We start from the raw sequence: 57,671 nt of genomic DNA, 5'->3' as shown, positions 1-57,671 counted from the left end.
CGTTCTGGCAATGTGGATCTGCCCAGCCAAGCCGTTAGCGTGGGCCGTTACGCCTACATCAATGGTTCGGTAGAGCTGCCAGCGGGCTTTACGCCCCGCCAAGTTACGATCCGCATCAAGCCGGATGGTGCCAACCGCGTCGTTGCCACGCGCACTATTTACGTATCACCGTCTAAGTAATATCCGCCTACCGTCTGTCTCAGACAGCCGGCACGCTACAAAAAAAGCCCTTCAGGTTCTTGGCTAAGCAGCCAAATCCCTGAAGGGCTTTTTGTTTCTGCCTGCTTACGCCACGTGCTGCAGAAAGTCTTTCAAGCGTTGACTTGGTGGATTGCTCAGCATTTCAGCAGGCGGGCCATCATGCGCTACCCGTCCCTGATCAATAAAAATCAGGCGGCTACCCACGCGCCGCGCAAAGTCCATTTCATGAGTCACAACAACCATAGTCATGCCTTCTTCGGCCAAGAGCTGCATGACTTTCAGCACCTCCTGACGCAGCTCCGGGTCCAAGGCCGAGGTTGGCTCGTCAAACAGCATCAGCTTGGGCTTGATTGCCAGGGCACGGGCAATCGCCACCCGCTGCTGCTGACCGCCCGAGAGCTCGTTGGGATAGTGATCTACCCGCTCGGCCAGCCCTACCTTAGCCAGCAGGTCCAACGCTTCCTGACGAGCCTGGGCACGTTCTGTGCCACGCGTATGCACAGGTCCGAACATGACGTTTTCCAAGGCGCTCATTTGCGGGAACAGATTGAACTGCTGAAACACCATGCCCGCTTCCCGGCGCAGCTCGCGCACCTGGGCGGGCGTGCCATTGACGCTCAAGCCATTGACCACAATATCACCGGCCTGAATGTCTTCCAGCTTATTGATACAGCGTAAAAAGGTGGACTTGCCCGACCCCGAAGGCCCGACCACTACGACAACTTCGCCCTTATCGATATTCAAACTAATATCGTCGAGCACGACATTGTCCCCAAAGCGCTTGCTTACCTTCTTGAACTCGACAATGCTCATACAATCCTCATACGGTGTTCAACAAACTTCAGAGCCAGGGCAATCAGGCCGGTCAGAATCAGATAGATCACGGCTACGGCGCCCCAAATCTCCACCGAACGAAAGTTATTGGCAATAATTTCCTGACCTTGGCGGGTCAGCTCTGCCACACCAATCACAATAAACAGCGAGGAATCCTTCAAGCTGATAATGCATTGGTTACCCATGGCCGGGATCATGCGTCGAAACGCCACTGGACCAATAATGTGCAGCAAAATCTTGTGAAACGGCAGCCCCATGGCTTCACCCGCTTCTTTCAGGCCCTTGGGCACCGATTGCAAAGCGCCGCGCACAATCTCGGAAATATAAGCGCCTGAATTGATCATCAGGGTGAAGATCGCGGCAGTCAGTCCATCAATACGAATGTTGGCCAGCATAGGCAGCGCAAAGTAGATGAACATTACCTGCACCACAATCGGCGTGCCGCGAATAAACAGCACGTACACCTGGCACAAGAAAGACAGCACGATCAGCAAAGAGCGTCGGAAAAAGCTTAGCAAGGCCAAAGCAATCAGCACCTGCAGCGAACTCCACACCCAGCCGGGGACAAAGCCCAGCCAGTGCTCGATGGCCCAGGACAGGCCCTTGCCCAACACGCCCAGCACGATCAGCCCCAAAACAGCCATAGCCGCCCGACGCCAGGTGACTGGCACCCGAACATAGGTGGTGATCACACCCGTTAGAAAACCCAATACAGCCCCACCCACCAAACCCAGCAGGGTGATGAGCAGTGTCATTTTTGTACCTTCCAGAAGGCTGGGTAAAGCCCCCCAGATAGCGTCCCATTGAAAAGTCACAGTGCTACCTTTGTGTTTGAACACACGCCCTAACGAGCGTTAAAAATAAAAGCGGTGACCCCGTTTAAACACGCGATCACCGCTTTGGCATAGCGCTTACATCAAGGCTTGCTTAGTCAGGTTGCTTGCCAAACCATTTCTGGTAGAGCTTGTCGTACGTGCCATCGGCACGAATGTCTTTCAGTGCCTGGTTCACAACCGGTACCAGTTCGCTGTCTTTGGGGAACGCGATACCGTAGAAGTCACCGCTTTTCACCGCGCCCGTCACCTTCACACGATCCTTGCCACCTGTCTGTGCGTAGTACTGCACGTTAGGTGTGTCGTGCACCACGGCGTCCACACGGCCGGTAGCCAGTTCCAGGAAGGCGTTATCGATATTGGGGAACAGCTTGAGCTTGGCAGTCGGTACCGAACGCTGCATGAAGTCCACCGTTGCGGTGCCAATCTTCACAGCCACTGTTTTGCCTTCCAGATCGGAAGCCGTCTTGATGGCGGTGTTGTCGGTATTGACCAGGATAGCCAGACCGCTTTCGTAATAAGGGTCGGAAAAGTCGATGACTTGTTTACGATCATCCCGGATGGTGATCCCTGCCAGAGCCGCATCCAGATTGCGTGTTTGCAGGCCAGGAATAATGCCGTTGAAATCCATAGGCTGGAAACGGTAATTCAAATTGGCCTTTTTCGCGACGGCATCCCACAAGTCGATATCAAAGCCGGTGTATTTACCGTTTTGCTTGAACTCAAAAGGCACAAACGCCGTATCGGTTGCGACTACCAGCTCTTTGCCTTGCTGCGCCAAAGCCTGCCCAGCGGGCAAAGCCAAGGCCAGGGTCAAGCCAGCCATCAGGGTTTTCATTTTCTTATTGAACATCCGTCACTCCTCTGTAGGGACTGGCCAAAAACCAGCCAGTTCGATGTTTTTTCCCAAGTCAGCGCAGGCTCATGGCCTGCCCCAGCGTTGATCTATCCTACCCGAAGCAGCCCAACTCTTTGTATTTAATAGTTTTAAAAAAAGAAAAACCTCGGGAAATCCCGAGGTTTTTTTACTTAAGTCATCGCCTGAACACTCAAATTAAAAGGCAGGAACAATCGAGCCTTTGTATTTGTCAGCGATGAAAGCCTTGACCTCTTCGCTATGCAAAGCCTTGATCAGCTTGGCCACACGAGGATCATCTTTGGACTTGGCAGCCACCGCAATCAGGTTGGCATAGGGGGAGTCAGCACCCTCAATCGCCAAGGCATCCTTGGTGGGGTTCAAGCCGGCTTCCAGCGCGTAGTTGGTGTTGATCAGAGCGATATCCACATCAGCCAAAACACGCGGCAAAGTAGCGGCTTCCAATTCCTTGAATTTCAGCTTCTTGGGGTTCTGGTCCACATCACGCGAAGTTGCCAGAATGTTGGAAGGATCTTTCAAGGTCAGGACACCAGCCTGTTGCAAGAGCAGCAAAGCACGAGCGCCGTTGGATGGATCGTTAGGGATCGCAACCAGTGCACCTTCTTTCAGCTCGTCCAGCTTCTTGATTTTGGTGGAGTAAGCACCAAAGGGCTCAACGTGAACCACGGCCACCGACACCAGATCGGTTTTGTGTTCTTTGTTGAAGGTATCCAGGTAAGGCTTGTGCTGGAAGAAGTTGGCATCGATATGGCCGTCCGCAACCTGCTGGTTGGGCTGCACGTAATCGGTGAACACCTTGATATCCAGGTTCACGCCTTCCTTGGCCAATGCTGGCTTCACAAACTCCAGCAATTCGGCGTGTGGCACGGGGGTAGCAGCAATCGACAAGGTCTCGGCAGCTTGAGCGGCGCTGGCCAGCAGAGCCGACACGGACAAGGCGAGTACGGGAACAAATTTCTTCAAAGACATGAGCGACTCCAGTTTCAGAAAGGCAAGGCTATGACCATAGCTGCCGGGACTTATTTTCGGCTCAAGCGAGCCACCATGGCGTCTCCAAACACCTGCAGGAGTTGCACCAGCACCACCAGGATAGTCACGGTAACCACCATGACATCCGTTTGATAACGTTGATAACCAAAGCGCAATGCCAGATCACCCAGGCCACCACCACCAATCACACCCGACATGGCCGAATAACCGACCAGGGCAATCGCGGTGACAATCAAGGCAGCCACAATTCCCGTGGTTGCTTCTGGCAATAAAGCCAGCAACACCGTCTGACGGGAGTTGGCCCCCATGGCGCGACAGGCTTCGTTCACACCGGGGTCCAGCTCACGCAAGACGTTTTCCACCAGACGGGCAAAAAACGGGGCGGCACTCAAGACCAAAGGTGGAATAGCACCTTGCACCCCCAAGGATGTGCCGGCCAGAATTCGCGTTAACGGAATAATGACGATCAATAAAATCAGAAAAGGCACGGAACGCAAAATGTTCACGACCAAGGATAGAGACTGATAAATCCAGACGTTATCCAGCATCTGCTTGCGGCTGGTCAGAAATAACAGCACGCCCAAAGGCAATCCAATAATCGCGGTAAAAGACAGCGAAACACCCGTCATCAACAAGGTATCAACGGTGGCCTCACCGATCAGCGCCCAATCCAAATTGCTAAAGTTCATGGTCGCAATACCTCAAATTGGACATTCAGTTCGGTCAGCAAGGCATCCAGGCCCGCCTTGGCCTGCTCATTACCTTCCACAGCCACTACCAGCTGCCCATAAGGCTCCGTTTTAATGCGACCAATGGCCCCCTGCAAGATGCTGACGTTCAAACCTAACTGGCTGGTAATACGACTGATTAAGGGCTCTGTAGTGGCCACACCGCGCACGCTCAGGCGCATCACGCTGCCTGGCACGCCCTCTGCCAATGCATGCCAGTCGTCAGCGTTCACACCGCTCTCGCTCAATAAAGACTGCGTGGTGGGATGATGCGGGTGCAGAAACACATCCAGCACTTCGCCGCACTCTACAATCTTGCCGGCATCAATCACGGCGACACGATCACAGACGGAACGAATCACATCCATGCCGTGGGTAATCAAGACGATAGTCAGGCCCAGTTCCTGGTTAATTTCCCGCAGCAAACGCAAAATGGACTGCGTGGTCTCCGGGTCCAGGGCGGAGGTGGCCTCGTCGCACAATAAAAGCTGAGGACGGTTAGCCAAGGCTCGGGCAATACCTACCCGCTGCTGCTGCCCACCGGACAGCTGACGGGGGTACTTATTAGCATGGTCTTTCAAGCCTACCAGTTCCAGCACTTCCAACGCACGCTGCTGACGTTGGGAACGATCTATCCCTGCCAGACGCAAAGGAAAGCAGACATTGTCCAGAACGGTACGGGAATGAAGCAAGTTGAAATGCTGGAATACCATCCCCACGCCTTGTCGAAAGGCACGCAACTGCGCACCTGAAAAACGTGTGATGTCCTGATCCTGCACCCAGACCTGCCCCGAATCAGGTTGTTCGAGCAGATTGAGCATGCGAATCAGCGTACTTTTTCCAGCACCCGAGCGACCAATAATACCGAAGACCTCTCCTTGGTGGATCTGCAAGGAAACGTCGTTCAATGCATGAACGGTCTTGCCTGCCAAAGAGTAGGTTTTTGAGATATGTTCAAGACGAATCAAAATGAACTCAGCCTAGTTAGTCAGTCGAGTTATAAAAGCCTGAGCTGTAAGCGAAATTTACCATAAAGCAAATTTGGCGATGGCCAGATAGATATAACCCAGGGAAATATTGAAACCATACTGAGGGCTGCCCTCTATAGCAAGATTTCCGACCGGCCAATCGCGGATGTTACCTTGGCTGTGCAAGGCAAGCGCCCAAAGAAAAAGGCCGCTAAGCGCGGCCTTGTTTCTACGTTTTCAGTGTAGTGGTGGGTCGTGCGCGACTCGAACGCGCGACCAACGGATTAAAAGTCCGCTGCTCTACCGACTGAGCTAACGACCCCCTACTGAAAGATGAAATTATGGCAAGATTTAAGAACCTCGTCAAGCCTTAAATGCAAAATAAAGAGAGAAAGCGCCTTTTTCCTTAAAAAGATTGGAATTAGCGGCTCTGAACAGCCTTGCTTCTCCCTTTTCTGCTTTTTCAGAAACAAAATCTGAACATCAGCGTAGGGGCTTATGGGTCTGCAAATAGAAAATGCCTCCCGATACTGAGGTCAGACCCCAATGCCGGGAGGCATATAAAGACGATCAGGCTCGTCTAGCGCTTAACGGGCACGAGAAATACGAACCTCGGCACCCCGGCGTTTGACCTCCAGCCCTTCGGACGGCAGGATCTTCAATCCTTCCAGACCCTTGATGTAGCTGGAGCCCTGCATCTGCATGACGCGAATCTTGTTGCGCATCACCACCGGGCTATGTTCAGGCATGCCAAACATCCAGACTTCATCGAGCAAACGCGCCGAATTGAACTCGGAAGTGTGTTTGACTACGGGGCCCAGACACAACATATGCCCTTCACGGCCAAAGACAGGCAAACGATCCAGACCGACACTCATCTTCAGCGTCGTGCCGCCTTCATAGCGCCAGCCCGTGCTCAGATCCCACCAGGCCTCGCCTTCAGGCAAGTAGACCTCAATTTCCTGGCCAGGCTGCAAGATAGGAGCCACCAGCAAGGCCGGGCCCAGGAGATACTGCGTATCCCACAGGCGGGCCTGACTATCAGCCGGAAAGCTTTGTGCCATGGAACGCTGCACCGGCAAACCAGTACGCACAGCGTCCTCAATAATGCCCAGAACATAAGGCACCAGACGGAAACGCCATTCCAGCCAATGATTGACCTGCGCTTGTGTTTCTTCATCAAAAGCATCAGGGCGCAGGGCAGGAATACCTTGCAAGCTGAAATTGGCAGAAAAAACCGCCATGGCCAGCCAGCGCAAGTACAACTCGGGTGTCATTTCGCTGGTCGATGCGGCGGCATTGCCCCAGCCATGAATCTGAATAGGCACACCGCTATTGCCACTAGCCAATGCAGACTTCAAGGACTCCGTCAGACCCGCCCAGGTATTTTCGACCTGTGGGCCTAACTGCCAAGCGAAGCGCTGGGACGACGGGCTCAGATCCCGGCTAGCCACGACGCCTTCCTGCGGCGTCTTGTGACCGGCCACGGCATCAAACAAAGCCTGTCGTGCCAGAACAGGGTAGATGGCCCGTAGCAAGGCACCGGACTCACCACCACGGCTGGTGATGGTGTCGGGAATATCAAAACGGGCATTGCACAGCACAGCACCCAGGCCATCATCGACCATCTGGCGCTGACGCTCTGTCCACATACGGAATACGTCTTTGTGGGTCAGGTCCAGCAAGCCGTAGTCGCGGCCACCGCTTAGCTCGTCGCCAGGAAAGACATGGGCGCAGCCGTCATCATCATTGATGAGCAGCCAACCTCGATCTTCCCACTCTTCAAACAAGGAGGTACCTGCCTGCACACAAGGACGCGTCCAGGCAGCCAGTTGTACCTGATCGTTTTGCAAGGCAGAGAAAGCCTCACGCGGCTCCGCCATACGGGCTGCGTTCCACTCCAGCGCAGGTTTGTCCTGCTGGAAATCGTAAGGCTCGGGCGGCGGCAAGACGGCGACATCCAATGCAATACCCTGCTCGCGGCACTGGTTAGCCAAGTCACGCAAGGACTGTATGTCCTGCTGCGCTTGTGCGCCATCCAACCACAGTCCCATAGGCGAGACACCGGGCTGCCCGGCACGCCCCGTCAAGGCGGAGTACTGATTGATGATTTCGCTGGGATCGCCCAGGAACAGGAAGAAATCCAGCTCGGCCGCATGAACACAAGCGCGATAACGGTCCAGGTCTTGCTGACCCAGATCGTGCTCGACCCGTTCAAAGGTATTGATATACAGCCCCCAGCCCTGCGTACTCCAGAGCAAAGGCAAGCTGCGATCGTTGGGGCGGTCGCTGTCCAGAGTCTCCTCGCGGCGATCCAGCTCGCCCAAGGTTTCGCCCAAACCATACAGGGCATCTTCCTCGGCCAGGGCCAGATCCAGTTGCCAGCAAGCGTTGGGCTCTTGGACAAGCGTTACAGGCTGCTCGGCACTGCTCAGGAGCAGCTGCTCACCGCGGCGGATTTCAAAGCGCCACGGATTAGCCTGGATCAGCAAGACGAGTTCGCCCTGCTCAATCCGCCAGCCAGAATCGGCCGCTTCAAGTTGGAATTCGCTGACCGCCTCGTGGCGGGCCAGCAGCATGTCGCTCAAAGCTTTAGCACGGGTGCTTAGTTTCTCATTGTCGAGCCGGGCAGCCGGCAGACAGCGGAAACGGAAAACACCCGGCGCATGAGCTTCGATGCGCAGCGCAAAATCGGTTTCGACAAAAGCGAAATCGGCCAGGGCCGGTTTCGTCGTCAACAAACTCAGATGATTAAACAATTGTGTCACGTCGTCAGAGTGGAGCGAACGGCACGATGCTGATCGCAGGGTCACGCTCAAGATTACTTAACAAGGCCACTATTTTGACGTATTTGCGCGACAAAGGAAAATGTTGCTTCAAATTTCGTCGAAATAAATCGAAAAACAGGCCTTAGCGGGGTATTAAGGCTTGCTCCAGACGCCGCTCCAAAGGAATAGGCTCCTCCAGACAATACGCGGCAAACAAGCTGGCTGCCAGCAAGCTCCAGCTCAAACCTCGAGAGCCGTAAGCCGCAGCCATAAACAATCCGGGCTGGCCCGGCACGAAACCCATCACGGGTAAATGATCACTTAAGGCACAGCGCCAACCGGCCCAGCCGGACTCAGGTGTATCCACACCGAGCGCGGGATCGGCCAACATGGCCGAGACTTTCTTTAAATTTTGCTGATGTCCCTGAGCGCTGACCTGGGCTGACTCACCAAAACGTTCATAGGTACTACCGATGACTTGCCCGTGAGTGTCAACAGGCAGGATATAGCCCTGACCGCTTAAAGTCACTTCACCTGTTGTAAGTGCCTGCCCGGCAGGCAGGTAACTCACTTGCCCGGCCAGACGCTGCATGGCCGCCAGCCGAGGCATCGGAGACGCACTCTGTACTGTGCCCGCAAGCACGTCCAGGCTTTGGTCTGCCGCCGCAATCACCACACGATTGCTGCATTCCAGCACATCCCCATTCAGACTACGCAGCTCCCACACGCCTGACTCTTGCCCAGCCTGCAACGCCACCTGCTCAGGCAAGCACTGAATCAAAGGATGATCCAATAGATAAGCCACCAGCGCAGCAGGGTCGACCACCATCCCTTGCGGGAAATACAGACCACCACCCTGCAAGGGCGCCCCTGCCAGGGCAGAGCCTTGCTCGCGATCCAGCCATTGAACCCAATCCGTGTCCAAAGCCAGACGAGTCAGGGCCTGCTGGATATCGGCATCACTATTACCGGCTTGCCCAAATACCAAGGTTCCCACCCGCCGGGGACGAACAGCTTCCGGCAACGCTTTCCAGCCTCGCCAGGCATGCAGAACCGCAGTCCGGCTAAGACGGGCCAGCGGCGCATCATCCAGCGCAAATACGGGAGAAATAGCGGCCAGCCGATGACCTTGATGGGAAGCATCCAAACCTTTGCTCAACACCGGATCGCAGACCAGAACAGGCAGCCCTTTGCGAGCCAGTTCCCAGGCACAGGCCGCACCGGCCAGACCGGCGCCAATCACGACCACCCGCCCCTGTTGCTCCGGCAAGTTGCCACGCCGCCCCAGGTGCGGCCGCAAACGGGCACGAATTGTGCACCATTTTCCACCGGCCCCCGGCACTTTCTCCACTTCAAAGCCTACCGAGGTCAAATCACGTCGCACCTGCCCGGCGCAACACCAGGAGGCGGCGGTCGCCCCCGGCGCGGCCAAACGTACCAACTGCCCGAGGACTGAGCGCGACCACATTGCAGGATTGCCACGGGGTGCGAAACCATCCAGATAAAACGCGTCTGCATGGCATTGCAGTTCGCGCATCATGGTCTCGGCCTGCCCAAAGGCCAGCGTCAGCGTGACTCGCCCGCCATCCAGTTCCAGGCGATGTATGCCCGGCACTAGCATAGGCCAAGCCGCCAATAACTCCTGAGCTTGCTCCTGCAATTCTTCAGGCAATCGCGCATACAAAACCGCTAAATCCTTCTGCCGAAAGGGATGAGCCTCCACTGAGACAAAGTGCAGCTTGTCGCTACGCGCCGGGTCCTGACGCCAGGCCTGCCAGCTCGCCAGAAAACTGGCCCCCAGTCCAAATCCGGTTTCACAAATCGTGAACTGTCGTCGCCCCTGCCAGCGTTCGGGCAGGCCATTGCCGTGCAGGAACACTCGCTGCGCTTGCCCCAACGGGCCATCGGGCGGGTGATAGCTATCTTGATAAACCGCACTGACCGGCACCCCGCGCTCATTGAACTCAAGAACGGCTGGCACCAAGGGTTCGAAGGCAGCAGCAACCATCAAATTTCCTGCCCATAACAGCAATCACACACGTTCAAACCCCCTTAAACAAGCCTTAATCAAACTGACACCAACAAACACGTACAATAAAAAATCTCTATCCCAGACTCTTTCTTTTTCAAAACCGGATTGCCATGCCATTGTCACGTTTACCGCTCAGCGCCTGCCTGGACGCTGCCGTTACTGCAGCCCATGCCGCAGCCGCCATTTTACAAGCCTATGCGTCGGACCGTAGCTCTCTGGTGATCCGCAACAAAATGCACAACGACTTGGTGTCGCAAGCCGATCACGAAGCCGAGCAGGCCTGCATCAGTGTCTTGATGGAACGCACCCCCGATATTGATATCGTGGCCGAAGAAAGCGGCGGCGTAAGCACAGGTCGCCCCACCTGGTATATCGACCCGCTAGATGGCACGACCAACTTTCTGCACGGCATCCCTCACTATGCCGTTTCAGTCGCCTTGATTGCCCCGGCAGGCACCCAGATGGATAACTGTGTACTGACAGAGGACACCCCCGTCATTGCCGTGGTCTACGACCCTTGCCGGGAAGAGCTGTTCACCGCCATGTATGGCGTAGGCAGCTGGCTGAATGGCAGCCGCATTCAAAGCTCCTCATCCAAAAAACTGGCGGACTCGGTACTGGCAACAGGCTTCCCTTTCCGCGATTTCTCCTTTTCCGACCAATACATGCCCAGCCTAAATGCCGCCATTACCGGCAGCCGTGGCGTGCGCCGCATGGGTGCTGCCGCGCTGGATCTGGCCTGGGTGGCCTGCGGTCGTTACGACGGCTATTGGGAAATGGGCCTAGCCCCTTGGGATGTCGCCGCCGGCACCTTGCTGGTACGTGAAGCCAAAGGCGTTTGCCAAGACTTGTATCAGGAAGAGCCTTGGCCGATTAGTGGTCACGTCTACGCAGGTAACGCCCATATTGCTGACGAACTATTAGGTATGGTGCGCCCTTCGCTGACTCAGCGTCCGACCAAACCCAAGCCGTAAGCCAAACGCGCAGGGCTATTTGAAGCCCTATAAACGAACAGCGAACCAACTTACATTGGCTCGCTGTTTTTCATCCTACCTTAAGAATTTTTGCTCGATGGGCTGATACTCCGCCCACCCCAACAGCCTCGACTCCTACGCCTTTGCTGTGGATGCTTCATCCCGCAGCACGCGACGCAAAATCTTGCCCACATTGCTCTTGGGCAGTTCGTCCCGGAATTCAATAATGCGCGGCCGCTTATAAGCCGTCAGGCGCTCTTTGCACCATTGCTTGATATCAGCCTCGGTCACCGAGGGATTGCGCTTCACCACGAACAGTTTGATGCTTTCACCGCTATGTTCACTAGGCACACCGACAGCAGCCACTTCCAAGACAGCCGGGTGTTCTGCCACCACTTCCTCAATCTCGTTGGGGTAGACGTTAAAGCCTGACACCAGAATCATGTCTTTCTTGCGATCAACCAGACGAATGCGTCCTTGTTGGTCCATGACACCAATATCGCCTGTTTTCAAGAAACCATTCGGCGTAAAGACGTTGGCGGTTTCCTCAGGCTGATTCCAATAAGCCGACATGACCTGCGGCCCTTTCACAGCCAATTCGCCCTGCTCACCCATGGCGACTGGCTGACCTTGTTCGTCCAGCAGGAGCACATCGGTCGATGGCAAGGGGAAACCAATCGTGCCGCTGTATTCTCGCGAGTCTGTGGAGTTAACTGCTACCACCGGCGAGGTTTCCGATAAACCGTACCCCTCAATCAAGGGGCAAGCCGTAACGGCCAGCCAACGTTCGGCCACAGCTTTTTGCAAGGCGGCCCCGCCCGCCAGACACAGCTTGAGCTGATCAAAGGGCAAGGTGCGGAATTTCTCGTGATTGGCCAGCGCATTGAACAAGGTATTCACGGCTGGTACGACTTCTGGCGGATTACGTTTCCAGGCCTTGTAAACCGAATTCAAGTCGCGCGGATTCATGACCAGCACCATATGCATACCCGCATACATGGCGAACAGGCCGCAGACCGTCAGCGCGAAGATGTGATACAGCGGCAGGGCCACCATCATGGTGTAGGCCGGACCTTTAAAGTCACCCAAAGCCGGAAAACCTACCGCTTCCACCTGCAAGACATTGGCCATCAAATTACGTTGACTTAGCATGGCCCCCTTGGGGCGCCCCGTTGTCCCGCCGGTATATTGCAGCAAGGCCAAATCGTCTGGCTTGGCAGCCTGACGATGCAAACTTAACTGGCTACCTTGCTCCAACACCGTTTCCAGGCGTTGCGCGCCCGGCAAGGAGTAAGAAGGCACCATGCGTTTCAAATAACGTACTGCAAAATTAACCACGCTACCTTTCAAACCCATCAAATCGCCCACGGTGCTTAGCACGACATGGGCAGGTTTGACGGCGGCTGGTACTTGTTCCAGCACATGCGCAAAGGTTTCCAGAATCACAATGACCTGGGCCTGGCTATCGGCCAGTTGGAACTCCAGCTCTCGTTCGGTGTATTGCGGATTGGTGTTGACCCCCACCATGCCGGCCCGCATCGTCCCCAGCAGACAAATCAAAAACGGCAAACCATTAGGCAACATCAACATGACACGGCTACCACGTTCCAGACCTTGGGCCTGCAGCCAGGCGGCAAAGGCGTCCGCGCTACGGTCCAGATGCTCATACGTAATGTCATGCCCCATAAAGGTCAGCGCCGTCCTGTCCTTATGCTTTTTGATGGCCGTATCCAGACAATCAATCAAGGTCTGCTCGGCTCCCAGCTGAATGTCCTGGGGCACAGAGGCAGGATAATGTTCGAGCCAAGGTTTTTGCTGAGTATCCAAGGGCTTGTCACCTAATACATGTTTATTTATGGTTAACTCTACTCTACTTTATTGTTCAAGCCCAAGGACAAGCCCGCATCATGAAGCTGTTTGAACCCATTTCCGCCTGGTCCCACGAAATTGCGGCAATCCGGCGTGATCTCCATGCTTATCCCGAACTGGCTTTCGAGGAAACCCGGACTGCTGATCAAGTCGCGTCCTGGCTGGAGAAATGGGATATTCCCGTGCATCGCGGCTTGGGGGTGACAGGTGTCGTAGGCATCTTGAAAGGCACAGGCGGAGACGGACCAGCCGTGGGGCTGCGTGCCGATATGGACGCCTTGCCCATGCAAGAGCTCAACGAGTTCGATCACAAAAGCCGTCACGAAGGCAAGATGCATGCCTGTGGGCACGACGGCCATACCGCCATGCTGCTGGGCGCCGCTCGCTATCTGGCTGAACACCGCAATTTTGCGGGCACGATCTACCTGATTTTCCAGCCTGCCGAAGAGGGCTTTGGCGGCGCACGGGAAATGATCAAAGATGGCCTGTTCAAGCTGTTCCCCATGCAAGCCGTGTTTGGCCTGCATAACTGGCCCGGCATGCCGGCCGGCACCTTTGGTGTCTTGCCCGGCGCCATGATGGCCTCCAGCAACACCTTTGAACTTCGTATTGAAGGCAAAGGCGCACATGGCGGCATGCCTCACCTGGGGGTCGACCCCATCATGGCGGCCGTACAACTGGCGCAAAACCTGCAAACCATTGTCAGCCGCAATGTGGACCCACTGGAACCCGTTGTCGTAAGCATCACCCAGATTCATGCTGGCTCCGCCGACAATGTGATTCCCAACGAAGCGCTAATGCGCGGAACCGTGCGCACCTTCTCCACCGAAGCGCTGGACTTGGTCGAGACCCGGATGCGAGAGCTCAGCGAACAAAGCTGTGCTGCTTTGGGCTGTACGGTCGACTTTGACTTTGACCGTCGTTACCCGCCCACCATCAACCATCCTGAACAAGCAGCCTTTTGCGCCCAAGTCATCCAGGAACTGGTCGGGGCCGACAAGCTGCGCCAGGACATTCGTCCTTCCATGGGAGCAGAAGACTTCTCCTTTATGCTCCAGGAAGTGCCCGGCTGCTACGTCTGGCTGGGCAATGGGGACGGCGACCATCGCAGCCAGGGCCACGGCCTGGGTCCGTGCATGTTGCACAACGGCAGCTACGACTTCAACGACAGCCTGATTCCCATTGGTGCCAGTTACTGGGCCAAGCTGGCCCTGGATTGGCTGACACAACACCGTTGACGCTTTAACAAATGTTTCATAGCGGGCCCAAGCCATGCCGTTACAATGGCAGGTTCTATTTCTGACGGCGTGCGCTGCGCACGCAGCGGCCCCACAGCCCCTTCTTCCAATACGGGAGTATTTGTGACTACCTCAAGCCCACTTTCTTCGCTACCGGACGGAGCACCCACCCTGCGCGTCATGCCTATGCCCACTGACGCCAATATTCACGGTGACGTGTTCGGCGGCTGGATCATGTCCCAGGTGGACATTGCCGGGGCCATTCCCGCTACCCGACGCGCCCAGGGGCGAGTCGCCACGATTTCAGTGAATGCCTTTACCTTTAAGCAGCCAGTCTTTGTGGGTGACTTGCTCAGCTTCTACACAGAAATCGTCAAGACGGGCCGCACCTCCATTACGGTTTCAGTAGAAGTGTATGCAGAACGCAAACGCCTGCAACTTGAAACGGTCAAGGTAACCGAAGCCACGCTTACCTATGTGGCCACCGATGACGAGCGCCGCAGCCGCCCGCTGCCCCCTCTCTAAGTATTCGTGACAGGCAGGTCTATGCAGGAAAACCTGGTACCCCCTACTTCTCCCAGCTCCACCCCCAAGCCGCGCCGCCTGGAGCCCGAGGATGCGCAGCAGGCGCTTTATCGTCTGAAGAACATCTTGAAGCGCCAGGAAGTGGTCGAGTCACTGGCCCAACGCCAGTTCGAGGACGACGACCGCTCCAACCTGCTTGAAGGTCTGATCCATCGCCAGCACGAAAGCGAGATCAAGACCATTCTGAATGACCTGCATCCGGCCGACATTGCCTTCATTCTGGAGTCTTTGCCCGAGCTGGAGCGTCAGGCCATCTGGCAACTGGTCGATGCCGAGCACGATGCCGATGTGCTGCTGGAAGTGGCGGATTGGGCGCGTGAATCGCTGATTCGTTCCATGGATGCGGCAGACCTGATCGCCGCCGCCGGCAATATGGATGCCGACGAGATTGCCGATCTGGTGCCCGACCTGCCGCCCGATGTGGTGGCAGCCGTGCAACGCGGTTTGACCGACGAGGAACGCGCACAGCTGATTGAAGCCATGGGCTACCCCGAGGATACCGTGGGCGCCATCATGGACTTTGACATGGTGCGTGTGCGCGAGGACATCACGCTGGAAGTGGTCTTGCGGTATCTACGTCGTTTACAGGAACTGCCCGACCACACCGACCAGATTTTCGTGGTGGACCGAGCCGATAAATTGCAAGGCACCCTGTCCCTGACCCGCATGCTGGTCAACGAGCCTGAAACCCTGGTTTCGTCGGTCATGTCCACCGATTATCTGACGCTAAACCCGCTGGATTCGGACTCGGACGCCGCCGCAGCGTTTGAGCGCTATGACTTGGTGTCCGCCCCCGTGGTGGATGATATGGGCCGCCTGATTGGCCGCGTCACCATTGACGAGGTGGTGGACGTGCTGCAAGAGGATTCGGAAGAACAAGCCCTGTCCCGCGCTGGTCTGCAAGAGGACGATATTTTCTCGCCTATCCGCACGGCTATCCGTAACCGCGCCCCTTGGCTGCTGATTAACCTCTGTACGGCGGCAACGGCTTCCTTTATTGCCTCGCGCTTTGAGGATACCGTCAGCCATATCGTGATCCTGGCTTTCCTGATGTCGATTGTGGCTGGTATTGGCGGGAATTCCGGCAACCAGACCATGACCATGATTATTCGTGCCATTGCCACAGGCCGTGTCACAGGTTCCAACGTCATACCACTGATCAAACGCGAACTGCTGGTGACTTTTCTGGTCGGGGTCTGTGGCAGTGCGGTCACCGCATTCTTTGCCTGGTTCATCTCGGGTTCGATTCCGATTGCCGCTGTCATGATGGCAGCCATGATCGGCAATATGCTGATTGGTGCTGCCCTGGGCGTCATCATTCCGATTCTGCGCGACCGATTTGGCAATGATCCAGCGGTGGGTTCCTCGGTATTACTGACCTTTGCAACAGACTCGCTGGGTTTTCTGCTGTTTCTGGGACTGGCGACAGTCTTCTTGCTGTAGACCGCAGGAAGAATGCACTTAATAAAAAACCCGGCTTGATGCCGGGTTTTTTATTGTTCAAACGTCAGGAACGTGATGCACATAGCCTCGCTGACAACATCTGCTCTACCTCAGCGTGTGCACGAGCCTGCCACTCGTCACAGAACTCACAACCACGCTATCAAGACCGGGATGCGCTCCCTTGAGCCTCTTCCAGAAAAACCCCCAGGCTCTCTGCTGTACCCACTGCCTGCGGGCGCTGCAAAGCCTCGGTCTGCGCGGTGTGCTCAAAAAAATCCAGCACACCATTAGTTACCCGGGGCGCTATGCCTGCCAGCTCCAACTGACGACGCACTTGCAATACCTCGTCGCGACGGCGCACACCATGCACCAGATGGCTGCGCAGGCAGGACTCCATGAAATCCTGCAGACCTCGTTCATTTAAGTCCTGTAAGACCTCATACAACTCGCTGCGCAAACCCATTCGCTCGGCCAGCATCAGATTCTCGATTCCCAAGGCCTCAAGCCCTTTAGTCATCAAACTACGCAGCAGCTTCAGACGCATTGCATCGCCGGCCTGACCAGGAAGAAGCCGCACAGAAGCACCCTGAGCCTGCCAGAACGCCGCTGCCCTAGCTGCACCCTGCCCCGCAGCCAGCAAGGCGGTCTGAGCGCCTGTGGTAGGCACAGAGCCCATAATGGCCAGATCAGCCAGTTCCACATTCTGCTGGCGCGCCAGCACCTCCATGGCCTCCATGTCCAGCGGCTCGGCTGTACATAAATCCATATACAGCGTTCCAGCCGCCAAATGAGGCATAACCCCCTTGGCCACGACAGCCGCCTGCGTGCCAGTCACGGCAGACAGCACACCATCCAACTCCTGCCACTGTGCATCCGCCTGCATGCAAAGCCGGGCCCCTAGCTGATCCGCCAATTCCTGGGCTGCAGGGCTGACACGCCGCACCAGCAGAAACGGAGTCTGTACACCGGCTAACTTCAAGGCGGAACCATAAGCTCGAGCCACCTCACCCGCACCGATAAGGGCCACACGCTGTAATAAAGGAAACGTTGTCATAAGAAAGAAAACAGGAGAAAAGTTACAGCCCTGGCACCAAGAAAAAACCCCATGAGCCAAGACTCATGAGGTTCTTAATTACCTGCCTTCAGTGTGGACGGCCCCGATCAGTATCAGGCCAGACGTCCGTGGCACTGCTTGTATTTCTTGCCACTGCCGCATGGGCAAGGGTCATTACGACCCACGCGCGGCACATCACCATTCGCAGCTTCGTCCAGACCAGGATCTTCGCCACTCAAGGCAGCGTCATAGTCCGAATGATGGAAACGAATATTGGTATTTGCAGGCGGCGTATCCACTGCCACTTCCTCTGTCTGCTCCGGTGTCTGGATGCGAACCGTCATCAAAACCTTGATCACTTCGTCACGCACACGGTCCAGCATGTCGGAGAACAGTTCGAACGCCTCACGCTTGTATTCCTGCTTGGGGTCTTTCTGAGCGTAACCGCGCAAATGAATACCCTGGCGCAGGTGATCTAAAGCCTGCAAGTGACCACGCCACTGCGTATCAATGGACTGCAAGAGCACGGAACGCTCGAAATTACCCCAGTTCGGTTGACCGACTTGTTCGATCTTGGCTTGCATCAAACGCTGGGATTCGTCGATAACACGATCATGCAAATCGTCGTCAGTCAGATTGGATTCCTGCTCCAGCATTTGAGCCAAAGGCAGATCAATCTGGAAAGTGCTTTGCAAAGCGGTGGTCAGGGCCGGGATATCCCACTGCTCTTCCATCGTGTCTTGCGGCACGTATTCGCGGAACAAACGGCTAACCGCGGCTTCGCGCAGGCTGCTGATGGTCTCGGTAATATCGCCCGACTCCAGCACTTCATTACGCTGGGCATAGATCACCTTGCGCTGATCATTGGCCACGTCGTCATACTGCAGCAGCTGTTTGCGAATATCGAAGTTACGGGCTTCAACCTTGCGCTGGGCGGACTCAATCGAACGAGTCACCATACGCGCTTCGATAGGCTCGCCTTCGGGCAAACGCAAACGTTCCATAATGGCGCGTACACGGTCACCGGCAAAGATACGCATCAGCGAATCTTCCAGCGACAAATAGAAGCGCGAGGAACCGGGATCACCCTGACGGCCGGCACGACCACGCAGCTGGTTGTCGATACGGCGGGATTCGTGACGCTCGGTACCAATAATGCGCAAACCACCAGCCTGCTTGACCTGCTGGTTCACAGGTTCCCAAGCAGCACGGATGGCCTGGATTTGGGCTTCTTTTTGCTCGGCAGTCAGCGATTCGTTTTCACGTACCTGTGAAATCTGACGCTCGATGCTGCCACCCAGCACAATGTCCGTACCACGGCCCGCCATATTGGTGGCGATAGTCACGTGACCAGGCATACCTGCTTCAGCCACGATATCGGCTTCGCGAGCGTGTTGCTTGGCGTTCAGCACCTCGTGTTTGACACCCGCAGCGCTCAGGCGCGAGGAGATCAGCTCGGAGTTTTCAATGCTGGTCGTACCCACCAAAACAGGCTGACCCCGTTCGTGGCAGTCCTGAATGTCTTTCAGGATAGCGTTGAATTTTTCGTCATCCGTTTTGAAAACCTGATCGTTTTGGTCTTTACGAGCCAAGGGACGGTTAGGCGGGATGATGACGGTTTCAAGCGTGTAGATTTCCTGGAACTCGTAGGCTTCGGTATCGGCTGTACCCGTCATGCCCGACAGCTTGTCGTACATACGGAAGTAGTTCTGGAACGTGATCGAGGCCAGTGTCTGGTTTTCGTTCTGGATGCGCACGCCTTCTTTGGCTTCCACGGCTTGGTGCAAGCCATCGGACCAACGGCGACCAGCCATCAAACGACCTGTGAATTCGTCCACAATCACCACTTCGCCGTCCTGGACCACGTATTGCTGGTCGCGGAAGAACAGGTTGTGGGCGCGCAGGGCGACCATCATGTGGTGCATCAAAGAAATGTGGCGTGGCTCGTACAGCGACTCGCCTTCAGGCAGCAGACCGATTTCGGTCAGGATCTGCTCGGCGCGTTCGTGCCCGGCTTCGGAAATATGAACCTGCTGGCCTTTCTCGTCGACCCAGAAGTCGCCTTCGGGCTCGGGCTCGTGGGGACGGGGTTCTTGCGTCATGCGGGTCAGCATGGGCGGGACCACGTTCATGCGCACGTACAGCTCGGTATTGTCTTCAGCCTGACCGGAGATGATCAGCGGAGTACGGGCTTCGTCGATCAGGATGGAGTCAACTTCGTCGACAATCGCGTAGGACAAGCTGCGCTGACGGCGATCCTCGGCGCGATATTCCATATTGTCGCGCAGGTAGTCAAAACCAAACTCGTTGTTGGTACCGTACGTGATGTCGGCCTGGTAGGCGGCAATCTTCTCGGCATTGTCTTGCTGGGGAACCACCACACCCACGCTCAGACCCAGGAAGTTGTACAGACGCCCCATCCAGGCGGCGTCACGACGGGCCAGGTAATCGTTGACGGTCACCACATGCACGCCCTTGCCGGACAGCGCATTCAGGTACACGGCCAAGGTGGCGGTCAGGGTTTTACCCTCACCCGTACGCATTTCAGAAATCTTGCCGTTGTGCAAAGCGATGGCACCGAGCATCTGCACGTCAAAGTGGCGCATGCCAAAGACACGGATACCCGCCTCGCGCACCACGGCAAAAGCCTCGGGCAAGAGCGAGTTAAGCGACGCACCATCCTGAACACGTTGGCGCAGCTCCTGCGTCTTGGCGGTCAAGGCCTCGTCGCTCAAGCCCTGGATTGAAGGCTCAAGAGCGTTAATCTGTGCGACCTGCTTACGGTACTGTTTGAGCAATCGGTCGTTACGACTGCCAATAAGCTTTTTCAGCAATGAAACCATTCTTGTGTCGTCAATGTAGGCGAGGCCGCAAGGGCTTGAATTTGTGCCTCGAGCCTATCTCTGGTTAAAAGGAATGCGCAAGCAAACAATCAGTTTAACGCACATGCTGCGGGACGGAACTACTTGTCCGAATCCAATTGCGCGATCTGCTGTTCTACGTACTCACGCGCTGGCAGAAAAAGCTTGGGATCCAGGGCATGTCCGGCCATGCGCACCTCAAAATGCAGGTGCGAGCCTGTGGACTGTCCGGTAGAGCCCACCCGGGCGATCAACTGCCCTTTCTCTACTACGTCGCCTAATTTAACAATGATTGAAGACGCGTGGGCATAGCGGGTGCTCATGCCATTGCCGTGGTTGATCTCCACCAGCTTGCCGTAACCTGTCATATAACGGGCCTCAGACACCACACCGCCGGACGCCGCATAAATAGGCGAGCCTTTGGGAGCGGGAAAATCCAAGCCTTCGTGCAAAGCATGACGACCCGAAATCGGGTGACGACGCCAACCAAAGGAGGAAGCAACCTCGTCATAATCCACCGGACGGTAATTGGGCAGGCGTGCTTCGTTGCCAGTACGCTCGGTCAGCACGGAATCCAGCATCTGGAACCAGTCCTGCTGCTCGGACATCTGTTTGGCCAGGCTGTCCAGTTGCTCACCCAAACGATCAGCGTTCCAGACCAGATCGGCACCATCCATACTGTCCATGACCTCCAGATCCTGCACGGGCATGGAATCCGCCAGTTCAGGATCGGTGTAGGCAATTCCCGCCGCCTTGGCGACACGCTTGCTGACACCATCCATTTCAATCAGCTTGGCCTGCAAACCGCCCACTTTTTCAGCCAGACGAGTCACGTTACTCTGCATTGCTGCTGCCTGGCTTTGGGCCATCCCCGCATCCAGCAGCACGCTGCCACGATCGCCCCAGTGCGACTGCACCAGAGCGCCCGCAGCGGCGGAAACGCCCAGCGATACCAAAGCCACCAAGGCGATCAGCGTACGGCGCACCCCTTTGGCTTTAGCATCTAAGGACGTATAGTCTTTATGTTGATCCACTCTTTCGTAACCTCAAACATGACCTGGAAGCCCCCTTTTACCTCAGCCGCGAAAAAACGCAGTAGCGGGCAAAGCCACGCTTTGGGTTGGCTGGCCAGCGACCAGCAAGGTTCCCAGGTACTGGAAATGGCCCGGCAGCTGATGGCGGCTCAGACCCATGTAAGCAAAGCCCTGCCACCCGCTTTGGGCAAGGCCTGTAAAGTTGCACGTATAGACAGACAGCAATTAACGCTGGCAGTTCCCAGCGCGGCGCATGCAGCCAAGCTGCGTCAGCTTTTGCCTACCGTGATGCGGCAGATGAATGCCGCTGGCTGGAACATTAGCGAGGCGCTGGTCCACGTGCAAGCCCATTTGTTTGCAGCTGTGACAGAAAAGCCCGCACGCCAGGTACAAGTCCTGGACGAGCGGGCCTTGGAATCATTTGAAAAACTGCATGATTCATTGCCACAAGGTCCCTTGGCGGAAGCCATCGAACGCTTGTTGCGTCATCATCGCGGCTAAACAAAACACCAAGATCGGACCCCTAAGCACGTATCAAGCGAATTTCCACTCGCTGGAAAAGGCATGGGGAGCACTGGCGGCAGACTCGAAAGTCACCAGTTCCCAACTATCCTGAGCGGCGAGCAAGGCGCGCGCCAGCTGGTTGTTCAAACCATGCCCGGATTTACACGCCACATAGCGCGCAATCAGGGGCTTGCCAATCAGGTACAAGTCGCCAATCGCATCCAGAATCTTGTGCTTAACGAACTCGTCCTCGTAGCGCAGGCCGTCGCTATTCAGAACTCGGTACTCGTCCATGACGATGGCATTATCCAAGCTGCCGCCACGGGCCAGACCAGCCGCACGCAAAGCTTCCACTTCACTGGCGAACCCAAAGGTGCGCGCACGTGAAATGGTCTTTACATACGAATCCTGCGCAAAATCCACCTCGGCAAAATTGGCTGTTGCATCAATAGCCGGGTGGTGAAAATCGATAGAAAACTGAAGGGCAAAGCCTTCATAGGGCTCCAGACGGGCCCACTTAATGTCCTGCCCTTCTCCTTCGGAGACTTCGATGGGTTTCAGGACACGAATAAACTTCTTGGGGGCTTCTTGCTCTTGCAAGCCCGCCGAACGCAACAAATACACGAAAGTTCCAGCGCTGCCATCCATGATGGGCACTTCTTCGGCCGTCAGGTCCACATGCAGATTATCAATGCCCAAGCCAGCAATGGCCGACATCAAATGCTCTACAGTTGAAACGCGAACATTGTCCTTGATCAGCACAGAAGCCATACGCGTGCCACCGACCTTGTCTGCTTGCGCGGGTAAATCCACGATTTCCGGCAGATCAATGCGGTGAAACACAATACCCGTGTCAGGCGCAGCGGGACGCAGTGTCAGCTCGACACGACGACCGGAATGCAGGCCGACCCCTTTGGTACTGATGACATTTTTAATGGTGCGCTGACGAAGCATGGCTGTTCTTGTATTTGTAAAGTATTGTTCGCAAAGACTATTGTAACCGTAATGCGGGTTATCCACTATACGCTTTTTATAAGCCTACGCGACTGTCAAACGTCAAACACCACGACACAACAAAGCACTTACACCCCCTAAACGCGAACGTTCAGGGGGAGTCGTGGGAGAAATCAAATTGGCGACTCGGGTAATCGCCGAACTTGATTTTTTAATCAGCCTGCTTGCGCAAAAACGCTGGAATGTCGAAGTGATCCATACCGGCGGTCTCCAGGGCACGCACCTGGGCCGAAGCCTGGCTACGTGGATTACGGATCACGGCAGGTACGTCGGCGTTGGCGTAATCCACACCGATGACAGGCATATTATCCGTACCTGTACGTAACACTTCTTCGTTGTTTTGTACCAACTGTGGGCGCGCTTGCTTGCGACCCAGGCCGGTAGCCACAACGGTAACACGCAGGCTGTCGCCCATGGCTTCGTCGTAAGCCGTACCGAAGATAACGGTTGCGTCTTCAGCAGCGTAACCACGGATGGTGTCCATGATTTCGCGGGTTTCGCGCATCTTCAAGGACGCAGACGAAGTAATGTTCACCAGCATGCCACGGGCACCGTGCAGGTCCACACCTTCCAGCAATGGGCAAGCAATGGCACGCTCAGCCGCTTCACGAGCACGGTTCGAGCCAGAAGCCACCGCCGTACCCATCATGGCTTGGCCTTGCTCGCCCATGATGGTTTTCACGTCTTCAAAGTCGACGTTCACGTTACCTTCAACATTGATGATCTCGGCAATACCAGCGCAGGCATTGTGCAAGACATCGTCAGCCGCCTTGAAGCAGTCGGACTGGGTTGCGTCTTCGTCCATCAGGTCGTACAGGTTTTCGTTCAGTACGACGATCAGGGAGTGAACGTGCTTGCTCAGTTCCTCGATTCCTTCTTCGGCCATGCGCAAACGGCGGTTGCCTTCAAAGGTGAACGGCTTGGTGACCACACCGACGGTCAAAATGCCCAGTTCCTTGGCCACTTCAGCCACAACAGGGCTGGCGCCTGTACCCGTGCCACCACCCATACCGGCGGTGATAAACACCATGTTCGCGCCATTCAAGGCAGCGCGGATTTCTTCGCGAGCGGTTTCAGCCGCTGCACGACCTTGGTCAGGCTTGGCACCGGCACCCAGGCCACTGCGACCCAGACGGATCTGAATTGGCGCATCGCTGCTGGCCAGGGCCTGCGAGTCGGTATTGGCGCAAATGAAATCAACGCCCTGAACACCCGAGTGAATCATATGCGTCACAGCATTGCCGCCTGCGCCGCCCACACCCACGACCTTAATGACCGTGCCGCTACCGCTGGTATCTAACATTTCAAAGTTCATCATGATTGACTCCCACTCAAACACTTAATTAGTCAAGTTTCTACGTACTTCCCCGATACAACTGAAATTTGGAATCAGCTCAAAACATCTGCCAACCTAGGGGCTCGCAACCGGTTTGAACTGCCTCCTGGACTGCCCTTGCGGACGGCCCGACCTGAGCGTCTTGCAACGCCCTTAATTCATGAACCATTCCTTCATGCGCGCCATTAAACCTTTGACGCTGCCTTTTTGCTGGGCCACTTTGCGGCCACGAGCGCTTTGCAAACGTGCTTCGGTCAACAGGCCCATCACGGTCGAAAAACGTGGGTTGCGCATAACATCGGCCAAGCTGCCTTCGTAGCTGGGCACGGCAATACGCACGGGTTTCAGGAATACGTCCTCGGCCAGCTCGACGATGCCCGGCAACATGGCCGTACCACCGGTCAGCACGATGCCGGAGGACAGCAGGTCCTCGTAGCCCGATTCGCGCAGACTTTGCTGCACAAAGGTGAACAACTCTTCCACGCGCGGTTCGATCACCGCACCCAAGGCCTGGCGCTTGACCTGGCGGTTGGGGCGATCACCCAGACCGGGCACTTCAATCATTTCTTCTGGATGCGCCAGCGACTGCTTGGCCACGCCAAAGCGCAGCTTGATCTCCTCTGCATCCGGCGTAGGCGTGCGCAACATGGCCGCGATATCACTGGTGATCTGGTCACCCGCGATAGGGATCACGTCGGTGTGACGAATAGCACCGCCGGTGTAAATGGCGATGTCGGTCGTGCCGCCACCGATATCCACCAGCACCACGCCCAATTCTTTTTCGTCTGCAGTCAGGCAGGACAGGCTGGACGCCAGAGGCTGCAAAATCAGATCCTGCACTTCCAGACCACAGCGACGCACGCACTTGACGATGTTCTGCGCAGCGCTGACGGCACCGGTCACAATGTGTACCCGCACTTCCAGGCGCAAACCGCTCATGCCAATGGGCTCGCGGATGTCTTCTTGCGAATCCACAATGAATTCTTGCGTCAGCACGTGCAGCACTTGCTGGTCCGTCGGGATATTCACGGCCTTGGCCGTTTCAATCACCCGCGCAACGTCAGTGGCCGTTACTTCCTTGTCTTTCACCGCCACCATGCCGCTGGAGTTAAAGCTGGTGATGTGGCTACCTGCAATCCCGGTGTAGACCTCACGGATTTTGCAATCCGCCATCAACTCCGCTTCTTCCAAAGCGCGCTGGATGGAATTGACCGTCGTCTCGATATTGACGACTACCCCTTTGCGCATGCCCTGGGATTCGTGCTGGCCCAGACCAAGCACTTCAAACCGGCCTTCCGGCAGCACTTCGGCCACCACCGCAACCACTTTGCTGGTGCCGATGTCCAATGCAACGATCAGGTCTTTGATGTCACGAGTCATATGTTCTTTACTTCACAGGGGTAGATGAAACCGGAGCCAGCGTTATCGCAAAGCCATTCGGGTAACGTAAATCGGCACTTTGCAAAGCGCGGTCGCCAAGCCGCTGCATCAAGGCAGGCCATGCCTGCACAAATCGTTCAATACGGACCGCAAAGGGCAAGGCCCCTTTACGACCGTGCGGGTCTGCAATATCCGCCGCCGGGTCACGGCCCAGGCTTAACTGCATCCCGTTCGACAAAACCACATCCCAGGCGTAGCGCGGGCTCAAGGTCACTTCACTGACCTGCACCTCCAGGGGGCCAAACCAGCGTGCCAATTCGGCATACCGTTGCACCACCAGACGCTCCGAATTGGGAGGGCCACTTAACTGCGGTAAATCCACTTCATCAGGAACCACCGCCTTATTGCCCGAAAATGACTCACCCCAGGTGTTAATCATTTCGTCTTCGTTCCAATAGGCCAGCGGTTGCTGCTCTTCAATCCGTACTGACAGGCTGTTGGGCCAGACGCGCCGGATTTGTGCGCGCCGTACCCAAGGAGCCGTTTCAATCAAGCTGCGCGACTTGTCCAGATCCACCGTAAAAAAGTTACCTTCCAAACGGCCTGCAATCGTGGCCTTCACCCCTTCCGGCGTGACATAGGCCAGGGGCTCACCCTGCGAGGACTCGATCTGGATACGCTCGATATTGAAATAGGGACGACGCACCGCCCAAACCACAACACCGATCACCAATGCCGATACCGCTAGCAAAGCCAGCGTATTGGCGATCAGGTTGGTCAGACGGGCATCGGAAAACATGAACCAGGCTCCACGTTCTATAGGCTACGAGCAATGGCCTGCACTTTGCAGCGGGCCGTTGCCAAAATATTCACGCACAACTGTGCATAGCTTGTGCCCTCCGCTTTGGCCGCCATCGGCACCAAAGAGTGGCTGGTCATACCCGGAGAGGTGTTCATCTCCAGCAGCCAGGGGCGATTTTGTTCATCCAGCATGAAATCGGCACGGCCCCAGCCTTCACAACCCAAGGCGTTAAAAGCACGTACAGACAAGTCCTGGATATGAGCGGTCAACTCGGGCGACAGCTCGGCAGGACAGAAATATTGGGTCTCGTTCGAGTAGTACTTGTGCTCGAAGTCGTAATTGCCCTGGGGCGCGACGATATCGATGACGGGCAAGGCGCGCGCTTGGGCACCCACACCAACAACCGGTACAGTCAGCTCACGACCACGAATGAATTGCTCAGCCAGCACGACCGTGTCGTAATGCATGGCAGTTTCAAAAGCAGCCACGGCCTGGTCAGCGTGGTCAACGCGCACCACACCTACAGTCGAGCCTTCATGGGGCGGCTTCATGATCAGCGGCACACCCAGGCGCTCCACAGCGGCCGCCACCTGACTGACATGATCCAGTTGCGCAAAGCCCGGGGTCGGCAGACCCAAGTGTTGCCACAGGTGCTTGGTCATGATTTTGTCCATGGCCAGGCCAGAGGCCATCACACCACTACCGGTGTAGGGAATGCCCATCCATTCCAGGGCACCTTGCAAGGTGCCGTCTTCGCCATAGCGGCCATGCAAAGCAATAAACACGCGGTCAAAACCGGCCTGAGCCAGTTCGGTCAGCCCTTTCTCGCCCATATCGAACAAATGCGCATCCACGCCCATGCTGCACAGGGCTTCATGCACGCCTGCGCCAGACATCAAGGACACTTCCCGTTCGGCGGACTTGCCGCCGTACAACACGCCGACCCGACCAAAATCCGCTGTCATGCCATTTCTCCCAATTGAGCAGGAATCCGGCTGATGGACCCTGCCCCCATTACCAAGACCACATCGCCGTCACGGACAAAGTCCAGGACGGCTTGTGCCATATCGCTGATTTCGGCCACAAAAATGGGTTCGACCTTGCCAAGCACACGCACGGCGCGGCTCAAGGCACGGCCATCGGCGGCCACAAGGGGAGCCTCGCCAGCGGGATAAACCTCTCCAAGGAGGACCGCATCGGCCTGGCTAAGGACTTGTACGAAATCTTCAAAGCAATCACGAGTGCGTGTGTAGCGATGCGGCTGGAATGCCAGCACAATGCGACGCTCCGGCCAAGCACCACGTGCGGCCGCCAAGGTAGCAGCCATTTCGACAGGATGGTGACCGTAATCGTCAACAACGGTAAATGTGCCGCCGCCATGTTCCTGGGATACCGGGAAGTCACCCACCAAGGAGAAGCGGCGACCCACACCGGTGAACTCGCTCAAACCACGGGCAATGACCTCGTCGCTGATACCTAATTCAGTAGCCACGGCAATCGCTGCCAAGGCATTGAGTACATTGTGTTTTCCGGGCAGATTCAGGCACACGGACAGCAAGGGAAGGTCGCCCGTGACCGATTTGCGCTGCACATCAAAACACATGGTGGTGCCACGGCTTTCGATGTTCACAGCCCGTACCTGGGCATCCGTATCAATGCCGTAAGTCGTGACAGGACGCGATACAAAAGGAATGATTTCGCGCACATTCGCATCGTCGTTGCACACGATGGCGCTGCCGTAAAACGGCAGACGGTGCGTGAAGTCGATGAAGGCGCTTTTCAGTCGGGCTACGTCATGACCATAGGTGTCCATATGGTCTACGTCGATATTGGTGATGATGGCCATCACCGGCAACAAGTTCAGGAAGGAGGCGTCGGACTCGTCGGCTTCCACCACGATGTAATCGCCCTGGCCCAAACGGGCATTGGCACCCGCCGAATTCAGACGACCACCGATCACAAAGGTGGGGTCCAGATCGGCAGCACCTAACAGGCTGGCCACCAGGCTGGTGGTCGTGGTCTTGCCATGCGTACCCGCCACGGCAATACCGCGCTTTAAACGCATTAATTCGGCCAGCATCAGCGCGCGCGGCACCACCGGAATACGGGCAGCGCGAGCGGCCAGCACTTCCGGGTTATCGCCTGCAATCGCGGTCGAGGTCACGATAGCGCCCATTCCAGCCACGTTTTCGGCTTGATGGCCGATCACGATACGAGCGCCCAACTGTTCCAGACGACGGGTCACCGCCGTTTCCTGAATATCGGAGCCACTGATGGCAAAGCCCAGGTTCAGCATGACTTCGGCAATGCCGCTCATGCCCGAGCCGCCTATCCCTACAAAATGAATATGTTGAATGCGGTGTTTCATCCCACCCTCCTTGCCGCCTGCTGACATGCTTCGGCAATCTGCTGCGTGGCATTCAACTGTGCATGTTCTTGCGCGTGGCTGGCCACACGACTTAATTCTTCACGGTTCAGTTCTTGCAACCACTGTGCAAGCCACTGCGCCGTCAACTCCGATTGTTTTTTAAGCCACGCCCCCGAGCATTCGCTCAGGTAACGGGCGTTGGCGGTCTGGTGATCGTCAATGGCATGCGGCAGAGGCACAAACAAAGCCGCCACGCCAATCGCGGCAACTTCAGCAACCGTCATGGCACCGGCGCGGCAAATCAGCACATCGGCCTCTTTCATGGCCTGGGCCATATCGCCAATAAAGGCTTTGCAGTCCGCCTGTACCTGATTGTCTGCGTAGCTTTGCTGCAGGCTTTCCAAATGCTTCTGACCAGACTGATGCGTCACATGCGGACGCTGCTCAGCCGGGATCAATGCCATGGCCTCCGGCACCACTTTATTCAGGGCCGCAGCACCCAGGCTGCCACCCACGACCAGAATACGCAGAGGTCCAGTGCGTTTGGCATAGCGTTCCGCAGCGGGACCTTGACCGACGAAGGCATCGCGCACGGGATTACCGACAGTCACGGCGCCGGGCAAGGCGCCGGGAAAACCGGTCAGCACGCTGGTCGCCATCTTGGCCAGATAACGGTTAGCCGTTCCGGCCACCGCATTTTGCTCATGCACCACCAAGGGACGGCGCGACACAAAGGACATCAGCCCACCTGGAAAGGCGACATAGCCGCCCATACCCAACACCACATCCGGCTTGGCTTCTTGCAGGCAACGATGTGCCTGCCAGCAGGCACTGACCAAAGTGAAGGGTAAAGAGAGCAAGGCCTTCACGCCTTTGCCCCGTAATCCGGAAAAGCGCAGAGGCAGCATTTTAATCCCGTGCTGAGGAACCAAGCTACCTTCCATACGCTCGGGATGACCGAGCCACAACACGTTCCAGCCACGTTGCTGCATGGCTTCTGCCACGGCCAGTCCAGGCATGATGTGCCCGCCTGTGCCGCCAGCCATGATCAGGATAGTTGGGGTGCTCATGTGCGCTTACCTCGCATCATTTGCCGGTTCTCAAAATCAACCCGCAGTAATAAGGCGAACGCCACCAGATTCATCACAATGCCCGAACCGCCGTAACTGACCAAAGGCAAGGTCAGACCCTTGGTAGGCAAAAGACCCAGCACCACACCAATATTGATAAAGGCCTGCACGCCAAACCACAGCGCCACCCCTTGAGCCACGATGCCGCTGAACAAGCGATCCATCGCGCTGGCCTGACGGCCAATATTGAAGCTGCGCCACACCACGAAACCAAAAGTCAGGATCAGGGCGGAGACACCGACAAAGCCCAGTTCTTCACCGATCACCGCCACAATAAAGTCGGTGTGGGCTTCAGGCAGGTAATGCAGTTTTTCCACACTGGAACCCAGGCCTACGCCAAACCATTCACCACGCCCCAAGGCAATCAGTGAATGCGACAGCTGATACGCACTGCCATAGGCGTTGTCAGGATTCCATGGATCCAGATACACAAATAAACGCTCTCGACGCCAAGGCGAGAGCCAGATCAGCAACAGGAAGCTGCTGACCAAAATAGCCAGCAAGGCAGAGAACAACTTGCCGTTGATCCCACCAATAAACAGAATGCCGACAGCAATCGCGACAATCACCATGAAGGCGCCCAGATCCGGCTCCATCAAGAGCAGCACACCGACCAGACCCAATGCCACCGACATGGGCAGAAAGCCGCGTATAAAAGTGTGCAAATGCTGCTGTTTACGCACGGTGTAATCTGCGGCATACAACACCATAGCCAGCTTCATCAGCTCCGAAGGCTGAAAGTTGATGAGGCCCAAGGGCAACCAGCGTCGCGCCCCGTTCACTTCCCGGCCAATGCCGGGAACCAGGACCACAAGCAAAAGCAAAATAGCCAACGCAAACAAGGGCACAGCCAGTTTCTGCCAGACGCGCAAGGGCACGGTGGCGGTAAACATGGCCAGTACGACCCCCACCACGATGAACAAGGCGTGGCGAATCACAAAGTAATAACGACCGTAGCTTTCATAGCGCGGTCCGTCTGCCAAAGCGATTGAGGCCGAATACACCATCAGCAAACCAAACAGGGTCAGCATCAGCGTGGCAGCCAACAAGGGGCGATCAAATGCAGGCAATGCCGTGCGTCCAGGACGTACGGCATTGACACCCGAGGTCAGCTCAGCAAACAGACTCATGCCAGCTCTCCTCTATCCAGGGCCATTTCGGTCACCGCCGCCACAAAGCACATGCCGCGATGGTGATAGCTTTTGAACATATCCATACTGGCGCAGGCTGGAGACAGCAAGACCACATCGCCCGAACGCGCCTGTTCGGCGGCAGCCTGCACGGCAGCTTCCAAGCCATCGCAGAAACGATGGCGCACATCATGAGCCTGCAAGACAGCTGCAATCTGCTCAGCATCCTGTCCAATCAACAACACTTCGGCCACATTCTGGGTGGCGGCGACTGCCAGAGGCTCAAAATCCTGGCCTTTGCCCAGCCCACCGGCAATCAACCAGACGCGCTGATCAAAACCACGTAAGGCAGCCACTGTCGCACCGACATTGGTGCCCTTGCTATCGTCCAGATACTGCACACCGTCCAGCACTCGAACCAATTCCACGCGATGCGGTTCGCCGTGGTAGGTACGCAGGCCATTCAACAATTCGGCCCAGCCCAAACCCAGGCAGCGGGCCAGCAATAGAGCTGCCTGTGCATTCAAGGCGTTGTGACGACCCTTGATTTGCAAGGCCTCAACGGGCATCAGGCGTTTCAAGCCCCCCTTGCCACGCAGGGCAGGAGCAGCGGGCACATTACGTTTTTTCAGTCCTGTAGCAGGCAGTTCAAAGTCGGTAGGCTCATTAGCCACCAGCCACTGCATGCCACCGTCCGTCAGCAAGCCCATATCGCCCAGCAAAGCGGGTTTATCCAAGCCAAAGCTGCGCACCGACTCCTGGCTGGCATCGGGGACCATGGCCATCACGGCGGGATCGTCACGATTGACCAGTGCCACATCGCACATGCCGTACATACGTTGCTTGGACTGGACATAGGCATCCATGCCGCCGTGCCAGTCCAGGTGATCCTGCGAGATATTCAGTACAACACCGGCATCGGCCTGCAAGGTGAACGTGCTATCTAACTGAAAGCTGGACAGCTCCAGCACCCAGACTTGGGGCAAGGCATTGTTTTCCAATGCGTCGCACAAGGCGGTCAATGCGGCTGGGCTGATATTGCCCACGGCCAGCGCCGACACACCGGATTGTTCCAGCAAGTGGCGAGTCATGGCGGTGACCGTAGTCTTGCCATTGGTACCCGTAATCGCTACGACGCGGCTTTCATGGCCTTGCTCAGACAGATCTTTCAAGGCCCGAGCAAACAGCTCGATCTCGCCAATGACTTCGATGCCTTGTTCACGGGCCTGGGCAAGAAAAGCACCCAGATCCGGATCCAAAGGCGACAGGCCGGGACTAATCACCAAGGTATGGACATCAGTCAGGCTATCGGCCTGCAAAGCACTCTGACCCAGACGCACATCCAAGCGCGAACTGCTTAGCGCCTGAATCTTGTCCAGACCCTGTACCTGTTCACGCGTATCCGCCAAACGAATGCTGGCCCCCTGAGCCAAAGACCAACGAGCCGCAGCAAAGCCTGTCTCGCCTAACCCAAGGATAAGCATGAGACCGTCTTGACGGATCGAAGGAAAACTCAAGGCATTCATCGCAGTTTCAATGTAGATAAGCCGACCATGACCAGCATCATGGTGATGATCCAGAAACGAACCACCACCTGTGTTTCTTTCCAGCCGCTGACTTCAAAGTGATGATGCAGCGGGGCCATGCGAAATATTCGTCTTCCCTGGCCGTAACGTCTCTTGGTGTACTTGAACCAGGTCACCTGCAACATGACCGACAAGGTTTCCACTACAAACACGCCGCCCATAATGAACAGCACGATTTCCTGGCGAACGATCACGGCGATCGTGCCCAGCGCACCACCCAAGGCCAAGGCACCTACGTCACCCATGAACACTTGGGCGGGGTACGCGTTGAACCAAAGAAAAGCCAGACCGGCACCGGCGATGGCGGCACAGATCACCATCAGCTCGCCCGCGCCGGGAATATAGGGAAACAAGAGGTATTTGGAGTAGTCCACTCGACCAACCACATAGGCAAAAATGCCCAGTGCGGCACCCACCAGAACGGTAGGCATAATGGCCAGCCCGTCCAGACCATCAGTCAGGTTGACGGCATTACTGGAACCCACAATGACCGCCCAGGTCAGGACCACAAAGCCCAACACACCCAAGGGGTAGCTGACGGACTTGAAGAAAGGCACGATCAGGTCAGCCTGTGTAGGCAGCGGCATCGTGAAGCCGCTCAAGACCCATTCTTTGAACAAAGGCCACAACTCTGTATTGGCCGGTACCGAAACGGCAAAGCTCAGGTAAACCGCAGCAACCATACCGATCAAGGCTTGCCAGAAAAATTTCTGACGCGAAGACATGCCTTCTGGATCGCGGTTGACGACCTTCTTGTAGTCGTCTGCCCAGCCAATCCAACCAAAACCGAAAGTCACCAACAGGACAACCCAGACAAAACGATTGGTCCAGTCAGCCCACAACAAGGTACTGATACCAATAGAGATCAGGATCAACACACCACCCATGGTGGGCGTGCCGTTCTTCTGCAAATGTGATTCTGGGCCATAAGCACGCACAGCCTGGCCGATCTTCAGTTCGGTCAGTTTGCGAATCACCCAGGGACCTGCCAGCAAGCCAATCGCCAGCGCCGTAGCGCTGGCCAAAATGGCACGCAACGTAATGTACTCAAACACCCCAAAGGCGCGAACATGATCGTCCGATAGCCAGCGCGCCAGTTCAAGAAGCATGAGTGGCCCCTTCGTCGTGAGAGAAGTGACTTTCCAAGGCGGCGACAACGCGCTCCATACGAGCGCTGCGCGAACCTTTGATCAGCACATGGGAGGGTTCCAGAGCCAGCAGATAGGCAACCATGTCCTCCAGAGTCTCGAACTGATGCGCACGCGCACCAAAGGCCTGGGCAGCATGGCTGGCATCGCCACCCAAAGTCAGCAATTCATCCATGCCACGCTCTTTGGCGTATGCACCGACCTCAGCGTGCAATTCGGAACTGTTATTACCAATCTCGGCCATATTGCCCAGCACCAGGACCTTGCGGCCTTTCAGCTGCGCCAGCACATCAATGGCAGCACGCACCGAATCGGGGTTGGCGTTATAGGTATCGTCAATCAGCTGGTAGCCCGAGGACAATTGCTTGGGCTGCATACGACCCGTCACGGGGCGAAAGCTCTCCAGGCCCTGCACGATGGCTGTCAATGGTGCGCCAGCGGCATGGGCACACGCAGCGGCAGCCAAGGCATTGCGCAGATTGTGAATACCGGGGCTGCTCAACGTCAGGGAGGCAGACTGGCCCGCCACGTGCAGCACGAAGCGGGTCTGTGCAGGCTCGACAAACATATCGGCAGCAAACACATCCTCCTGACCGCTCAGGCCAAACCGCAGCACGGAACGCGCACCCGCCTGTTCGGCCCACATGGCGCTAAACGCATCATCTTCAGGAATAACCAGTGCGCCATCTTGCGGCAACACCTCAATTACCGCACCGTTTTCACGCGCCACCGCTTCCACGCTGTGCATGAATTCCTGATGTTCGCGCTGGGCATTATTGATCAGAGCAATCGTGGGGCGCGCTATGGACGCCAGTACGGCAATTTCACCGGGATGATTCATACCCATTTCCAGCACGGCCGCTTTATGCTCGGAGCTCAAGCGCAGAACGGACAAAGGGACGCCCAGATCGTTATTCAGATTACCGCGGGTTGCCAGGCTTTCCGCGTCGCCCAACCAGGCGCGCAAGATAGCGGCAATCATTTCTTTAGTGGTGGTCTTGCCGTTGCTGCCAGTCACACCGATAACAGGAATATCAAAGCGCGAGCGCCATTCTGTAGCCAGAGTCATCAAGGCGCGGCGGGTATCACCCAGCACGATTTGCGGCAGATCCACTTCCTTGTCACGCTGCGCAACAATCGCGGCAAGCGCACCCTGCTCTTTCGCTTTTGCCAGATAGCGGTGACCGTCAAACTGCTCGCCGCTCAAGGCCAGGAACAAATCACTTTTAGTCAGGCTACGGGAGTCCGTGCTCAAGCGCACGCCACGCAGCCACAGCAAGGCGGCTTTAGCCCAGTCGGAATCATCAAAAACGGAGCGTTCGCCCTGCACTTCCTGATAGGTTTCGTGACCTTTACCGGCCAGCAGGACAATATCGTCAGGGCTTGCGGCCCAGACAGAAGACAGAATGGCGCGAGCGCGATCCATTTGCACGGCAGGCGCGGCAGGCATGCCAGCCACAATCTGGCGAATAATGTCGGCAGGGTCTTCAAAACGGGGGTTGTCTGTCGTCACCAACACGCTGTCGGCCAGACGTGCCGCCACTTCACCCATGATGGGGCGCTTGGTCGTATCGCGATTACCGCCGCAACCAAATACACAAATCAGCTTGCCGCCACGCACCGTGGCAACGTCACGCAAAGCTTGCAAGGCTCGCTCCAGCGCATCGGCAGTATGTGCGTAGTCCACCACCACCAAAGGCAAGGGCTGCTGACGACCGGAGGTGCTGCTGGGCGTCACAATTTGCAAACGGCCAGGGACAGATTCCAGCTTGTCCATGATGCGGGCAATCTTGGAGACGGGCCAACCTACTTCTTGCAGCACACCGGCCACCAGCAAGAGATTGGCGACGTTATGCTCACCCAGCAGGTGAGTCAGAATCTGCGCCGTACCATGAGCGGTGACTAGATTGAACACCTGACCATCGGCACCGGTGTGTACGTCCTGCGCCAGCAGATCCACGTCTGGCCGGCTCATGGAATAGGAAATCACGCGAGCAGCCAGACCGGCCTGCATCAATTCGAGGCCAGTTGCATCATCGGCATTCAGTACGACACTACGCAAACCCGGCCAGCTGAACAGGCGCAACTTGGCCTGTTTGTATTCTTCCATGCTGTGGTGGTAGTCCAGATGGTCATGCGTCAGGTTAGTGAAGCCAGCAATATCAATGCGAACTCCGTCCAGACGACCTTGTTCCAGACCAATCGAAGAGGCTTCCAGCGCCACTGCGTTGCCACCCTGAGCACGGATCGCAGCCAGGCTGCGATGTACTGTCAGCACGTCAGGCGTTGTCAGAACACCACCCAGGTTGGAGCCATCGGGCAATGTCACGCCCAAGGTTCCGATTGTGCCGCAAGGCACTTGGGAGTGATTCAAGGCCGAAGAAACCCACTGCACTGTCGAAGTCTTGCCATTGGTGCCTGTTACGGCCACCACAGTCATGGCCTCGGAAGGACGACCCCACCATTCGTGAGCAACTTCACCCAACAAGGCGCTCAGATTCGGTACCTGCAAGACGGGTACGCCGGGATCAAGGGCTTGATCGCCCTGCTCGCGCACAATCGCAACAGCACCTTGCTGCACAGCCTGAACTTCATACTCACGGCCATCACCCTGATGACCACGGCAGGCAAAAAATGCATCGCCCGCCTTGATCTGGCGGGAATCCAAACACAGATTAGCCGTGGGCGCTATATGCTGCGCCAGCCACTCCAATATTGCTGCGGCGTTCATCGTACACTCTCCGCACCGGGGCCAACGGCCACCAGCGAATCTATGGGCGCATCAGGCTGGACGCCTAGGCGTCGCAAGCTCCGGGCCACAATTTCTGAAAAAATCGGCGCGGCAATACGCCCGCCGTAATAATTGGAACTATGTGGTTCGTCAATCGTGACGGCCACCACAATGCGTGGATCAGAGACGGGCGCGAAGCCAACGAACGAGCCGCGATACAGGGATTTGCTGTAACGGCCATCCACAATCTTGCGGGCCGTACCGCTCTTGCCAGCCACGCGATACCCTTGAACTTGGGCCAAACGGGCACCGGCCGGACCTGCCGCGGCTTCCAGCATGGCACGCAGTTCAGCCGCTACTTTGGGGGTATATACCTGGACGCTGGCGGGCTTGCCTTCACGCTTGAGCAAGGTCATGGAGACCATATCGCCATTACGCGCAAACGCCGTATAGGCGTGGGCAATTTGCAGCAGGGAAACCGACAGACCGTAACCATAAGACATGGTGGCGCGCTCGATGGGACGCCAGCGCTCCCAAGGACGCAGCCGCCCACTGGCAATGCCAGGGAAGTCTGCCTGCGGAGAACGTCCAAATCCCAGCTCGGTAAATTTGTTCCACATTTCCTGCGAGGTCAGGCGCTCGGAAATCATGGTCATGCCAATATTGCTGGAACGACGCAAAATGCCAGCCGCGTCCAGCATGCCGTTGTTGCGGCTAACGTCGCTGATCACACTACCCTGATAGCGATACTGACCATTACCTGTATTGAACTGAGTAGCGGTAGTGATGCGGTTGATATCCAGCGCCAGACCGACTGTGAACGGCTTCATGATGGAGCCGGGTTCAAAGGTGTCGGTCAGGGCACGGTTACGCAGCGAAGGGCCCTTGCGATCGTCGCGGTCGTTAGGGTTATAGGTAGGCAAATTGACCAGAGCCAGAATTTCCCCGGTCTTTACATCCATAACCACAGCAGCGGCGGCATTGGCCTTGACGTCTTCCATTCCTTTTTTCAGGGCGGTGTAGGCGTCAAACTGCAAGCCGGCATCAATGGACAGGTGTAAATCCTGGCCGTGGGTAGGCGGGACAATAGCGCGTACGTCTTCCACCACACGGCCCAAACGATCACGAATCACGCGACGCGAACCGGGCGTACCCGACAGGGCCGAATTGAAAGCCAGCTCAATCCCTTCAATACCCTGGTCTTCAATATTCGTGAAACCCACGATGTGCGCCATCACATCCCCTTCGGGATAAAAACGGCGCATTTCTTCCTGTTGGTGAATACCGGGGATTTTCAGTTCGGCAATCTGGGCCGCCACATCGACGTCCACTTGTCGTTTGATATAGACGAAGTTGCGGTCCTCGACGGACAGGCGGCGATCGATATCGGGCTGGCTCATGCCCAGCAGCTTGGCCAACTGGCCGATCTGCTCGGGCTTGGCGTTGCGAGCGTCGTCGGGAATGGCCCAAATCGCCTTGACCGGCACACTGGAAGCCAGCACCACGGAGCCACTACGATCAAACACCTTGCCACGCATGGGCGGCAGCACCTGGGTGCGCTCGTAACGGCGTTCGCCTTGTTGCTGCAAAAACTCGGTCGACAAGCCCTGCAAGTACAAAGCCTTGACGATCAAAGCGCCAAAGCCCAGGAACAAGAGGACCAGAACCAAACGCGAACGCCAGAATGGAATCTGGACGCTCAAAACAGGATTGTCGTGGTAGCCGAATCGTTTCATGGCCGCCCCCCGGGCTGCGCCAGGTTCGAGCTGAGCTCACCACCCTGTACATAAAGCGTACGGTCCGGGGAGCCCAGAACCAGCTTCAATTCATTACGACCAATATCATCAACACGGGCGTTGCGAGCCAGCTCGGCACGCTCCAGTTGCAAACGACGCCAATCCGTATCCAGTTCACCCGCTTTGGTGACCAGACGATCGGTTTGCACAAACAGCTCGCGCGCTTGATAGCGCGCCGTCACCAAAGAGATGGCCGAAAGCATCAACACCAAAGAGAGGGTGATGACAAGGCGCATCATCGGCGACCTCGCTTGCCAGCAGGCTGTCGGCTATAGGCGGCCTGTTGCAGCAGACGCTCGCTGGCGCTGCGCATCCAGTCCTGAGGGATAGGGGTTTCGGTGCGTTGCACCACCCGCAAGACCGCCGAGCGGGCTCGGGGGTTATCGCTGGACTCCTCATCGGTGGGCAAAATTCTGCCCAAAGACTGCACCAGAGGCTGGGGCATATCTTTTTCGAGAATAGGTAGACGTGACTGTTCCTGCGCGGGACGCGCAGCTGCATTCATAAACTGTTTGACCATGCGGTCCTCCAGCGAATGAAATGCAATCACCGCAAGCCTGCCCTGAGTCGCCAATCGACTCAGAATTGACGGAAGCGCGTACGCGAGCTCTTCGAGCTCACGATTGAGGTAAATCCGTATAGCCTGGAAGGTCCTGGTTGCCGGATGTTGACCCTTTTCGCGCGTGCGGACGACACCGGCGACGAGCTCGGCGAGATCACGCGTTGTATGTAGCGGGCGGGATTGGCGGCGATCAACAATCGCCTTTGCAATCTGGAAAGCAAACCGTTCTTCGCCATATTCTGCAATGACCTCCTTTAAAACTTCTACGCTGACTTCGGCCAGCCACTGTTCAGCGGTTAAGCCACCGCTGGTATCCATGCGCATGTCCAGGGGACCTTCGCGCATAAATGAGAAACCTCGTTCTGCGTCATCGATTTGCGGCGAGGAAATACCCAAATCCATCATGACGCCTTGCAATGGCCCGACATCCAGCTCGTCCAGAGCCTGGGCCAGGTCACCAAAACCACTATGCACAACCGTGACACGACTATCTTGTGCAGCCAGTTCTTGAGCCACCGCGATGGCCTGGGGGTCCTTGTCGATCACAATCAGGCGCCCCTGGGGGCTTAGGTGTGACAACAAAAGGCGGCTGTGCCCCCCGCGACCAAAGGTGCAATCGACGTAAACGCCGTCGGCCAAACCCTTGATTTCAGGATTTTGAGCCCAACGCCGGGCCTCAAAGGACGGATCCACGAGGGCCGCCACCGTAGGCTCCAGCAGCACGGATCGATGTACCAGCGTCATGACTTACTCAGAAAGAAAAAGTGTCGAATACGTCTGTGGAGTTTTCTGCCAGATCCTGGGCCTGTCGGCGTTCCAGTTCCTGTGCATTCCACAGCTCAAAATGGGTGGCCATACCCAACAGCATGGCATCGCGCTCCAGGCCAACTGCGGTTCGCAGTTCGGGCGCGATCAATATCCGACCAGCGGAGTCCAGATCAACATCCTGAGCACTGCCCAGCAGCAGGCGTTGCAAGAAACGGGCACTCATGGGAAAGCGGGCAATTTGTTCGCGCTTTTCTTCCCACACACTGCGCGGATACACCAGCAAACAGCCGTCGGGATGGCGAGTGAGGGTCAAGCGGCCTTGTTCCTGCTGCGAAAGCGCGTCACGGTGCCGAGTCGGAATGGACATCCGACCCTTGGCATCTAATGTGAGTGCGCTGCTGCCTTGGAACACTTTTTCCCCCACTTTTTTACACTATTTCCTACTTTTCCCCACTCTACGGGGGAAAGCCTTTGCGGTCAAGGCAGCGGTTGCAATTTTTTCAATCACAACAAGCACTTAGCGCACTATGCTAGAAGTGGCCAAAAAAAAATACCTTGTGAAATCAAGAAATTGCGGGGCGCATTAAAAGTGAATTGTTATAAAAATGCGCACAAGCGACTCTTGCCAAGGATTCAACATCCTTAACAATTGCTTTCAAATGTACGAAATAGGTGCAATTTGTGGCGAATGCCACTAGAAGTGTGAGACAGGCCTATAGGCCGGATTCTGTATGCCAGCGGGAACCCGCTGGCCGGCAATCATTCCTCTGGACCGACCATTGCTGGCCGGTTCTAGCTACCTACCCGCATACTAAGACGAGCCGCCTATCGGCTAAAAAGCCTGCGTATGCCTATTTGGTATTGCTCCGGGTAGAGGTTACCGCGTTTCACCCCACAGCACTTTGCACCGAAGTGCAAGAAAACACGGAAGTAGCCGTATTTGTGCCTGCTTGCGCAAGCCCTTGCTGTGGTCTCGTCTCTGTGGCCCTAGTCCTCGGCTTATCTGGCGTGATGCCAGCCTTGCCGGACGGCTGTTAGCCGCTACCCTGCTCTATGGAGTCCGGACCTTCCTCGATACTGACGTACCGCGACTGCCCAGCCTGCCTCACAGATGCATTGTAACCTGCGACAATAGAGAAATTCGCAGGACGCGCTGTTTTATCTGGAGTCTTATGTCCAACAATCTGATTTCCCTGACCGATGTGCAGTTGGCATTCGGCCACCATGCTTTGCTCGACCACGCCGATCTGGTCATCCAAAGAAACGAACGTATCGGTCTGATCGGGCGCAATGGTGCTGGCAAATCGTCGCTATTGAAAATTCTGGATCAACGTCAGACTCCCGACGATGGTCAGGTTAAACGACTGGGCGGGCTGAAAATTGCCACCGTCGAACAAGAACCCGAGCTGGACCCCGAAGTCAGCATTTACGATTTGCTGTGTGGTGATTTCACTGAAACCGAGGACTGGCAACGCCCCGCCCGCGTCAACGCCTTGATGGACAAGCTGGGGCTGGACCCCGACGCCCTGACCGGCAGCCTGTCAGGCGGTCAGCGCAAACGCGTTGCGCTGGCCAATGCTCTGGTAGAGGAACCCGACCTGCTCCTGCTGGACGAGCCTACCAACCACCTGGACTTTGACGGCATTCTTTGGCTGGAACAACTGCTGCTGGATTTTCGCGGCAGCGCCATGATCATTACCCATGACCGCCGTTTTCTGGACGTGGTCACCACCCGCATTATCGAACTGGATCGTGGGAAACTCTTCAGTTTCCCCGGCAACTTCACCCAGTGGCAGGAACGTAAAGCCGAGTTTCTGGAAGCAGAAAAACAACACAATGCCAAATTCGACAAGTTCCTGGCTCAGGAAGAAGTATGGATTCGCAAGGGTGTGCAGGCACGTCGTACTCGTGACGAAGGCCGGGTACGACGCCTGGAACAATTGCGCCGCGACCGTGCCGAGCGACGTGACCGCTCGGGCGACGTCAAATTCGCCATTTCCGAAGGTCAACGCTCCGGCAAGCTGGTCGCCGAACTGCAAGATGTCAGCCACGGCTTCGATGACCGTGTACTGATCAAGGATTTCTCCACCGTGCTCATGCGTGGTGACCGTATCGGTCTAATCGGCCATAACGGCGCAGGCAAAACCACTTTGCTGCGTATCATGCTGGGCCTGCAGGAGCCCAAGTCCGGTACCGTGCGCCACGGCACCAAGCTCAATATTGGCTATTTCGATCAGATGCGCAGTCGTCTGGACGAAAACGCTACGCTGGCCGACACCATTAGTCCCGGTAGCGAGTGGGTAGAAATTGGTACTCAGCGCAAGCACATCATGAGCTACCTGGAGGACTTCCTGTTCCCGGCAGCCCGCGCGCACTCCCCCGTACGTACATTGTCCGGGGGTGAGCGCGCCCGTTTGGCATTGGCGCGCATGTTTGCCCAGCCCACTAACGTATTAGTGCTGGACGAGCCCACCAACGACCTAGATATTGAAACGCTGGAACTACTGGAAGACCTGATTCAGGACTACACCGGCACCGTGCTGCTGGTCAGCCACGACCGAACCTTCCTGGATAACGTAGTCACTCAGGTGATTGCGGCGGAAGGCGACGGCTTCTGGGGTGAATATGTAGGCGGCTACGACGAGTGGCTGTCACAGCGCCCACAAGCCAAAGCGGGGAAATCGGCCGCGAGCACCTCTGGCGCTGCCGCCAAACCTGCCGCCGACCGCAACAGCAAAGTCGTGAAGACAGTCCGCCTGGCGCCATGGGAAGAGAAGGAACTGGAAGCTCTGCCCGAGAAAATTGCAGCCATAGAAAGCCAGCAGGCCACACTGGCCGATCAGCTAAGCGCACCAGATCTATATAAAGACGGCTCCAGCCGAGCTGACGAGATCAACAGCCAACTGGATCAGCTTAATAAAGATCTGGAGCAGCTGTTTGAGCGCTGGGAAAAGCTGGAAGAAAAACGCCTGGCCAGTTAATGGCAGGCTAGAGGATCAAGAGCTCAGCCCTGAAAAGCTGAGCTGATCCGCGCTTTCCTCTTGGGCATTGGAAATGCGCTGACAATCAACAGCGATAGGTTCTGTCACCGTGCAGCAGCACGGTAGAACCTCGCCCGGAGCCACATAGGCCAGAGGCTGCTCTTTATAAGTGACTTGCCCATAGACAAGAGGGATGCGGCAGGAGCCGCAATAGCCGCTCCTGCATTGGTACTCGACCTGGTGGCCGGTGCGCTCCAACCCTTCCAACAAGGTCTCACTGTCCAGCAACTGAAATTGGGTATCAGTTGTCCGGACTAGACTCATAGCTCAATACCGTCGAAGTCGCCAGCCGACACGGCCGAATCGATCTGGCCGACCAGGTAAGAGCTCAGTTCCACCTCTTGAGGCGCCACTTGTACGGTGTCCGAAGACAACCAGGTGTTGATCCAAGGAATGGGATTGTGTTTGACAGACTCAAACGCAGGTTTGAGGCCCACAGCACCCATACGGATATTGGTGATGTATTCCACGTACTGGCCCAGGATGTCTTTATTCAGACCAATCATGGAACCGTCGCGGAACAGGTAGTCTGCCCATTGCTTTTCCTGTTCAGCAGCGTCTTTGAACATATCAAAGCAAACAGACTCCAGCTCGCGAGCGATCTGGGCGAACTCAGGATCATCGTTACCGGAACGCATGATATTGATGATGTGCTGCGTTCCTGTCAGGTGCAGCGCTTCATCACGCGCGATCAGACGAATAATCTTGGCATTACCTTCCATCAGCTTGCGCTCGGCAAAAGCGAAGGAGCAGGCAAAGCTGACGTAAAAGCGGATGGCCTCAAGAATATTGACGCTCATCATGCACAGATACAGCTTTTTCTTGAGCTCGTAGACGCTCACAGTACGGGTTTCACCGTTGATCTGGTGCTCGCCCGCGCCCAACTGGGCATACAGCATGGTGTCGGTGATCAGCTCATCGTAGTACGAGGAAATGTCAGCAGCACGCAGCTGAATGTTTTCGTTGCGCACGATATCGTCAAAAATGACGGATGGATCATTGGCAATATTGCGAATGATGTGCGTGTACGAGCGCGAGTGAATCGTCTCGGAAAAAGCCCAGGTTTCAATCCAGGTTTCCAGCTCTGGAATCGAGACCAGAGGCAGGAAAGCCACGTTGGGGCTGCGGCCCTGAATGGAGTCCAGCAAGGTCTGGTACTTCAGATTGCTGATGAAAATATGCTTTTCGTGGTCAGGCAGGTTCTGGTAGTCGATCCGGTCCTGGGTGATATCTACTTCTTCTGGACGCCAGAAGAAGGACAGCTGCTTTTCAATCAGCTTTTCAAAAATCGGATATTTTTGCTGGTCGTAGCGAGCCACGTTAACCGGCTGCCCAAAGAACATCGGTTCTTTGAGCTGGTCGTTATCCGTTTTAGAAAAAGTACTATAGGTAGTCATGATGCTATTTACCCTTGCTTAGATCTTGCACGCCCCACTGGCGCAACCGTCGTCTTCAACTTCGCCATGCGAGTCGTCGGCACCGTCGCGAGTGTTGTGGTAGTACAAGGTCTTCACACCGTATTTGTAGGCCAGCAGCAAGTCCTTGAGCAGTTGCTTCATCGGCACACGGCCGCCCTCGAACCGCTGTGGATCATAGTTGGTGTTAGCAGAAATCGACTGGTCGACAAATTTCTGCATCACGCCAACCAACTTCAGGTAGTCGTCGTTGCCGGGCATTTGCCACAGCAATTCGTACTGGTCCTTATATTTCTCAAATTCAGGCACAACCTGACGCAAGATACCGTCTTTGGATTGCTTGACCGACACCAGACCACGAGGAGGCTCAATACCGTTGGTGGCATTGGCGATCTGGCTGGAGGTTTCCGATGGCATCAAGGCTGTCAGGGTGGAGTTGCGCAGACCGTACTTGACGATGTCAGCACGCAAAGCTTCCCAATCCAGATGCAGTGGCTCGTTGCAAATACCGTCTACGTCTTTTTTGTACGTGTCGGTAGGCAACAGGCCCTTGGCGTATGTGGTTTCGTCGAAGGCATCGCAAGGACCGTATTCACGCGACAACTGCACCGAAGCCTTCAACAGGTAGTACTGAATGGCTTCAAAAGTGCGGTGAGTCAGGCCCAGCGCTGCCGGATCCGAATAACGGGTGCCATTCTTGGCCAGGTAGTAGGCGTAGTTGATTACGCCAACGCCCAGGGAACGACGCTTGTTGGTGGCGTTCAACGCCGCCTTGACCGGGTAATCCTGATAATCCAGCAACGCATCCAGAGCACGCACAATCAGCTCAGACAAGCTGTCCAGCTCATCCAGGGATTTCAGAGCACCCAAGTTGAACGCCGACAACGTGCACAGGGCAATTTCACCTTCTGCATCGTTCAGATCATTCAAGGGCTTGGTAGGCAGAGCAATTTCCATGCACAGATTAGACTGGCGCACAGGAGCACGATCAGCCTGGAAAGGGCTGTGCGTATTGCAATGGTCTACGTTCTGAATATAGATACGGCCCGTGCTGGCGCGCTCTTGCATCAGCAAGGAGAATAACTCCACGGCTGGCAGGCTACGTTTGCGAATAGCAGGATCTTGCTCGTACTTTTCGTACAGGCGCTCGAACTCGTCCTGATCAGCAAAGAAAGCGTCGTACAGGCCTGGAACGTCATGCGGCGAGAACAAGGTGATGTGACCACCCTTGATCAGACGCTGATACAACAGGCGGTTGATCTGAACGCCATAGTCCAGGTGACGGATACGGTTTTCTTCCACACCACGATTGTTCTTCAACACCAGCAGCGTTTCCACTTCCAGGTGCCACATGGGGTAGAACAAAGTGGCTGCGCCACCGCGCACGCCGCCTTGCGAGCAAGACTTCACGGCAGCCTGGAACATCTTGAAGAAAGGCAGGCAACCGGTGTGTTGAGCTTCACCACCACGAATTTCGCTGCCTACGGCGCGAATACGACCACCGTTGATACCGATACCGGCACGCTGGGAGACGTAACGCACAATGGCACTGGTCGTGGCATTGATGCTGTCCAAGCTGTCATCACATTCAATCAGAACGCAAGAGCTGAACTGGCGAGTAGGTGTGCGAACGCCAGCCATGATGGGCGTAGGCAAGGAAATCTTGAACTGCGATACCGCGTCATAGAAGCGCTTGATAAAGCTTAGACGGGTTTCAGCGGGGTAACGGGCGAACAGGCACATGGCCACCAGCATGTACAGGAACTGGGGGCTTTCGTAGATGCGCTTGGTGACGCGGTTTTGAATCAGGTACTTGCCTTCCAACTGCTTGACGGCACCGTACGAGAAGTTCATGTCACGCCAGTGATCCAGGTGAGCACCCAGCTCATCGAACTCGGCGCGCGTGTAATCTTGCAGCAGATGGGGATCGTAGCGACCTTCTTTGGTTTGAAGCGTCACGTGATCGAACAGGGTCGGGGGCTCAAACTGACCAAATGCAATTTTGCGCAGATGGAAAATCGCCAGGCGGGCAGCCAGATACTGGTAATCGGGCGTATCTTCAGAGATCAGATCTGCAGCCGACTTAATAATGGTTTCGTGGATATCGCTGGTGCGAATACCGTTATAGAACTGAATGTGCGAGCGCAGCTCTACCTGGGAGACGGACACATTGCTGAGACCTTCAGCAGCCCAATCAACGACTCGGTGAATCTTGTCGAGGTTAATAGGTTCTGTGCGGCCATCCCGTTTGGTGACCATTAATTGTTCGGTTTGTTGCATCTGGAGTCTCGGAAAACGGATGTATGCGGAGAAGCGCCTGCGGCAGCTTTGGCATCACTAGCAAGCACCATATGTAGTGCAGATTAGCTGATATTCTACTACATATAGCGCTTTCAAATGAAACAAGTTCTTGCGCCATTAACAATTCTTACAGCGTTTGGAGCTCCTGAACGCAGCGCAGCAATGCCTCTCCGTAGGCTTCCCGCTTACGTACCCCAATGCCTGTAATCGGCTCCAGATCAGCTTCTGAGCGCGGGCACTGGATGGCCACTTCACGCAAAGTAGCGTCGTGAAAAATGACATAAGCCGGCACACCATGCTCACGTGCGGTGGCTGCGCGCCAGACACGCAAAGCCTCGAAACGGCGCTGTTGATCAGGCTCCAGTGCAGGCCCAACCGGGGCCTGACCTTTGGTTCTATGTGCCGCCGGTCCGCGTGTTACGGTTTCGCGGCGCAGCATTAAGGTCCGCTCGCCCTTCAGGACCTCTCGGCTGGCATCAGTCAGCAACAAGGTGCCGTAGCCTTCCGGGTCCACCGTCACCAAACTATGTGCCAACAATTGGCGCAAGACACCGCGCCAAGCCTGATCGGACAACTCCTTGCCCACACCAAAGACCGTTAGCTTGTCGTGCTCATGCTCTTTGACCCGATCGGTCGTTTTGCCCAGCAGGATATCGATCAGATGCCCTGCCCCGAACCGCTGACCCCGTTCGCGCCACAATCTGTAGATAGTGGACAACATCTTCTGGGCCGCCACCGTCCCATCCCAGGCCTCTGGTGCTTCCAGGCAGGTATCACAGTTACCGCAAGGTTCGATCTGCTGATCAAAATACGCCAGCAAGTGCTGTCGACGGCACGAGATGGTTTCACACAAACCCAGCATGGCATCCAGAGCTTGACCTTGCTGACGCCGGTGCGCCGCATCGCCTTGTGACTGATTGATCATGCGATACAGCTGCACCACGTCTTGCAAGCCATAGGCCAGCCAGGCGGTGGCGACTTCGCCATCACGACCGGCACGCCCGGTCTCCTGGTAATAGCCCTCTACCGATTTAGGTAAGTCAATATGGGCCACAAAGCGCACGTCCGGCTTGTTGACGCCCATACCAAAGGCAATCGTCGCCACCATGACCACCCCTTCCTCGCGCAGAAAGCGCGCCTGATTGATGGCACGTTGCTGCGCCTCCAGGCCGGCATGGTACGGCAAGGCGTGAATACCGTTCTTGCACAGAAACTCTGCCGTGTCATCCACTCGCGAACGAGACAGACAATACACAATCCCTGCGTGCCCCGAATGCTCTTCCTGAATAAAATTCAGCAGTTGTTTGCGCACCTCATTCTTTTCAATAATGCGGTAGCAAATATTAGGACGGTCAAAGCTGGCCACGAAGTGGCGGGCTTCTTCCAACTTCAGGCGCTGGGCAATTTCTACCCGCGTCAGTTGAGTGGCGGTGGCCGTCAAGGCAACCCGTGGCACACCCGGCCAACGCTCGGCCAGCAGATCCAGGCCCAGATATTCCGGGCGGAAGTCGTGGCCCCATTGCGATACGCAGTGGGCTTCATCGATGGCGAACAGGGAAACCTGTCCACGTGCCAGCAAATCCAGACAACGATCCGTCAGCAAACGCTCGGGAGCCACATACAGCAGATCCAGCTGCCCGGTCAGGAACTCGCGTTCGACCTCGCGGGCAGTTTGCCAATCTTGGGTGGAGTTCAAATAAGCGGCGTTCACACCCAGTTCGTTGAGCGCATCCACCTGATCTTGCATCAAGGCAATCAGGGGGGAAACCACCACGCCGGTGCCAGGTCGCACCAATGCAGGAATTTGGTAACAGAGCGACTTGCCGCCGCCTGTGGGCATCAAGACCAGGGCGTCACCGCCTTGGATCAGGGTCTCGATAATCTCGTGCTGAGAGCCACGAAAACTGTCATAACCAAAAACTTCCTGAAGAACCTCAAGTGCTGACTGGGCCATGCCGCCTGCTTAAAAAATCGGAATAGAAAAACGCAGCGCGATGTTCGACTGACGACTTTCCAGATGACGGCGAGCCTGTAAACCCACCCTAAGGTGGGGACTGTACCAGAACTGCTGCGTGACCCCAAGGTAGCGGTTCTCCCCTCCGGCAACTACCTGCTGCACCTCGTACTGGGTCTGAACCTCGCCCCAGCGACGCAAAGGAACGGATAGGCCCACGACCTGCCGGCTACTGGCGGCGTCCACCTTCATGCCCTGATAACGGCTTAAATCCAGAAAATTGTCCTGGTAGCGTTCACCCTGCCATTGCAGGTGCAGATCGTCCAGCACATCAAGTCCGTAAGCGGCCTGATATCGCCAGCCCTGCCCCACCGCATGGGTTGCTCGGGCTACGCTGGCCTGCCAGACACCGAATTCTGGCGAGCGATAGGTGGCACCCAGACCGGTCAGGCCAAAATTGCTTGCGCTTTCCATCTGGGTATCAATACTCGTTCTGCTGGTGACATCCGTGCTGAGCATCAAACTGCTGGCGGAAGAACCGTACACCAAATCCCCATTGTCCTGCTTGCCCGTCATATCCAGTGCGCCCACCGCCAGAGCGTAACGCCACGGCCCGACCGGCCCCTGTTCAAACTGCTGGGTAATATTAATGCCGCCCAGCGCCACAGGCCGCGCCCAGTCGGGCGCAGTCACGGTGTCATTACCCAAGGTCAGCTGCAGGCCCTCATCATTCATATAGCGCCAATTACGCTCACCAAACTGCCAGACCTGATCAGGCGAGCTGCTCAGCCAGCGCGCACTCCAGATGGGCGAGGATTGCTGACTATATTGAATAGAACGGGCCAGACTGGCGGTGTTGGAACCGTTCAGGCTGAAATCAGAAAAAGAGAAATCCATGGACGCAGCAGGACTGGGCAAATCCTGATCACCCTGGCGATGCCATTGCGAGGCATCAAAAAAAGGTTCCACCGGTGCAAGTTCCTGAGCCGGAATAGCCTGGGACTCATCCACTCCGTAAACACGTGTGGCAGACAGGTTTTCCAGCCCGACACGGCTTTGAGCGGCAGCCAATGGAACAGCGAACAGCATGGCAAGACCGACAATCAGCCCGCCTGCCAAGCCTCGCTGGCAAGCTCTTGTACGCATGGTTTATGTCACAAAAAGAGTTTAGCGCCGGGCATCCAACATCACTTCGCCGCTCGCATCCAGGGAGCGTTTGATGGCGGAATACTTTTCCAGCACGGCAGACTTATAGACTACACCAATCAGGCGACCCGAACCGTCACTATTCAATACGGGCAGACGCTCTCCGGCAAAGCTCACGAAGTGCTCCTGGGCCTCGTCCAGACTCATGTTGGGGTACAGAGTTTTGACAAAATCCATACGCAAAATATCCCCGACTACCCGTTCCTGCGCAGCGTTGTCGTCCAACAACATACGCGTCAAGTCAGGCTGGGCAATCACCCCTTGGTAAACCTGTTCTTCGTTCACCACGTACAAATAGCGCACGGGATAGTCCAAAAACATTTGCAGGGCGTCCCGCATCTGGGTGGTCGTGCTGACCACAGTGTCCGCCGGGCGCACCAACTCCGCCAAGGTGGTGTGACGCAACTTGTGGCGCAGTAAGGCATCGCGCTCGCGCACCAGCGTCACTTCGTACATGGCGACCTCGGCCACACCGCGCGACACAAAATACGCCATGACGCAAGCCACGATCAGCGGCAGCACTAACTGATAGCTGAGCGTCATTTCAAACAGCATCAGAATTGCCATGAACGGTGCACTGGTCGCCGCACCCAGAAAAGCCCCCATACCCACCAAGGTGAACAGATACAGCGGCAAGTCTAGGCCCGGAAAAACCAGCAAGGTCAGCTGACCGAACAAGGTACCAAAAGCAGCGCCAACAAAGATCGCTGGGGTAAACACACCACCCACCGCCCCCGAGCCAACCGTCAGCCCTGTGGCCAAGACCTTGAACAGCAAAATGATTAGAACGCTGTACCAGGCCCAATCACTGTGAAGCATGGACGAGACCACACTAAAGCCATTGCCCGCTACGCGCGGCATGATGATCAGCAAAAGTCCCAGTAACAATCCACCCAGAGCCAGCCGCAAAGGCAAGCCCAGCCCGGTACGCTTGAACAGGGTGCGAAACAGATTCAGCAATTTCAGGAAAGCCGGAGCGGCCAGACCGATCAGCACACCCAGGACCAGAAAGGGCAAAATGTCCCAGCCTGCCACCGCCTGAACATTCGTCATTTCATAGGGGGCGTGATAACCCCCCAACATGCGCATGGTCAGGTGTGCGCTGACGGCTGCCATCAGCAAGGGGCCAAAGCTGCTCATGGTCATGGTGCCCAGCACGATCTCGGCCACAAACACGGCCCCGGCAATCGGTGCCCCATAGGCGGCGGCCACCCCGGCAGCCGCACCACAGGCCACCAGCAAACGCAGACGGGCCTCACCAAACAAGGTGAAACGGCCAATGGCTGAGGCGGACAAAGAGGCCAAATGCACCATCGCCCCTTCCCGGCCAATCGAACCACCGGAGGCAACAGTCATCAAGGAAGATAAGGATCGCAACAAGCCCTGGCGGATCGACAAGCGGCCATCACCAATGGCCACTGCTTCCATATAGTCGGAGTTACTTCCTGAAGGCAAACGTCCTGCCAACCACAACAAGATGCCGGCGCACAGACCACCCAAGGTGGGAAACAACAAGCGCATGTACCAGGACAAGCCTTCCGTTACCGCCACGATACCGCCATGCTGTCCCGTGACAACTTGCTGCACAAAGCGCATGCCCTGATGAAAGGCCAAGGTGGCCAGGGCTCCCAGAATTCCGGCCAGCACTGCCCAGGCCAGCATGGCAGGCATATCAGACAACCACTTGAAGCCCTGCAGACGCTTGCGCATCGACAGTACGGAATGGGCAATCATAAGAAAGGTCAGCCTTTAAAGCTGGGCGGCAAAGGTGGGCGGGACAAACCAAACATACGCCAGTACACCCATACATTGAAAATCAGCACAATGGGCAGGGCAATCACAATGGCAGACAGGATCAGGCTTAATGCCGGCACCCCAGCAGCTGCATCCCACACCGTCATTTCGTCCAGAATCAAATAGGGGAAGAAACTGAACGCCAGCCCTGCCATAACGGACACCATCACAAACAGGGTCAGCAAAAAGGGCAAGGCAGTGGTGCGATAGCTGCTGTTAATCATGCGCTGTAGGCTCATTTCGATCGATACGAAGCAGCTTAGAATCAGCGCCCACAAGAACAGCACTAGCCCCCAATAAGGGCCATCGCTCCATTTGAGCAACACACCGGCGTTCACAAACGCCAGCACGACGGATACCCCGACTGCACCGGCTGCAAACCAGCGTACCGATCGACGGCCCCAGTTCACGGCACGGGCGCGTAGCTCGCCCGCTTCGCGCATGATAAGCCAGCTGGCACCCAGCAAGCAGTACGCGGCGATAGCGCAAAAGCCCATGAAAATTGAGAACCAGATGTAGCCCGCGTCACTTTGAAAACCGACAACGACTTGAGCCAACAAGACACCATGGGAAAACGCCGTCAACCAGGAGCCCAGGGCAAAACCCATTTGCCAGCGAGACTGACGCTCTACCGGTGCACGCAGGCGGAACTCAAAGGATACGGAACGAGAAAAAACGCCCACACCCAAGGCGCATAAAGGCCCATACAACCCGCCCATCACGGCTCCCCAGGCTTTGGGGAAAGCGCAGACAAACAGGCCTAAGCCGAGAAACAGCCAGAACTCATTGGCATCGCGCCAAGGGCTGAGCAAGGACAACATGCGGGGACGCAAGGAATCGGGCGCTAATAAAGACAGGCAGCCAACACCAATATCAAAGCCGTCCAGAACCGTGCCGGCCACAATAATCAAGAAGAACAGGGCCAGAAACGCCAGCGGCATCCAGAAGGCGGGGTCATGAGCGCCCAGTCCCAGCGCATTCGCGAAAGAGTCAATCATGCCCGCCCCCGATGACGCGCGATCGGCACCACGCCAAAACGAACTGCGTGTCGCAGCTTCTGGAAAAAGCCAATCATGCACAAGACGTACACCAGGCCATAAAAGAGCACGCCCAGCCCAACCGTAACGACACTTTCCGGACTCTGCACCTGCGCCGCCAGAATATCGTTCCCCACCAGATACGGTAGAAACCCCAGCAAAACGTAGGCAGCCCCGGCCAGCAACATGATCCAGCCCAATACTGAGGCAGCCACCATCAGCTGACGCTCTCTATAAGAGAGGGAGTGCGGGTCCAAGCCATAACGGCGCGTACGCAACACAACCCAGAGCAACAGAAACAGCATCAAAGCCCCTGCCAATACCGCCAGACGGAAGGACCAGAAGGTCAAGGTCACGGGCGGCATGGCCTCGGAAAACTGATCTAGACCCATTAAAATGCCGCTGTCATTGCGACCCAGCCAGCGTCCACCCGCGTGCGACCAACGCAGCACGCCCAAGACACTGTCTTGCAAGGCCGAAGGTGCTGCCACCAGAATTAAGTCCGGCTGCGAACCGCTTTCCCAGTACGCGGCCGCTGCTGCGGCCTTGGCGGGCTGATACTCGGCCGTCATAAAACCATTTCCAACCACCACGCACACCAGGGCGACCCAGGCCACCAGGCCTAAAAGCAAAGCGCTGCGAAACGCCAGTCGTTCCTGATCCGTCACGGGTTTTTGCATGGTCTGGGCGCAGGTTACGCCCAACATGAAAAAAGCCACGGTCAGCAAACTGCCGGCCAATAAAAGACCGGCGTACCAGGGTAAGGCGGGGGTACTGAGAACATCCAGCCAGTCCATCACCACATAATGGCCTTCAATCACATCCACGCCGGTGGGCACCTGCATCCAGGCCACAATGGCGACCAGCCAGAACGCGGTGACCGTCACGCCCAAGGCCACCATCAATACCACCAGCGTATGCACCAGATTAGAGAGCATGCGCTGCGCAAACAGCATCACGCCCAAAAAACAGGACTTGAAGATAAACAGGGACAGCATGGAGGCCGCCAGCATGGGGCCAATGACATCGCCCACCAGTTCCATCAAACCCGGCCAGACGCTGCCAAACTGAATCAGCACAGGCATGGAAGCGGCAAAGCTTAAAATAAAAGCCAGCGCGAACAGACGCACCCAGAAACGATACGCCCCCATCCAGGCGGTGGCATTGCTGCCAAAGGTCTTGAGCTTGAAAAACAGCAGCACCCAGGCTAGTCCCAGCTCCAGAGCCAGAAACAGCAGCATGAAGCCCAGGCTAAGGAAAAACTGGGCGTGAGACAGAGAAAGGGCGGAGTGCGTCATAATGAGCGCTAGTGTAGGGTGAATTGGCCTGCAAACGCCACCATACTACCTTAAGTTTCCACGCCAATTTTTAGAAGCCGTTCTAGGGACAAATACCCCTCTAAAACAAGAACGTGGCAAAATGGCCGATTAGTCTGTCGGCTTCTTTATTTCAAACGTGTATGACCTCTGACACCACTCCCGCTCCCGTATCTAATTTTCTGCGCACGATCATCGACCAGGATCTGAGCGCTGGCCGTTACGCACAAAAATCCTGGGCCGGCCAACCAGGCCCGGCCAGTACCCAGGAAGGGGCGGCTATTGATGCCGCGCGTATTCGTACACGCTTCCCCCCCGAACCCAACGGTTACTTGCACATTGGGCACGCTAAAAGCATCTGCTTGAACTTTGGACTGGCCAGCGACTATCTGGGCGCCTGCCACCTGCGTTTTGACGACACCAATCCTGAGAAAGAAGAACAGGAGTACGTGGACGCCATTATCGACATGGTCAAGTGGCTGGGCTTTGACTGGACCTTCAAAAACGAAGACAACCTGTACTTTGCCAGCGACTATTTCGACTATATGTACCAGTTCGCCGAAGCCCTGGTGAACGCAGGCTACGCGTATGTCGACGAGCAAAATGCTGAACAAATGCGCGCCAACCGTGGCACGCTGACTGAAAAAGGCGTGAACTCGCCCTGGCGCGACCGCCCTGCCGAAGAATCCATCAAGCTGCTGCGCGAAATGCGCGATGGCCAGCATCCCGATGGCAGCATGGCCTTACGCGCCAAGATTGATATGGGCTCGCCCAATATCAATATGCGCGACCCGGTCATGTACCGCATCCGCCATGCTGAGCATCATCGCACCGGCAATAAATGGTGCATCTACCCCATGTACAGCTGGGCTCACCCTGTAGAAGACGCGCTGGAGCGCATCACTCACAGTCTGTGTACCCTGGAATTTGAAGATCAGCGCCCGTTCTACAACTGGATTCTGGAACGCCTGGTCGAACTGGGCCAGTTGTCTGACCCCTTACCCAAACAGTACGAGTTCTCTCGTTTGAACCTGTCCTACGTGGTCACCAGCAAGCGCAAGCTGCGCCAACTGGTTCAAGAAAATCACGTATCAGGTTGGGATGACCCCCGCATGCCTACCCTGGCCGGTTTGCGCCGTCGTGGTTACAGCGCTGGTGCCATCCGTCTGTTTACAGACCGCCTGGGTGTATCCAAAGCGGCTCAGCACGTGGACTACAGCCTGCTGGAACAAGCCTTGCGCGATGATCTGGACCCAGTGGCCGACCGCAGCGTTGCCATTCTGGACCCGATCGAACTGATCATCACTAATTACCCGGAAGGTCAAAGCGAGCTGTGCCATGCACCGCGCAACCCGCACAATCCAGAGGCGGGCCAACGCGAGTTCCCCTTCTCCGGTCGCCTATACATTGAGCGCGAGGACTTCAAGGAAGAGCCGCCTAAAAAGTACTTCCGCCTGTTCCCCGGCAATACTGTGCGCCTGAAATACGGCTATGTGGTGCGTTGCACCGGCTGCGTTAAAGACGAACAAGGCAATGTCACCCAAGTACTGGCGGAATACCTGCCAGATACCAAAAGTGGCACGCCTGGTGCAGACTTGGTCAAGGTCAAGGGCACGATCACCTGGATCAGCGCCGAACACGCGATTGCTGCTGAGATCCGCCAGTACGACCGGCTCTTTGCCCATCCCCAGCCCGATGCCGCCGACCAGGACTTCCTGGAGCACATCAACCCGAACTCGCTGCGCGTGATTCAAGGTTGGCTGGAGCCAGGCACCAAAGCGACTCCCGATGCCCACTGGCAGTTTGAGCGCCTGGGGTATTTTGTGGCGGACCGCGAGGACTCCACCCCCGAAAAACCTGTTCTGAACCGCACTACGACTCTGAAAGACACTTGGGTCTAAGGCTATTAACGTGAACGATCAGACTCATGCCAAAGGGCCGCAAGCCCTGGATTTCAAAAGTGCCACACTGTATGCCGTACGCGTGGTGCTGCGCTCGGCTGACACAGCCGAGCAGTTAGCCGCACTGGCGCAACGCATGAAAGACGCGGGTTCCTTCTTTGAGGACGAACCCGTCGTTATCGATGCCAGCGCCATTGACGCCCCAGTGGACTGGACGGCCCTGGTGACCGCCCTGCGTCAGCACAAACTGCATCCTGTGGGCATCATTGCCCATCCGAATCATGCCGATAACGCCATCGACAGCGGCTTGCCGCACGTTGAATTGTCCAACCCGCCTGCCCGCCCGCAAGCCCAAGCGGCACCGGACAAAGAAGTGCCTGTCTTGTCGAAGTCGGCCCAGCAGGAAACCCCTGTTGCTTCTGCCCCGCCACCTCCCGCAATTGCTCCGGCGGCACTCATCATCAACCGTCAACTGCGTTCCGGCCAGCGTATCTACGCTCGTCACACGGACTTGATTGTGATTGGTGCCGTCAGCCAAGGTGCCGAAGTGGTGGCCGATGGCAATATCCACGTCTACGGTCCGCTGCGCGGCAAGGCAATGGCGGGTGCCCGTGGAGATAACAAAGCGCGCATCTTCACAACCGAGCTGGACCCGGAACTGATCGCCATTGCAGGCGTGTACCGCATTATTGAAACGCGTCTGGATGAACAGCTGCGTAACAAGCCGGCGGTGGTCACACTGGAAGACGATACGCTCAGGTTTGATCCCCTGAGTTCCTAGCAGCACAAGGCGCCGGCTAAAGCCGGCGCTTTTTATAGTGGCCTGCACTGCGCCCCCCACACAGGCAAGCAAGTGCAAGCACAAACGTGTAAGCTGACACCGAACAAAGCAATTGATATGTTTTGTTTCTAAGCAGTAGGCTAAGTGGCAGAGCGGATGTCAAAATTAGGCCCGTTATGCTTTACGATTATGTGACTTGAAAAACAAAGGAATCCGATTGTCATGGCGCGTATAGTTGTAGTGACCTCCGGCAAGGGTGGTGTGGGCAAAACCACCACCAGTGCCAGTTTTGCATCTGGCCTTGCGATGCGCGGTCACAAGACCGCCGTCATCGACTTTGACGTCGGTTTGCGCAACCTGGATCTGATCATGGGTTGCGAACGCCGTGTCGTCTATGACTTCGTCAACGTGATTCAAGGCGAAGCAACCTTGAACCAGGCCTTGATCCGTGACAAACAGATCGAAAACCTGTTCATCCTGCCTGCCTCCCAAACGCGTGACAAAGACGCGCTGAGCCGTGAAGGGGTAGAGAAGGTTCTGGAAGAGCTCAAGGGCATGGGTTTTGAATACATTGTGTGCGATTCGCCCGCAGGTATTGAAACCGGCGCCCTGATGGCGTCCTACTTCGCTGACGATGCCTTGGTCGTGACCAACCCGGAAGTCTCGTCGGTACGTGACTCGGACCGCATCCTGGGCATTCTGGCGGCCAAGTCGCAACGTGCTGAACTAGGCAAAGAGCCCATCAAAGAATATTTGCTGCTGACGCGCTACAGCCCCAAGCGTGTATCTGATGGCGAGATGCTGTCCTTGCAGGACGTCGAGGACATTTTGCGCATCAAGCTGATCGGCGTGACGCCCGAATCGGAAACTGTGCTGCAAGCCTCTAACCAAGGAGTACCCGTTATCCATATCAAGGAAAGTGACGTAGCCCAAGCCTATCACGACATCATCGACCGCTACTTGGGTGGCGATAAACCACTGCGATTTGTGGATTACGAAAAACCAGGCCTGTTCAAGCGCCTGTTCGGAGGAAAGTAATATGTCTTTCCTGTCCTTCCTGCTCGGTCACAAAAAAACGTCGGCAACGGTCGCCAAAGACCGTCTGCAACTGATCCTCATTAACGAACGTGGTCAAGGCGGCGTTGCCCCAGACTACTTGCCCCGCTTGCAAAAAGAGCTGGTCGAAGTCATCTCACGCTACGTGAAGATTAATCCCGATGACATCAAGGTGAACCTTGATCGCCAGGACTCGCTGGAAGTGCTTGAAGTCAAAATCGAAATGCCGCAAATCGATGCCAGTGCACTGGGCAACAAGTAAAGCGCACTGACAAGACAAGCCAGTTTTTCTTGAAATGGCCATCCTGTGCGGATGGCCATTTTA

Annotated in this window: 46 protein-coding genes, 1 tRNA gene and 1 other RNA gene (1 of these 48 only partly in view); 11 read left to right on the top strand and 37 right to left on the bottom strand. The window is 56.2% G+C overall.

The window, feature by feature from the left end; translation table 11 throughout:
• Window positions 1-180, top strand: the final stretch of a protein-coding gene (locus tag IE156_RS07620; protein ID WP_189391926.1) for a hypothetical protein. It extends 528 nt beyond the left edge of the window; 180 of the gene's 708 nt are visible here — the last part of the coding sequence; its start codon lies beyond the left edge, outside the window; its stop codon occupies window positions 178-180.
• A 105-nt stretch (window positions 181-285) separates the two neighbouring features.
• Here IE156_RS07620 and glnQ read toward each other — a convergent pair whose 3' ends face one another.
• The 9 genes from glnQ to mnmC form a co-directional block, all read right to left on the bottom strand.
• Window positions 286-1,014, bottom strand: coding sequence for a glutamine ABC transporter ATP-binding protein GlnQ (gene glnQ / locus IE156_RS07615; RefSeq protein ID WP_189391925.1), 729 nt, complete (start codon window positions 1,012-1,014; stop codon window positions 286-288).
• Window positions 1,011-1,679, bottom strand: a complete 669-nt coding sequence (locus tag IE156_RS07610) for an ABC transporter permease subunit (protein ID WP_189392241.1) — start codon at window positions 1,677-1,679, stop codon at window positions 1,011-1,013. The genes glnQ and IE156_RS07610 overlap by 4 nt, the downstream gene beginning before the upstream one ends.
• A 283-nt stretch (window positions 1,680-1,962) precedes the next feature.
• The gene (gene glnH / locus IE156_RS07605; RefSeq protein ID WP_373296508.1) at window positions 1,963-2,694 is read right to left on the bottom strand and encodes a glutamine ABC transporter substrate-binding protein GlnH; all 732 of its coding nucleotides are present in this window, start codon (window positions 2,692-2,694) and stop codon (window positions 1,963-1,965) included.
• Between the two features lie 228 nt (window positions 2,695-2,922).
• Entirely contained in the window at window positions 2,923-3,714 is a 792-nt protein-coding gene (locus IE156_RS07600; RefSeq protein ID WP_189391923.1) for a MetQ/NlpA family ABC transporter substrate-binding protein, read from the bottom strand.
• 50 nt (window positions 3,715-3,764) lie between these two features.
• Entirely contained in the window at window positions 3,765-4,424 is a 660-nt protein-coding gene (locus IE156_RS07595; protein WP_189391922.1) for a methionine ABC transporter permease, read from the bottom strand.
• Window positions 4,421-5,431, bottom strand: coding sequence for a methionine ABC transporter ATP-binding protein (locus tag IE156_RS07590; protein ID WP_189391921.1), 1,011 nt, complete (start codon window positions 5,429-5,431; stop codon window positions 4,421-4,423). The genes IE156_RS07595 and IE156_RS07590 overlap by 4 nt, the downstream gene beginning before the upstream one ends.
• Window positions 5,432-5,677: 246 nt before the next feature.
• Window positions 5,678-5,753, bottom strand: a tRNA-Lys gene (locus IE156_RS07585).
• Window positions 5,754-6,018: 265 nt separating this feature from the next.
• On the bottom strand, window positions 6,019-8,190 hold the full coding sequence (locus IE156_RS07580; RefSeq protein ID WP_189391920.1) for a glycoside hydrolase family 31 protein: 2,172 nt from the start codon (window positions 8,188-8,190) through the stop codon (window positions 6,019-6,021).
• A gap of 151 nt (window positions 8,191-8,341) precedes the next feature.
• Window positions 8,342-10,207: a bifunctional tRNA (5-methylaminomethyl-2-thiouridine)(34)-methyltransferase MnmC2/FAD-dependent 5-carboxymethylaminomethyl-2-thiouridine(34) oxidoreductase MnmC1 gene (gene mnmC, locus IE156_RS07575; RefSeq protein ID WP_189391919.1), complete on the bottom strand. Its 1,866-nt coding sequence runs from the start codon at window positions 10,205-10,207 to the stop codon at window positions 8,342-8,344.
• Between the two features lie 134 nt (window positions 10,208-10,341).
• Here mnmC and IE156_RS07570 point away from each other — a divergent pair, with 134 nt between their 5' ends.
• Entirely contained in the window at window positions 10,342-11,205 is an 864-nt protein-coding gene (locus IE156_RS07570; RefSeq protein ID WP_189391918.1) for an inositol monophosphatase family protein, read from the top strand.
• Between the two features lie 135 nt (window positions 11,206-11,340).
• On the opposite strand, the gene IE156_RS07565 is transcribed toward IE156_RS07570, so the two are convergent.
• The gene (locus IE156_RS07565) at window positions 11,341-13,032 is read right to left on the bottom strand and encodes an AMP-binding protein (protein WP_189391917.1); all 1,692 of its coding nucleotides are present in this window, start codon (window positions 13,030-13,032) and stop codon (window positions 11,341-11,343) included.
• A gap of 80 nt (window positions 13,033-13,112) precedes the next feature.
• On the opposite strand from IE156_RS07565, the gene IE156_RS07560 reads away from it, so the two are divergent.
• The 3 genes from IE156_RS07560 to mgtE all read left to right on the top strand — a co-directional run bounded on the left by IE156_RS07560 (window position 13,113) and on the right by mgtE (window position 16,340).
• On the top strand, window positions 13,113-14,312 hold the full coding sequence (locus tag IE156_RS07560; protein WP_189391916.1) for a M20 aminoacylase family protein: 1,200 nt from the start codon (window positions 13,113-13,115) through the stop codon (window positions 14,310-14,312).
• A gap of 180 nt (window positions 14,313-14,492) precedes the next feature.
• Window positions 14,493-14,837, top strand: coding sequence for an acyl-CoA thioesterase (locus IE156_RS07555; RefSeq protein ID WP_222667978.1), 345 nt, complete (start codon window positions 14,493-14,495; stop codon window positions 14,835-14,837).
• 21 nt (window positions 14,838-14,858) lie between these two features.
• Entirely contained in the window at window positions 14,859-16,340 is a 1,482-nt protein-coding gene (gene mgtE / locus IE156_RS07550) for a magnesium transporter (protein ID WP_189391914.1), read from the top strand.
• A 160-nt stretch (window positions 16,341-16,500) separates the two neighbouring features.
• Here mgtE and IE156_RS07545 read toward each other — a convergent pair whose 3' ends face one another.
• The 3 genes from IE156_RS07545 to IE156_RS07535 form a co-directional block, all read right to left on the bottom strand.
• Complete coding sequence (locus tag IE156_RS07545; RefSeq protein WP_189391913.1) at window positions 16,501-17,394, bottom strand: DUF1932 domain-containing protein; 894 nt, start codon at window positions 17,392-17,394, stop codon at window positions 16,501-16,503.
• A 113-nt stretch (window positions 17,395-17,507) separates the two neighbouring features.
• On the bottom strand, window positions 17,508-20,237 hold the full coding sequence (secA, locus tag IE156_RS07540; RefSeq protein WP_189391912.1) for a preprotein translocase subunit SecA: 2,730 nt from the start codon (window positions 20,235-20,237) through the stop codon (window positions 17,508-17,510).
• Between the two features lie 119 nt (window positions 20,238-20,356).
• The gene (locus tag IE156_RS07535) at window positions 20,357-21,289 is read right to left on the bottom strand and encodes a M23 family metallopeptidase (protein WP_189391911.1); all 933 of its coding nucleotides are present in this window, start codon (window positions 21,287-21,289) and stop codon (window positions 20,357-20,359) included.
• Window positions 21,290-21,307: 18 nt separating this feature from the next.
• On the opposite strand from IE156_RS07535, the gene IE156_RS07530 reads away from it, so the two are divergent.
• The gene (locus IE156_RS07530) at window positions 21,308-21,790 is read left to right on the top strand and encodes a DciA family protein (protein ID WP_229841097.1); all 483 of its coding nucleotides are present in this window, start codon (window positions 21,308-21,310) and stop codon (window positions 21,788-21,790) included.
• Window positions 21,791-21,823: 33 nt separating this feature from the next.
• On the opposite strand, the gene lpxC is transcribed toward IE156_RS07530, so the two are convergent.
• The 16 genes from lpxC to rnpB form a co-directional block, all read right to left on the bottom strand.
• Window positions 21,824-22,747, bottom strand: coding sequence for a UDP-3-O-acyl-N-acetylglucosamine deacetylase (lpxC, locus tag IE156_RS07525; RefSeq protein WP_189391909.1), 924 nt, complete (start codon window positions 22,745-22,747; stop codon window positions 21,824-21,826).
• Between the two features lie 211 nt (window positions 22,748-22,958).
• Window positions 22,959-24,125 carry a cell division protein FtsZ gene (gene ftsZ, locus IE156_RS07520; protein ID WP_189391908.1) on the bottom strand — a complete coding sequence of 389 codons (1,167 nt, stop codon included), beginning with the start codon at window positions 24,123-24,125 and terminating at the stop codon, window positions 22,959-22,961.
• A 171-nt stretch (window positions 24,126-24,296) separates the two neighbouring features.
• Window positions 24,297-25,523, bottom strand: a complete 1,227-nt coding sequence (ftsA, locus tag IE156_RS07515) for a cell division protein FtsA (protein WP_189391907.1) — start codon at window positions 25,521-25,523, stop codon at window positions 24,297-24,299.
• Between the two features lie 7 nt (window positions 25,524-25,530).
• Window positions 25,531-26,322, bottom strand: a complete 792-nt coding sequence (locus IE156_RS07510; protein ID WP_189391906.1) for a cell division protein FtsQ/DivIB — start codon at window positions 26,320-26,322, stop codon at window positions 25,531-25,533.
• Window positions 26,323-26,339: 17 nt separating this feature from the next.
• Window positions 26,340-27,290: a D-alanine--D-alanine ligase gene (locus IE156_RS07505; protein WP_189391905.1), complete on the bottom strand. Its 951-nt coding sequence runs from the start codon at window positions 27,288-27,290 to the stop codon at window positions 26,340-26,342.
• On the bottom strand, window positions 27,287-28,693 hold the full coding sequence (gene murC, locus IE156_RS07500; protein ID WP_189391904.1) for a UDP-N-acetylmuramate--L-alanine ligase: 1,407 nt from the start codon (window positions 28,691-28,693) through the stop codon (window positions 27,287-27,289). The genes IE156_RS07505 and murC overlap by 4 nt, the downstream gene beginning before the upstream one ends.
• Window positions 28,690-29,763 (bottom strand): undecaprenyldiphospho-muramoylpentapeptide beta-N-acetylglucosaminyltransferase, encoded by a 1,074-nt coding sequence (murG, locus tag IE156_RS07495; protein WP_189391903.1) that lies wholly within the window; start codon window positions 29,761-29,763, stop codon window positions 28,690-28,692. Before murG ends, murC begins: the two co-directional genes overlap by 4 nt.
• Complete coding sequence (gene ftsW, locus IE156_RS07490) at window positions 29,760-30,953, bottom strand: putative lipid II flippase FtsW (RefSeq protein WP_189391902.1); 1,194 nt, start codon at window positions 30,951-30,953, stop codon at window positions 29,760-29,762. The genes murG and ftsW overlap by 4 nt, the downstream gene beginning before the upstream one ends.
• On the bottom strand, window positions 30,950-32,479 hold the full coding sequence (gene murD / locus IE156_RS07485) for a UDP-N-acetylmuramoyl-L-alanine--D-glutamate ligase (protein ID WP_189391901.1): 1,530 nt from the start codon (window positions 32,477-32,479) through the stop codon (window positions 30,950-30,952). Before murD ends, ftsW begins: the two co-directional genes overlap by 4 nt.
• Window positions 32,476-33,648, bottom strand: coding sequence for a phospho-N-acetylmuramoyl-pentapeptide-transferase (gene mraY / locus IE156_RS07480; protein WP_189391900.1), 1,173 nt, complete (start codon window positions 33,646-33,648; stop codon window positions 32,476-32,478). Before mraY ends, murD begins: the two co-directional genes overlap by 4 nt.
• Window positions 33,638-36,418 (bottom strand): bifunctional UDP-N-acetylmuramoyl-L-alanyl-D-glutamate--2,6-diaminopimelate ligase MurE/UDP-N-acetylmuramoyl-tripeptide--D-alanyl-D-alanine ligase MurF, encoded by a 2,781-nt coding sequence (gene murF / locus IE156_RS07475; protein ID WP_189391899.1) that lies wholly within the window; start codon window positions 36,416-36,418, stop codon window positions 33,638-33,640. The genes mraY and murF overlap by 11 nt, the downstream gene beginning before the upstream one ends.
• Window positions 36,415-38,154, bottom strand: a complete 1,740-nt coding sequence (locus tag IE156_RS07470) for a peptidoglycan D,D-transpeptidase FtsI family protein (RefSeq protein WP_189391898.1) — start codon at window positions 38,152-38,154, stop codon at window positions 36,415-36,417. The genes murF and IE156_RS07470 overlap by 4 nt, the downstream gene beginning before the upstream one ends.
• A complete protein-coding gene (gene ftsL, locus IE156_RS07465) occupies window positions 38,151-38,453 on the bottom strand; it encodes a cell division protein FtsL (protein WP_189391897.1) in 303 nt (100 codons plus the stop codon). The genes IE156_RS07470 and ftsL overlap by 4 nt, the downstream gene beginning before the upstream one ends.
• Window positions 38,450-39,520, bottom strand: a complete 1,071-nt coding sequence (rsmH, locus tag IE156_RS07460; RefSeq protein WP_189391896.1) for a 16S rRNA (cytosine(1402)-N(4))-methyltransferase RsmH — start codon at window positions 39,518-39,520, stop codon at window positions 38,450-38,452. Before rsmH ends, ftsL begins: the two co-directional genes overlap by 4 nt.
• Window positions 39,521-39,527: 7 nt before the next feature.
• Window positions 39,528-39,956, bottom strand: coding sequence for a division/cell wall cluster transcriptional repressor MraZ (gene mraZ / locus IE156_RS07455; RefSeq protein ID WP_189392240.1), 429 nt, complete (start codon window positions 39,954-39,956; stop codon window positions 39,528-39,530).
• 288 nt (window positions 39,957-40,244) lie between these two features.
• Window positions 40,245-40,651, bottom strand: an RNA gene (rnpB, locus tag IE156_RS07450) — RNase P RNA component class A.
• Between the two features lie 65 nt (window positions 40,652-40,716).
• Here rnpB and IE156_RS07445 point away from each other — a divergent pair.
• Window positions 40,717-42,525: an ATP-binding cassette domain-containing protein gene (locus tag IE156_RS07445; protein WP_189391895.1), complete on the top strand. Its 1,809-nt coding sequence runs from the start codon at window positions 40,717-40,719 to the stop codon at window positions 42,523-42,525.
• A gap of 15 nt (window positions 42,526-42,540) precedes the next feature.
• On the opposite strand, the gene yfaE is transcribed toward IE156_RS07445, so the two are convergent.
• The 8 genes from yfaE to IE156_RS07405 all read right to left on the bottom strand — a co-directional run bounded on the left by yfaE (window position 42,541) and on the right by IE156_RS07405 (window position 53,590).
• On the bottom strand, window positions 42,541-42,849 hold the full coding sequence (yfaE, locus tag IE156_RS07440; protein WP_189391894.1) for a class I ribonucleotide reductase maintenance protein YfaE: 309 nt from the start codon (window positions 42,847-42,849) through the stop codon (window positions 42,541-42,543).
• Window positions 42,846-43,982 carry a class Ia ribonucleoside-diphosphate reductase subunit beta gene (gene nrdB, locus IE156_RS07435; protein ID WP_189391893.1) on the bottom strand — a complete coding sequence of 379 codons (1,137 nt, stop codon included), beginning with the start codon at window positions 43,980-43,982 and terminating at the stop codon, window positions 42,846-42,848. Before nrdB ends, yfaE begins: the two co-directional genes overlap by 4 nt.
• Before the next feature lie 18 nt (window positions 43,983-44,000).
• On the bottom strand, window positions 44,001-46,280 hold the full coding sequence (nrdA, locus tag IE156_RS07430; RefSeq protein WP_189391892.1) for a class 1a ribonucleoside-diphosphate reductase subunit alpha: 2,280 nt from the start codon (window positions 46,278-46,280) through the stop codon (window positions 44,001-44,003).
• Between the two features lie 148 nt (window positions 46,281-46,428).
• A complete protein-coding gene (recQ, locus tag IE156_RS07425; protein ID WP_189391891.1) occupies window positions 46,429-48,255 on the bottom strand; it encodes a DNA helicase RecQ in 1,827 nt (608 codons plus the stop codon).
• 9 nt (window positions 48,256-48,264) lie between these two features.
• Window positions 48,265-49,401 carry a fimbria/pilus outer membrane usher protein gene (locus tag IE156_RS07420; RefSeq protein ID WP_189391890.1) on the bottom strand — a complete coding sequence of 379 codons (1,137 nt, stop codon included), beginning with the start codon at window positions 49,399-49,401 and terminating at the stop codon, window positions 48,265-48,267.
• Between the two features lie 21 nt (window positions 49,402-49,422).
• Window positions 49,423-51,195 (bottom strand): ClcB-like voltage-gated chloride channel protein, encoded by a 1,773-nt coding sequence (locus IE156_RS07415; RefSeq protein ID WP_189391889.1) that lies wholly within the window; start codon window positions 51,193-51,195, stop codon window positions 49,423-49,425.
• 8 nt (window positions 51,196-51,203) lie between these two features.
• Window positions 51,204-52,253, bottom strand: a complete 1,050-nt coding sequence (locus IE156_RS07410; RefSeq protein WP_189391888.1) for a cytochrome d ubiquinol oxidase subunit II — start codon at window positions 52,251-52,253, stop codon at window positions 51,204-51,206.
• Window positions 52,250-53,590, bottom strand: a complete 1,341-nt coding sequence (locus IE156_RS07405) for a cytochrome ubiquinol oxidase subunit I (RefSeq protein ID WP_189391887.1) — start codon at window positions 53,588-53,590, stop codon at window positions 52,250-52,252. Before IE156_RS07405 ends, IE156_RS07410 begins: the two co-directional genes overlap by 4 nt.
• Before the next feature lie 161 nt (window positions 53,591-53,751).
• On the opposite strand from IE156_RS07405, the gene IE156_RS07400 reads away from it, so the two are divergent.
• The 4 genes from IE156_RS07400 to minE all read left to right on the top strand — a co-directional run bounded on the left by IE156_RS07400 (window position 53,752) and on the right by minE (window position 57,608).
• Window positions 53,752-55,509, top strand: a complete 1,758-nt coding sequence (locus tag IE156_RS07400) for a glutamine--tRNA ligase/YqeY domain fusion protein (RefSeq protein WP_189391886.1) — start codon at window positions 53,752-53,754, stop codon at window positions 55,507-55,509.
• A gap of 10 nt (window positions 55,510-55,519) precedes the next feature.
• Entirely contained in the window at window positions 55,520-56,290 is a 771-nt protein-coding gene (gene minC / locus IE156_RS07395; protein WP_189391885.1) for a septum site-determining protein MinC, read from the top strand.
• 222 nt (window positions 56,291-56,512) lie between these two features.
• Window positions 56,513-57,328, top strand: coding sequence for a septum site-determining protein MinD (gene minD, locus IE156_RS07390; protein WP_189391884.1), 816 nt, complete (start codon window positions 56,513-56,515; stop codon window positions 57,326-57,328).
• Between the two features lies 1 nt (window position 57,329).
• Window positions 57,330-57,608, top strand: a complete 279-nt coding sequence (minE, locus tag IE156_RS07385; protein ID WP_189391883.1) for a cell division topological specificity factor MinE — start codon at window positions 57,330-57,332, stop codon at window positions 57,606-57,608.
• Window positions 57,609-57,671: the final 63 nt, after the last annotated feature.

The organism is Alcaligenes pakistanensis (assembly GCF_014652815.1).
GTDB classification, from domain to species: Bacteria; Pseudomonadota; Gammaproteobacteria; order Burkholderiales; family Burkholderiaceae_B; genus Alcaligenes; species Alcaligenes pakistanensis.
Note: the sequence above shows the minus strand (reverse complement) of the source record. Positions and strands in the feature narration are given on the sequence as shown.

What these genes read in the sequence shown, in the direction of transcription:
- murD (WP_189391901.1), bottom strand. Translation starts at nt 32,479, where the DNA reads ATGAATGCCTTGAGTTTTCCTTCGATCCGTCAAGACGGTCTCATGCTT.
- recQ (WP_189391891.1), bottom strand. Translation starts at nt 48,255, where the DNA reads ATGGCCCAGTCAGCACTTGAGGTTCTTCAGGAAGTTTTTGGTTATGAC.
- murG (WP_189391903.1), bottom strand. Translation starts at nt 29,763, where the DNA reads ATGAGCACCCCAACTATCCTGATCATGGCTGGCGGCACAGGCGGGCAC.
- IE156_RS07470 (WP_189391898.1), bottom strand. Translation starts at nt 38,154, where the DNA reads ATGAAACGATTCGGCTACCACGACAATCCTGTTTTGAGCGTCCAGATT.
- IE156_RS07405 (WP_189391887.1), bottom strand. Translation starts at nt 53,590, where the DNA reads ATGACGCACTCCGCCCTTTCTCTGTCTCACGCCCAGTTTTTCCTTAGC.
- murF (WP_189391899.1), bottom strand. Translation starts at nt 36,418, where the DNA reads ATGAACGCCGCAGCAATATTGGAGTGGCTGGCGCAGCATATAGCGCCC.
- glnH (WP_373296508.1), bottom strand. Translation starts at nt 2,694, where the DNA reads ATGGCTGGCTTGACCCTGGCCTTGGCTTTGCCCGCTGGGCAGGCTTTG.
- IE156_RS07420 (WP_189391890.1), bottom strand. Translation starts at nt 49,401, where the DNA reads ATGCGTACAAGAGCTTGCCAGCGAGGCTTGGCAGGCGGGCTGATTGTC.
- ftsL (WP_189391897.1), bottom strand. Translation starts at nt 38,453, where the DNA reads ATGATGCGCCTTGTCATCACCCTCTCTTTGGTGTTGATGCTTTCGGCC.
- IE156_RS07410 (WP_189391888.1), bottom strand. Translation starts at nt 52,253, where the DNA reads ATGATTGACTCTTTCGCGAATGCGCTGGGACTGGGCGCTCATGACCCC.
- minD (WP_189391884.1), top strand. Translation starts at nt 56,513, where the DNA reads ATGGCGCGTATAGTTGTAGTGACCTCCGGCAAGGGTGGTGTGGGCAAA.
- IE156_RS07610 (WP_189392241.1), bottom strand. Translation starts at nt 1,679, where the DNA reads ATGGCTGTTTTGGGGCTGATCGTGCTGGGCGTGTTGGGCAAGGGCCTG.
- lpxC (WP_189391909.1), bottom strand. Translation starts at nt 22,747, where the DNA reads ATGCTTCGTCAGCGCACCATTAAAAATGTCATCAGTACCAAAGGGGTC.
- IE156_RS07600 (WP_189391923.1), bottom strand. Translation starts at nt 3,714, where the DNA reads ATGTCTTTGAAGAAATTTGTTCCCGTACTCGCCTTGTCCGTGTCGGCT.
- rsmH (WP_189391896.1), bottom strand. Translation starts at nt 39,520, where the DNA reads ATGACGCTGGTACATCGATCCGTGCTGCTGGAGCCTACGGTGGCGGCC.
- IE156_RS07400 (WP_189391886.1), top strand. Translation starts at nt 53,752, where the DNA reads ATGACCTCTGACACCACTCCCGCTCCCGTATCTAATTTTCTGCGCACG.
- nrdB (WP_189391893.1), bottom strand. Translation starts at nt 43,982, where the DNA reads ATGACTACCTATAGTACTTTTTCTAAAACGGATAACGACCAGCTCAAA.
- IE156_RS07445 (WP_189391895.1), top strand. Translation starts at nt 40,717, where the DNA reads ATGTCCAACAATCTGATTTCCCTGACCGATGTGCAGTTGGCATTCGGC.
- IE156_RS07530 (WP_229841097.1), top strand. Translation starts at nt 21,308, where the DNA reads ATGACCTGGAAGCCCCCTTTTACCTCAGCCGCGAAAAAACGCAGTAGC.
- secA (WP_189391912.1), bottom strand. Translation starts at nt 20,237, where the DNA reads ATGGTTTCATTGCTGAAAAAGCTTATTGGCAGTCGTAACGACCGATTG.
- ftsA (WP_189391907.1), bottom strand. Translation starts at nt 25,523, where the DNA reads ATGACTCGTGACATCAAAGACCTGATCGTTGCATTGGACATCGGCACC.
- yfaE (WP_189391894.1), bottom strand. Translation starts at nt 42,849, where the DNA reads ATGAGTCTAGTCCGGACAACTGATACCCAATTTCAGTTGCTGGACAGT.
- murC (WP_189391904.1), bottom strand. Translation starts at nt 28,693, where the DNA reads ATGAAACACCGCATTCAACATATTCATTTTGTAGGGATAGGCGGCTCG.
- mraY (WP_189391900.1), bottom strand. Translation starts at nt 33,648, where the DNA reads ATGCTTCTTGAACTGGCGCGCTGGCTATCGGACGATCATGTTCGCGCC.
- IE156_RS07415 (WP_189391889.1), bottom strand. Translation starts at nt 51,195, where the DNA reads ATGATTGCCCATTCCGTACTGTCGATGCGCAAGCGTCTGCAGGGCTTC.
- mgtE (WP_189391914.1), top strand. Translation starts at nt 14,859, where the DNA reads ATGCAGGAAAACCTGGTACCCCCTACTTCTCCCAGCTCCACCCCCAAG.
- mnmC (WP_189391919.1), bottom strand. Translation starts at nt 10,207, where the DNA reads ATGGTTGCTGCTGCCTTCGAACCCTTGGTGCCAGCCGTTCTTGAGTTC.
- glnQ (WP_189391925.1), bottom strand. Translation starts at nt 1,014, where the DNA reads ATGAGCATTGTCGAGTTCAAGAAGGTAAGCAAGCGCTTTGGGGACAAT.
- IE156_RS07570 (WP_189391918.1), top strand. Translation starts at nt 10,342, where the DNA reads ATGCCATTGTCACGTTTACCGCTCAGCGCCTGCCTGGACGCTGCCGTT.
- nrdA (WP_189391892.1), bottom strand. Translation starts at nt 46,280, where the DNA reads ATGCAACAAACCGAACAATTAATGGTCACCAAACGGGATGGCCGCACA.
- IE156_RS07505 (WP_189391905.1), bottom strand. Translation starts at nt 27,290, where the DNA reads ATGACAGCGGATTTTGGTCGGGTCGGCGTGTTGTACGGCGGCAAGTCC.
- IE156_RS07595 (WP_189391922.1), bottom strand. Translation starts at nt 4,424, where the DNA reads ATGAACTTTAGCAATTTGGATTGGGCGCTGATCGGTGAGGCCACCGTT.
- IE156_RS07545 (WP_189391913.1), bottom strand. Translation starts at nt 17,394, where the DNA reads ATGACAACGTTTCCTTTATTACAGCGTGTGGCCCTTATCGGTGCGGGT.
- IE156_RS07510 (WP_189391906.1), bottom strand. Translation starts at nt 26,322, where the DNA reads ATGTTTTCCGATGCCCGTCTGACCAACCTGATCGCCAATACGCTGGCT.
- ftsW (WP_189391902.1), bottom strand. Translation starts at nt 30,953, where the DNA reads ATGAGTCTGTTTGCTGAGCTGACCTCGGGTGTCAATGCCGTACGTCCT.
- ftsZ (WP_189391908.1), bottom strand. Translation starts at nt 24,125, where the DNA reads ATGATGAACTTTGAAATGTTAGATACCAGCGGTAGCGGCACGGTCATT.
- minE (WP_189391883.1), top strand. Translation starts at nt 57,330, where the DNA reads ATGTCTTTCCTGTCCTTCCTGCTCGGTCACAAAAAAACGTCGGCAACG.
- IE156_RS07560 (WP_189391916.1), top strand. Translation starts at nt 13,113, where the DNA reads ATGAAGCTGTTTGAACCCATTTCCGCCTGGTCCCACGAAATTGCGGCA.
- IE156_RS07555 (WP_222667978.1), top strand. Translation starts at nt 14,493, where the DNA reads ATGCCTATGCCCACTGACGCCAATATTCACGGTGACGTGTTCGGCGGC.